Here is a 54,008-nt window from a genome sequence, read left to right as displayed (position 1 = left end):
GGTCAACTGGCGCAGGCGGGTCAAGCGTGGCAATGGGCCGGGATGACCGTCGTTTCCATCCGCCCCTACACGCCAGACGATCTGGACACGCTGATCGCCCTGTTCAACGGGGCGGTGCGTCGCGTGGCCGGGCGGGACTACACGCCCGCGCAGATCGCGGCCTGGGCGCCCGGGACGCCGGACCGGGCGGCATGGGCGGCGCGTCTGCTGGGGCGGCCGACCCTTGTGGCGGAAATCGAGGGCGTGATCGCCGGTTTCAGCGATCTGGAGCCGGACGGCCACATCGACATGCTGTTCGTGGACGCGGATCATCAGGGCCGCGGCGTGGCGGGCGCCCTGCTGGACCGGATCGAGACCATGGCGCGGGAACAGGGTCTGGCGCGACTGTTCACCGAAGCCAGCATCACAGCCCGTCCGGTGTTCGAACATCGCGGCTTCCATGTCGTGGCCGCCCAGGACGTGGCGCTGCGGGGCCAGACCTTGCGCAATTACCGGATGGCCAAGGCGCTCTGAGCGCGGCGGCGGCATGGCTGGCGCGGCGAATCCGTGGCACGGTTCGGTCATGACCGCGAACCGCCATCTGATCGTCTTCGCCGCCGCCAACGGGGCCATGGCCGTGATGCTGGGCGCCTTCGCCGCGCACGGGGCGGGACCGGCGGTGAAGACGCTGCTGACCACCGGCGCGCAGTACCAGATGGTGCACGCCGTGCTGGCGGTGGCCTGCGCCCTTTGGGCCGACGGCGGACGGATGGCGCGGATCGCCGGATGGCTGGCGGTGTCGGGCGGGCTGGTGTTTGCGCTGGCGCTGTCGATGATCGCCCTGATGAGCCTGCCCGCCATGGGCATGGTGGCGCCGGTGGGCGGGGCGCTGATGATCGCGGGCTGGGCGGCTCTGCTGTTCGCGGCCCTGAGGAGTGACCGCTGATGGCGCGGGACGCCTGCGCGGTGATCGGCAGCGGCGGCCATGCACGGGTCGTCATCGCCGCCCTGCGGGCCTCGGGCGCCCGGGTCACGGCCCTTTATGACGAGCGGCCCGAGCGACAGGGCGAAACCGTGGACGGGGCCGTGGTGTCCGGGGACTGCGAGGCGGGCCTGAACACCCCCCTCCCCGCCCATCTGGCCATCGGCGACAACGGCGTGCGGCGTGATCTGGCGGCGACGAAGCCGCCGGGAGGCTGGATGCAGGCGGTGCACCCCTCGGCCCTGGTGGACCCGGCGGCGCGGATCGGGGCAGGCAGTCTGGTGGCGCTGGGCGCCATCGTTCAGGCCGGGGCGTCCATCGGCGCCCATGTGATCGTCAACACCGGGGCCATCGTCGAGCACGACTGCGTGGTGGAGGATTTCGCCCATGTGGCCCCCGGCTCGGTTCTGGGCGGCGGCGTCCATGTGGGCCAGGGCGTGCTGATCGGTCTGGGCGCGCGGGTCCTGCCCGGCGTGCGCATCGGCGCGTGGGCGGTGGTCGGCGCCGGGGCCGTGGTCATGAAGGATGTGGCGGACGGCCAGACGGTGGCGGGCGTGCCCGCCCGGCCCACCCGATGATCCCGCTGTCGGCGCCCGAGGTCGGCGCGCGCGAACAGGCGCTGGTCGCTGAAGCCCTTGCGGCGGGCGACGTGGCCATGGGGCCGCAGGTGGCGGCGTTCGAGACGGCGTTCGCGGCGCTGACCGGCCGCGCCCACGCGCTGGCGGTGTCGTCCGGCACGGCGGCCCTGCATCTGGCCCTGCGTCTGCTGGATCTGAAACCGGGCGAGGCGGTGATCTGCCCGACCCTGACCTTCATGGGCGGGGTGGCGCCGGTTATCTATCAAGGCGCGACGCCCGTCTTCGCGGACGTGGACCCGGTGACCTGGGGGCTGGACCCGGCCTGCCTGCCCGAAGCGTTCGACGTGGCGGGGGCGCGGGGCCTGAGCGTGCGGGCGGTGGTCCCCGCGGACCTGTACGGCCAGTGCTGCGACATCGGGCCAATCCTCGACATCGCGGCGGACCGGGGCGTGCCGGTGATCCTGGACTCGGCCGAGGCGGTGGGCGCGACGCTCAACGGCCGGCACGCCGGCGCCGGGGCGCTCATGGCGGCCTATTCCTTCAACGGCAACAAGATCATCACCACCGGCGGCGGCGGCATGCTGGTCAGCGACGACGCGGCCCTGATGGAGCGGGCGCGCTATCTGTCCACCGCCGCGCGCAGGCCCGCCGTCCACTATGAGCACGACGAGGTGGGCTACAACTACCGCCTCGGCGCCGTCGCGGCGGCCATCGGCCTGGCGCAACTGGAGACGCTGGAGGCGCGGGTGGCGCGGCGGCGGGCCGTCTTCGAAAGCTATCGCGCGGCCTTGTCTGACCTGCCCGGCGTGCGCTTCGCGCCCGAGGGGCCGGGACGGCTGCACAGCCGCTGGCTCAGCGTCATGCTGCTTGGCCCAGACGCGCGCGTCACACCGGACGCCCTGCGTCTGGCGCTCCACGCCGAGGGCATCGAGAGCCGACCGGTGTGGAAGCCCATGCACCTGCAGCCGGTTTTCCAGGACGCGCCCCGCGTGGGCGGCGCCGTGGCCGAATCGCTTTTCGCCCATGGGTTGTGCCTGCCGTCCAGCACCACCCTGACCGAGGCGGATCAGGCCCGGATCATCGCCATAATTCGCGGCGAGCTGACCTGATTTTGCAACGTTTTCCGGCCCGCACAGGTAAAATGACTCGCAGCAGGCGAATGGGTTGGCTTCACCCTCCGCGCCCGTTACCCATGAAGAACAAGCCAAGCTTGGCCGTACGAAGTCACAGAGAGTGTTGTGCGCATGACGATTTTCGCGGATCAGCCCGACCGTCGCACCCTGTATCCCGAGATCGAGCCCTTTGCGTCCGGCTTCATGGCCACCGGCACGGCCCACGAGATCTACTATGAGGAGTCCGGCTCGCCCGAGGGCAAGCCGGTGCTGGTGCTGCACGGCGGTCCGGGCGGTGCGGTCAATCCGACCATGCGGCGCTATTTCGACCCGGCGCGCTACCGCATCATCATGTTCGACCAGCGCGGCTGCGGCCAGTCCCGGCCCAACGCCAGCCTCGAGAACAACACCACCTGGGACCTGATCGAGGACATCGAGCGCCTGCGCGAACGCTGCGGCGTCGACAAGTGGTCGGTGTTCGGCGGCTCGTGGGGCTCCACCCTGTCGCTGGCTTACGCCATCACCCACCCGGAACGGGTCGAGAGCCTGATCCTGCGCGGCATCTTCCTGCTGACGAAGAAGGAGTTGCACTGGTTCTATCAGGACGGCGCCTCGATGATCTTCCCCGATGCGTGGGAGGCCTTCCTCAAGCCCATCCCCGAGGCCGAGCGCGGCGACCTGATGGCCGCCTATCACAAGCGTCTGGTCAGCGATGATGTGGCGGTGCGCAACGAGGCCGCAGTGGCCTGGTCCAGTTGGGAAGGCGACACGGTCAGCGTCGAGGGCCCGGCCGCCCGTCCGGAGAAGTTCGCCGAGCCGGAGTTCGCCGTCGCCTTCGCCCGCATCGAGTGCCACTATTTCACCAACGGCGGCTTCTTCCCGCAGGACGGCTGGATTCTGAACAATGTGGAGCGCATCCGGCACATCCCGACGTGGATCGCCCAGGGCCGCTTCGACGTGGTGACGCCCATGTCCGGCGCCTGGGCGCTGCACCGGGCGTTCCCCGAAGCGAAACTGGATGTGGTGGGCGACGCCGGCCACGCCTCCAGCGAGCCGGGCATCGTGGATTCCCTGATCCGGGCGACGGACTGGGCGGCGGGGCTGTAACAGCCCCCTTCTCTGTGAAGAAACGGCCTGTCGGGGGATGTGGGCCCCCGACAGAAGCCGGGTGTCAGCTGTCCAGGAACGAGCGCAGCTTGCGGCTGCGGCTGGGGTGCTTGAGCTTGCGCAGGGCCTTGGCCTCGATCTGACGGATGCGTTCGCGGGTGACACTGAACTGCTGGCCCACTTCCTCGAGGGTGTGGTCGGTGTTCATGCCGATGCCGAAGCGCATGCGCAGAACCCGCTCCTCGCGCGGCGTCAGGGACGCCAGCACGCGGGTGGTGGTTTCGCGCAGGTTAGACTGGATGGCCGCGTCGATGGGCAGGATCGCGTTCTTGTCCTCGATGAAGTCGCCCAGGTGCGAGTCCTCCTCGTCGCCGATAGGCGTTTCGAGGCTGATGGGCTCCTTGGCGATCTTGAGGACCTTGCGGACCTTCTCCAGCGGCATGGCCAGACGCTCGGCCAGTTCTTCGGGCGTGGCCTCGCGACCGATCTCGTGCAGCATCTGGCGCTGGGTGCGGACGATCTTGTTGATCGTCTCGATCATGTGCACCGGGATGCGGATGGTGCGGGCCTGGTCGGCGATGGAGCGGGTGATCGCCTGACGGATCCACCAGGTGGCGTAGGTGGAGAATTTGTAGCCGCGACGGTACTCGAACTTGTCGACCGCCTTCATCAGGCCGATGTTGCCTTCCTGAATGAGATCAAGGAACTGCAGGCCGCGGTTGGTGTATTTCTTGGCGATGGAGATGACCAGGCGCAGGTTGGCCTCGACCATTTCCTTCTTGGCCTGACGGGCCTCGCGCTCGCCCTTCTGGACGGTCTGGACGATGCGGCGGTAGTCGTCGATGGGCAGGCCGGCCTCGGTGGCCACGGCGGCCACGTCCGAGCGGATCTGGGCGATCTGTTCAGCTTCGTTGTCGCTGAACTTGGTCCAGCGCACGCCCATCTCCTTGACGCGCTCGCTCCAGGTCGGGTCCAGTTCGGCGCCGAAATAGGCCTTCAGGAACTCCGGCCGCGAGATGCCGTAGCTGTCCGCCAGACGCAGAAGGCGGCCTTCCAGGCCGATCAGGCGCTTGTTGATGGCGTAGAGCTGCTCGACCAGCGCCTCGATGCGGTTGTTGTTCAGCTTCAGCGTCTTCAGGCGGTCCGAGATGGCCCGGGTCAGGGCCTCGTAATTCTTCTGGTCCTTGGTCGACAGGGCCTCGCCCTTCAGGCGCGCCTCGACCAGCTTGTCCTGAAGCTTGCGGAAGGCGTCGAAGTCCGACGCCACGGCGTCCAGGATCTCCATGACCCCGTCGCGCAGCTCGGCCTCCATAGCCGAGATGGACAGGCCGCCGCCGTCATCGAAGTCGTCGTCGTCCTCGTCGTCGTCCTCACCCTCGGGCTTTTCCGCCTTGGCCTCCGGCTCGGCTTTCTCGCCCTCTTCCTCGCTGTCCTCGTCCTCGCCCTCAGCCTGGGGCGGATTCTGACCGCCGTAGGTCTGGTCCAGGTCGATGACCTCGCGCAGCAGGATGCGACCGTTGGCCAGTTCATCGCGCCAGACCATGATGGCCTCGAACGTCAGGGCGCTTTCGCACAGACCCGAGATCATGGCGTCGCGGCCGGCCTCGATGCGCTTGGCGATGGCGATCTCGCCCTCGCGGCTCAGCAGCTCGACCGAGCCCATCTCGCGCAGATACATGCGCACCGGGTCGTCGGTGCGGTCATAGGCGGGCTTGGCGCCCGTCTCGGCCACGGCGGTTTCGGCGCGCTCGGCCACCTCGGTGGTCTGACCCTCGGCGTCTTCCTCGGCCTCGACCACGTTGACGCCCATCTCTGACAGCATGGCCAGGGTGTCTTCGATCTGGTCGGGGGTGAACTCCTCGGACGGCAGGACCTTGTTCAGCTCCTCCATCGTGACGAAGCCGCGGGTCTTGGCCTGGCGAATGAATTTCTTGACGCCGGCGTCAGTCAGATCGAGCAGCGGCCCGTCATTGGTCGTTTCCGCTTCTTGAGTCTCGGTCTGCGCGCTCATTCAGTCTCTCCAGCCGCGATAGGTCGCGGCTTTAACAACGTTCGAAGGCGCGGTTTTGTTACGAACCCGCCGCCTCATCCCATAAGGTTCCAGTCTTGATGGCTCGCCGCAATGCATCGCGCTCGGCTTTCAGACGACTGAAAGCCGAGGCGTCGAAGCCGCGATGCGCCTCCGACTTCGCTGAGCTAAGCGCTCCCTCCAACGCCGCCATGCGGGTCAGAGCGTCGAACGCCTGCGACCATCGGGCCCGCGCTTCGGCGAGGGGCGCGTTTGCTGCCAGGAATGGCGCACCGGACTTTGCCGCCGCCTTCTCGACCTCACGCATGAGCGTATCCAGACCCGATTGCGCCAGATGGCGGCGCAGGGCCGCGCTGTCAAGGGCGAGACCCGACATCCGCAGGCGAACAACCTCATCCGCAAGCTCGCCCAGGGCCGGATCGCCGAAGCCGTGCCGGCCCACCGCCTCCAGATGATCGTCAAGCCGCTCGGGGTCGTCGATGGCCGCGTGGGCCAGGGCCGCGGCGACGGGTTCGATCGAGCGGGACAGGGCTGTGACCGCCGCCCTGCCCTCGTCTGTGGCGCCGATGATGGCGGGCTTGCCGGGCGTCCAGCGGGCGCCGGGCTGGCGCGGCTGGAACGCCGGGCGGCGCGGAAACAGGGCGTCGAACCGTTCGAACAGCTCGCGGCGGTACTGTTCGGCCAGATCCGCGTCCTGAATGGCCTGGGCGGCCTGACGGAGACGCCCCTTCAGGCCCGCCTTGCGTTCGGGGCTGTCCAGCGGCTCGGCGTCCCGCTCGCGCTCGAACAGCATCTCGGCGAAGGGGCGGGTTTCGGACAGGGCGTTCCGGAGCGCCGGGGCGCCCTTGTCGCGTAGGATGTCGTCGGGATCCTGGCCGCCGGTCAGCAGGGCGAACCGGAAGGAACGGCCGGATTTCAGCTGGGGCAGCGCGCGCTCAACCGCCCGGCCCGCCGCGCGCTGGCCCGCCGGGTCGCCGTCGAAGCACAGCACGGGCTCGGCGCTGACCCGCCACAGCAGGGCCATCTGCTCCTCGGTGAGGGCGGTGCCCATGGGGGCGACGGCGGGGATGCCGGCGCGCTGGCAGGCGATCACGTCCATGTAGCCTTCCACCACCACGATGGCGGCGTCGGACTTCGACCCGGCCCCCAGGATGCGCCGGGCCTCGGGCAGGCCGTAGAGGGTCGCGCCCTTGTGGAAGAGGGTGGTCTCGGGCCCGTTCAGATATTTGGCGCGGTCGTCCGGGTTCATGGCCCGGCCACCGAAGCTGACGATGCGCCCCCGCGCGTCATGGATGGGGAACATCAGGCGGTCGCGGAAGCGGTCGTAAGGCGAGCCGCCGCCCTCCGGCGCGATCAGCAGCCCGGTCTCCACCAGTTCGGACGGCTTGGCCCCGCGCTGGACCAGGGCGTTCTTGAGGCCCTCGCGATCGTTGGGCGCATAGCCGATGCCGAATCGGTCCCACTGGTCCTCGGGCAGGCCGCGGCGCTCCAGCATCTCCCGTGCGGCCTTGCCGACGGACCGGCGCAGATTGGCGGCGAACCATTTCTGGGCCAGATCCATCCAGTCGGCCAAGCCCTGGCGCTTCTGCTCGCGCTCGGCGGCCTGGGGGTCGGGCGCGGGCAGCGCCATGCCCGCCTCGGCCGCCAGACGTTCGACCGCCTCGACGAAGCTGAGGCGCTCGGTCTCCTGCAGGAAGCTGATGATGTCGCCGTGCTTGCCCGAGCTGAAGTCGTGGAAGAAGCCCTTCTCGTCGTTGACGAAGAAGGACGGCGACTTCTCCTTGGTGAAGGGCGACAGGCCGGCGAACTCGCGTCCTTGACGCTTGAGCTTCACCGTCCGCCCGATGACGTCCGAGGGACGCAGGCGGCTTTTCAGCTCATCAATGAAACGGTCGTCGAAGCGCACGAATCAGTCAGCCCGCAGAGGGGTCCATGGCGGCAAGGGGCGACGCGCCAGCCTCCCCGGGAGATTGTCCACATGTGGAGCTTTCCGGGGACAAGCCAGGACGTCACGTCCGCCTCTCCTGCCATGCTCCCACGCACGGCGCCACGGCTTATCGGACAAAGCAGGTTGTCCCAGCCCGCGCGGGGGCGCAATCTCCCGGCAGGGCAAGGAGAGGGATCATGGCGCGTCTGGGCCGCATCGTCGCGGGCTGCATCCTGCTGATGCTGGCGACCGCCTGCCAGACCTATCCGCGCCTGGATGTCACCGCGGCCCAGTTGAGCGCCGCCAGCCCCGCCATCCGCTACGATTTCGACGTCGAGGAGGCGCAGCTGCGCTTTGTGCGCGAGCTGGGCGTCGCGGCCCAATCAGCGGACGACGGAACGGTTGATCTGCTGGCCCTGTCCGGCGGCGGGGCCAACGGCGCCTTCGGGGCGGGTGTGCTGAACGGCTGGGGCGAGCGCGGTGACCGACCGGAATTCGAAATCGTCACCGGCGTCAGCACCGGCGCCCTGATCGCGCCCTTCGCCTTTGTCGGCGAAGCGGGCGACGCCGGGCTGGCCCGGGCCTTCACTGACGGCGGATCCGAAGGCTTGCTGCGGTCCCGCGGCCTCGGCGTTCTGTTCCGGCCCAGCGTGTTCCGCCCCGAGCCGCTGGCCCAGCTGGTGGTCAACAATGTGGACGAAACTCTGCTGCGCGCCGTAGCCGAACAGCACCGGCGCGGCCGACGCCTGTATGTGGCCACCACCAGCCTCGACACGCAGACCCAGATCGTCTGGGACATGGGCGCCCTGGCCCAGCAGACCGATGAGATGTCTCGCCTGCTGTTTCTGGACATCCTGATCGCCTCGGCCAGCATTCCCGTGGCCTTTCCTCCCGTTCCGCTGATTCTGAGCAACGACGGAAATCAGGCGGTCGAACTGCATGTGGACGGAGGCACGGTGGCCAATGTTCTGGTGGCGCCCGAACCCTTCCTGCTGCGCCCGCCGGATGCGGCGCAGACCCTGACCGGCGGGCTGCCCGGCCGCATCTGGATCATCGTCAACGGCCACCCAGAACCCACCTTCGCCACGGCGAGGCTCAGCGGCGTGTCGGTGGCGGTGCGCAGTTTCGACATTATGCGCAAGGCGATCACCCGCGCCGATGTGGCCAGGACGGCTCAGCTGGCCCGTACCCTGGGCATGGGCCTGCAGGTGGTCTCCATGCCCGATGACGCGCCGGACGCGGCCCTGGACTTCAGTCAGGAGTCCATGCTGCGCAGCTATGAGGCCGGGCGCCGGCTGGGTCTGGACGGCTCGGGCTGGGAGACCCTGGCGGAGCCCGTGGCGGAAGAGCCCTAACCCCGCGCCGCGTCCATGTGCTCGGCGAAGCGCTCGAACAGATAGAGGCTGTCCGCGGGGCCGGGCGAGGCCTCAGGGTGATGCTGCACGCCGAACACCGGGCGGTCCTTCAGGGCGATGCCGCAGTTGGTGCCGTCGAACAGGCTGACGTGGGTCTCGGTGACCGCCTCGGGCAGGCTGTCGCGGTCCACGGTGAAGCCGTGGTTCATGGAGACGATCTCCACCTTGCCGGTGGTCACGTCCTTGACCGGATGGTTGGCGCCGTGGTGGCCCTGATCCATCTTCACCGTCTTCGCGCCCAGGGCGAGGGCCAGCATCTGGTGGCCGAGACAGATGCCCATGACGGGCTTGCCGCTCTCGACCAGCTTTCTGATTTCCGGCACCGCGTACTCGCCCGTCGCCGCCGGATCGCCGGGGCCGTTGGACAGCATGACGCCGTCGGGATTGCGGGCCAGAATCTCCTCGGCCGTGGTGGTGGCCGGGACCACCGTGATTTTCGCGCCGGTGGCGGCCAGGGCGCGCAGGATGTTGCGCTTCACGCCATAGTCCACGACCACCACCTCGTTGCGGCGGCCGTCGCCCGCGACGTAGCCCTCGGGCCACTCCCAGGTCCCCTCGGTCCAGTCGAAGGCCTGCAGGCAGGAGGCGTCCTTCGCCAGGTCCAGACCTTCAAGACCCGACCAGTCGCGGGCCTGGGCCACCAGGGCCTCCAGATCGAACTTGCCATCCGGATCATGGGCGATGACGCCGTGGGGAGAGCCGTTCTCGCGGATGGCCCTGGTCAGGGCGCGGGTGTCGACACCCGCCAGACCCACCACGCCGCGGCGCTTCATCCAGGCGTCGAAGCCGTGGTCGCTGCGCCAGTTGGCCGGATCGGTGGGCAGGTCGCGGAACACCGCGCCCACGGCCGCCGTCCCCGCCCCGCCGTCGCCGATCTGCTCCACATCCTCGCTGTTGGTCCCCACATTGCCCACGTGGGGGAAGGTGAAGACCAGCACCTGTTTCATGTAGCTGGGGTCGGTCAGGATCTCCTGATAGCCCGTCATGGCTGTGTTGAAGACCACCTCGCCCAGGGCCGATCCCGTGGCGCCCACGCCGATGCCCTGAAGCACGGTTCCGTTGGCCAGGGCGAGCACGCCGGTGGCTCCGGGCAGCAGGGTGGTCATGGCGGGCTCCTGGAGGCTGGGGGACGCGGCCTTCATGGGCCGAACCGACCCCGATGGCAAACGGCCGCGTTCCTATGGAGTCACGCTGCGCAGGTCAAGCGTGGCGGTCGTTTTCAGACGGTCAGGCGGCCCATGTCGCAGAACACGGCGTGGGTGGCTCCCGCGGCGGCGGCGGCCTCCCCTCGCGCGGGCGGCAGATTGACCAGCAGCACGTCGCGGGCCACGCCGCGCGCCTGGGCGATCAGCTCGGCCGCCGCGCGCCAGTCGACGGCGCTTTCGGTCTCCACCCCGGCGAAGTCCAGCGAGACGCAGCGGGGCTGCACGGGGGCCAGACGGGCGATCATGCCCGGCTCGGGCGGGGCATGGACGATCACCCCGCGCCGCTGGGCGCCCAGATGGTCGATGGCGGCGCGCACGTCCTCTGCGGTCGCCCGCATGTCCACGCCCATGATCTCGACCAGCAACAGCCCCGCTTCAACATCGGCCTGAAGCCCCGTGTAGAGCAGTGAGAACCGCCCCGCCGACGACGCCACCGTGCGCCAGAAGGCCGGGGCCACGCCCGTGGCGCCGCCGGGCAGGTCCAGCAGGCTGACCCCATGACGCAGTGTCTCCACATCGATGCGTTTGAGGTCGGCGACCTCCAGCCGCACCCGGTGCGTGCCCGCCAGGGCGCTTTCGCCACCGGCGCGGCGCACGGTGCGGGCCACGCGGGCGCCCACGTGGCTTCGTCGAACAAGATCGAACACCGGCCTCGCGGCCAGGGTGACCGTCAGCTCTTTGCGGGCCTCGGTGACAAGAGGAAAGGTCAAACTCTTAGCCCCAACGGGACTGAAGCTGCGCGCTTCGACCGGGCGGTCCCCATCCGCTCTGACTGGCGTGTCGCTCAATCCCGCCGGGAGCGAGTGCCCCGTCGGGTAAGCCATCACAATGTCTCCCAACATCAACTCCCGCGTGATGCGGGTTCATGAAGCCGGAAAACATGCCATGGAAAACGGAACGTAACGCTAAGAAACGCGGTGAAGACTCGCGGTTAGCAACGCGGTTATTCCGCAATGCGCTCGCCCTTCCAGTCGAACACGAAGCCGGAATCCTCCTGTTTCAGCCCGTCGACCACGCCCAGCACGCACGTCGCGGAATGATCCGGCGTGAACAGCTTGTCCGGCGTCACGCCCTTCTGGAAGGGCTCGCTCAGCGCCGTATCCACGGTGCCCGGATGCAGCCCGACGCAGATCAGGCCCGGATGGGTGCGCGCCAGCTCCACCGCCAGGGTCTTCAGGATCATGTTCAGGGCCGCCTTGGAGGCTCGGTAGCTGTGCCAACCGCCCAGCCGGTTGTCGCCGATGCTGCCGACCCGCGCCGACAGGGCCGCGAACACCGCCCGCCTCTCGCGCGGCGCCAGCGGCAGAAAGGCCCGCGCCGCCAAGGCCGGCCCCATGGCGTTGACCGCAAAGTCCCGCCTCAGGTGGTCGGCGTCCAGAGCCCGCCAACTGCGCTCGGGCTGGAAGCCGTCGTGCAGGACGCCGCTGGCCACGACGCACAGGTCCACCGGCGCCCCCACGGCCGCCGCAGCCGCTTCGAGCGACGGCAGATCGGTGACGTCCGCCTGCAAGCCGGTGACGCCGTCCGGCGCCCGGCCCGAGCGCGACACGCCGAACACGGCCTCATAACGCCCGTCGGCCGCCAGTCGCGCAGCCATGGCCGCACCGATGCCGCCCGACGCTCCAATTATTACAGCCCGCATGAGGCGCTCTCCCGACCGCTTTCCGCCGCTTCCATCCCCATGATAGGGAGCGGTCATGCCCATCACCACCATCGGCCTCGATGCCGACGACACCCTCTGGCACAACGAGACCATCTTCCGGCTAACCCACGACCGGTTCGCCGACCTGCTGTCAGAGCACCACGACCGCGACCGCATCGAAGATCGTCTGGCCGCGACCGAGCAGCGCAACCTGCGCCTCTATGGCTACGGGGTGAAGGGCTTCACCCTGTCCATGATCGAGACGGCCATGGAATTGACCGATGGGGAGCCCCCGCCCCGGGTCATCAGCGAGATCCTGGCCGCCGGACGAGAGATGTTGTCCCACCCGGTCGAGACCCTGCCGGGGGTGGCCGAGACCCTGAACCGTCTGTCGGAGCAGTACCGGCTGGTGCTGATCACCAAGGGCGACCTGATGGACCAGGAGCGTAAACTGGCCGCCTCGGGGCTGGGCGAACTGTTCTCGGGCGTGGAGATCGTGTCCGAAAAAACCGCCGAGACCTATGACCGCGCCTTCCGCCGCCACGGCACGGGGGCGCAACAGGCGGCCATGGTGGGCAACTCCATGAAATCCGACGTCCTGCCTGCGCTGCAGGCCGGCGCCTGGGCCGCCCACATCCCCTACGCCGTCACCTGGGCCCACGAGCTGGCTGACGCCCCGGACAACGAGCCGCGCTTCGCCGCGCTGGAGGCCATCGCCGAAGTGCCGCCCTGGATCGATCTACGCATGGCGCGCTGAGATGCTTGTCGCGCCTGTGGAGGCTCTCTAAACGGACCGCGTGACCAAGAAGACTGTCCGCCTCGCCCGGCATGGGCGACGGCGCGCTTGAACCGGAGGAGGAGCCGTCTTGTCCGACGCCCCCAGCCATGAAGAACGCGACGCCATGGTGCGCGCCGCACTGGCCGAACACGGCGACAGCGGGCGGACGCCGCGCCACACGCTGTTCTATTTTCACGGCGGCGGGGCCCATGACGACCTGAACGAGGTGGCCCGGCGGGCAGGCTTCCTGACCCGCGGTCAAGACGAAACCACCATCCTCGAGACCACGATCCCGGTTGACGAGGCGTCGTTCGCTTCCGTCTCCGCCATGATGCAGGCCTGGGCCGCAGCCTTCCAGCTGGACTATGACGGCTGGGAGTGCGCGGTCGTGACCAACTGACAGGCATGCGGGGTGGTGAGGACCGGGTGATCCCGGTCAATCGCTCTAGGCGTAGCCCAGCAGCGCCCGCAGCCCCGGGGCGTGGACCTCCACGAGGCGTTTCTGCATGTCCGGCAACTCGGTGGGAAACGTCACGCCGTCGGGGATGCTGAGATTCTCGCGCGCCGTCCGGCTCTGCTTTCGGTCGGACCCGATGCGGACCCGTTCCCGCCAGTCGTCAGGCCGGGTGACTCCACAGGCGTCGAGGAGGTTCTGGAAGAACTCTTCCGAACGCCGCGACTCGAGGTCGCCCAGCGCCTCCACGATGTCCTCGTAGCGCACAAGCGTCACACCCGTGCCCAGCCATGCCGCGGCGTTGTGCGTGAAGATGTCGATCAGGGCCGGCGATTTCTGGTGGATGCCGAAGATCATCATGTTGAGCAGCGCTTCGGCGGAGAAGATGCCGGACTTCAGATGCTGGATATTGGGCTGATCGAACTCCTGGGAAACGAAGAAGCGCGCCCGCGCCAGCACCCAGTCGTAGGGATCGCGAACCAGAAGGATGTGCCGCGCCGTCCTGGTGATGGCGACGGATTGGTCGGAAAAAAGCAGATGCCCGCAGCTCAGCTTGGGGTCGTGCGGGTTGAACGCATCCACATGCTGATGAAGGTTCGGGATCTGCACGAAATCCCGATCGTGATGCTGCGCCACCGGCACGAACATCCTCAGAATGTTTCGAATCAGATGCGTGCCGCCCTTGGGTACGCTGTTGAGGAACAACGGCTCCTTCAACGGCGTCTGCTCGAATGCAGAGACCTTGGCGTTCAACGTATCCTGGAGCCCGCGGATCAGGGCCATGCGGTCTGCTCTCCCGTCTGGGGTTCCTTGTCCTCAGACAAGGTGAAGGGCGGCGAGGTGATGTGCGCCCGCCGCCCCTTCAATATATCAGCCTGAGTTGGCCTAGAAGGCTCGGGAAATCCGAACGAAGCCGCGGCGGCCGTAGAAAGCCTCCGTGTACTGCGACTCGAAGACCGAGTTGCCCAAGGTGCCGGTCACCAGCGACGAGGCTTGCGGCGGCCGCTCATCGAACAGGTTCGCGATACCGCCGAGGATGCGCCAGTCATCCCACTCATACTGCAGCGAAACACTGTGGAAGCCGACCATGCCCACTTCGGTTTCGAGCTCGGTCTCGCGACCGTCGATGACCTGATTGACCGTCCCGTTCGCATCGAAGAAGTCCAGACGATTGGACTGCTCACCGATCCAGTCAAAGCCCCAGAACGCGGTCCAAGGGCCGGTCTGGAACGTGGCGTTGACGTTGCCAACCCACTCCGGATTGCCGATCTCGCCCAAGGGCTCGACGGTCAGATTCGCGAACAGCGACGTGTTGTTCTCAAGGGTCAGCGTCGCCTGGGTGTCCAGGGTCAGGGTTCCCCAGTCCCAGTCGTGGCGGTACTGGGCCGTGAAGTCCATGCCGCGGTTCGCCTGATCCGCGATGTTGATGAACGAGTCGCGAACCTCGATGATGCCGTTGTTGACCGGATCACGATCAAACTGGTTGCAGATCGGATCCGTGAGGAAGTTTTCGGACGTGTAGCAAGCCAGCAGGATGCCGCCCGCTCCCAGGTTCGTAACTTCGTTCTCGATTTCGATTTCGAAGTAGTCGATGGCCAGGCTCAGGCCGCTGTTGGGCGGCGTGAAGACCAGGCCGATGACGGTGGCTTCCGAGGTTTCGGCCTCGAGAACGCCCAGACCGCCTCCAGTAAACACTTCTGCGGTCACGACACCGCCGGTGAAGTCTCCGGCGACGCCGCCGCCCGGTCCGGCCGGGTTGGTGCAGTTGGCGTAGACTTCCTGAGACACCGAACCGTCGGCCAGACGGGTGTCCAGGTTCAGACAGGGGTCGATGTTGCGTTGTCCGGCGAAGCTGGTCTGATCCGCCAGGTAGAGTTCGAACAGGGCCGGCGCGCGGAACGACGTGCCGTGCGTGGCGCGAAGGCGGAAGCCGTCGATGAACTCCCAGTTCAGACCGATCTTGTAGGTCGTGGCGTCACCGGAGGTCTTGGTGTCGGTGTAGCGGCCCGACAGCGACAGGCTCACGTCACGGGCGAACGGCAGGTCCCTGACCAGGGGCACCGCGATTTCGGCGAACGCTTCGCGGGTTTCCTCGGTGCCGCGGGTGATGCCCGCACCGGACAGACCCCAGCTGTTGTCCGCCAGGGTGACTTCGCCCGGCACGTCGTCGATTTCGTCCTTGCGCAGGTGGAAGCCCAGGGCCAGGCCCAGGGGACCGGCCGGAAGCTCCATCACTTCGCCGCCGATGAAACCCTCGATATAGGTTTGCTCATAGAGCGTGTTGCCCGTCTCGGTGTCGAACAGGAACGCCCGCTCTTCCGCCGTGAGGTTGCCGGCGAGGAAATCCGGATCGGTGAAATCGACATCGATGCAGGGACGACCGCTCACCGGCAGATTGGTGCCGACACAGGACGAGGTCTTGAAGTTGGTGGAGGCCACCGCGTCGTCCAGGATGACGTCGGACGTGTAGTCGCCGTCCGAACGGCTGTACTGGGCGAAAACGTCCCACTGCCAGCCATCGAGGAAGCCGCCGGTGATGTCGCCGCGGAGACCCGCGACGATCCGGCCGTAGTCCACGACCTGCTCCTGGCTGAAGTGGTCCGTGATCGGCGTGGCGCTCAGGTAGTTCAGGCCGGTGAAACCGGTCAGGGGATCACCGCCCGCGCCAGGGCCGTAGTAGAAGTCCAGGAAATCGGCCGTGTAGGTGTAGTTCCAGAACTGACGGTAGCTGTCGGTCCGGCTTTCGCGACGGTTGAGCAGCACCTCGGCATAGGCCTCGACGCCGCCGCCCAGGTCGTAGGCCCCGTCGGCGAACACGGTGTAGCGATCAACCTCGGGGATGATGGTCTCGTTCAGCGCGAAGGGGTGGAGATTGTTCGTCACGGCCCGCGACGCAGGGTCGTAGTTGACCAGGAAGAACCCTGGGGGCGCGTCGGGATAGGTGGCCGCCACCGCCGGATTGGAGGGCATCGGCGGAATGTACTGGCCGAGATCACCATCGTAATCGAACTGGAAGCGACCGGCGCGGCCCGAGAAATCGGGGCCGTAGACATAAACCTGGCCCCAGGCCACATCGGTGCACTGGGGCTGGCCGGTGCGCGGATCGATCCGGTCGGCGCGGTTACGGGTGCCCGGCTCAAACACGTACTGATTGCGGCAGTTCAGGTAATCCCGGTCGCCGGCGCGAAGCGCCTCGCGGCTGAAGATGTCGCCGGCGATGTTGAAGTAGCCACGATCGAAGGTTCGGCCGAAGGCGCCGGAGATGTTGTACTGCTCGCCGCCGCCTTCGAACGGAGCCGAGACGAACACGCCCATCTCGCCGCCGTCAGGGTTGTCGTTGGTGATCAGATTGACCACGCCGGCCACGGCGTCGGAGCCGTAAATGGACGAGGCGCCGTCCTTCAGGATATCGACGCGGCTCAGCGCGGACTGCGGAATGACGTTCAGGTCAAAGGCGGAGACGCCGCCGCGGGTGCCCGCCGGGCCGGCCCGGCGGCCGTTCAGCAGAACGAGGGTCCGGTTCGCGCCCAGACCGCGCAGGGAGATGGTCTCCGCGCCAGGTCCGCCATCGGTGACGAAGGCGCTGGAGATCGCCGCCGTGACCTGCGGCGCACCGGCGGCCACCGTCGAGCTTTGCAGCAGCTGCGCCGTGTCGGCCAGACCGCGGCGTTCAGCGCGATCGGTGGTGATGACCTGAACGGGCGAGGTGCTCGTGAACTCGTTCTGGGGAATACGAGAGCCGGTGATGATGATCGCGTCGACCTCGGTCGCCTGAGCAATCTCTTCCTCATCCTGCGCGGGGGCCGGCTGGTTCTGGGCGAAAGCCGGCGCGGCGAGAGCGAGGGCGATGACGCCCCCGACGAGGCTGGTTGTTTGCTTGAGACGCAGTCTTGACGACATTAATTCACTCCGAACTAGCCGCCCTTGGCGACCTAAAACAGGCGTTCACTACCCCCCGGGCGCGCAGCGCGGCAAGCTAAGCGGCAAGATAACGGCGTGATACGGCGAACAGTGCCCCGAATGCGACAGTATGAGTTCAGTCTTGTGTCGCGTGGAGGCTGCCTCTAAAGCGCTCGACTTAGCCTTAAAGCCATCACGACGGTCGCCACACCTGTGCGCGCGAACCGTCACGCGCGAGTGTGAACCGAATGCCCAAACGCACCGACATCAAGTCCATCCTGATCATCGGGGCCGGGCCCATCGTCATCGGGCAGGCGTGCGAGTTCGACTATTCGGGCGTGCAAGCGTGCAAGGCGCTGAAGGCTGAGGGGTACCGGGTGATCCTGGTCAACTCCAACCCGGCCACCATCATGACCGACCCGGAGGTGGCCGACGCCACCTATATCGAGCCGATCACACCCGAGATGGTCGAGAAGATCATCGAGAAGGAGCGGCCCGACGCCCTGCTGCCCACCATGGGCGGTCAGACGGCGCTGAACACCGCCCTGGCCCTGGACGCCTCGGGCGCCCTGAAGCGGCTGGGCGTGGAGATGATCGGGGCCCGGGCCGAGGTCATCGACAAGGCCGAGGACCGGCAGAAATTCCGCGACGCCATGGACAAGCTGGGTCTGGAAAGCCCCCGCTCCAAGGCCGTGCACCACATCGACGAGGCCGAGGACGCCCTGGCCTTCGTGGGCCTGCCCGCCATTGTCCGGCCCAGCTTCACCCTGGCCGGCACCGGCGGCGGCATCGCCTACAACGTCGAGGAGTTCCGCGAGATCGTGGAGCGCGGGCTGGACCTGTCGCCGACCACCGAGGTGCTGATCGAGGAATCGGTGCTAGGCTGGAAAGAGTACGAGATGGAAGTGGTCCGCGACCATGCGGACAACTGCATCATCGTCTGCTCCATCGAGAACATCGACCCGATGGGCGTCCACACCGGCGACTCCATCACCGTGGCCCCTGCCCTGACGCTGACCGACAAGGAATATCAGCGGATGCGCACGGGCTCGATCAATGTGCTGCGCGAGATCGGGGTGGAGACCGGCGGGTCGAACGTCCAGTGGGCGATCAACCCGAAGGACGGCCGCATGGTCGTCATCGAGATGAACCCGCGCGTGTCGCGCTCGTCGGCCCTGGCGTCCAAGGCCACCGGCTTCCCCATCGCCAAGGTCGCCGCGCGTCTGGCCGTCGGCTACACCCTGGACGAACTGACCAACGACATCACCCGGGTGACCCCGGCCAGCTTCGAGCCGTCCATCGACTATGTGGTCACCAAGATCCCGCGCTTCGCCTTCGAGAAGTACCCGGGCGCCGAGCCGATGCTGTCCACCTCCATGAAGTCGGTGGGCGAGGTCATGGCCATTGGCCGAACCTTCAAGGAGTCCATGCAGAAGGCCCTGCGCGGGCTGGAGACCGGGCTCAACGGCTTCGACGAGATCGAGATCGACGGCGTCGCGCCGGTCGCCGGGGGCGCCGAGGATGAGGCCGCCATCAAGGGGGCGGTGGTGCGCGCCCTGGGCCTGCCGACGCCGAACCGCATCCGCGTCATCGCCCAGGCCTTCCGCCACGGGCTGAGCGTCGAGGAGGTGCAGGCCGCCTGTTCCTATGAGCCGTGGTTCCTGCGCCAGATCGCCGAGATCGTGCGCGAGGAGGGCCATGTGCGGGTCAAGGGCCTGCCCGCCGACGCCGTCGAGTTCCGACGCCTGAAGGGCATGGGCTTTTCCGACGCCCGACTTGCCAAGCTGACCGGGACCACCGAGAAGGCCGTGCGCGACGCCCGCCGGGGTCTGTCGGTGCGTCCGGTGTTCAAGCGCATCGACACCTGCGCCGCCGAGTTCGCCAGCGCCACCGCCTATATGTATTCGACCTATGAGACCGGCGCCCTGGGCCAGGTCCCCGACTGCGAGGCCGAGCCGTCGGACCGCAAGAAGGCGATCATCCTGGGCGGCGGGCCGAACCGCATCGGTCAGGGCATCGAGTTCGACTACTGCTGCTGTCACGCGGCCTTCGCCTTCGCCGACATCGGGGTGGAGTCGATCATGGTCAACTGCAACCCGGAGACCGTCTCCACCGACTACGACACCTCCGACCGGCTGTATTTCGAGCCCCTGACGTCAGAGGACGTGCTGGAGTTGATCGACGTGGAGCGCTCGAAGGGCGACCTGATCGGCGTGGTGGTCCAGTTCGGCGGCCAGACGCCCCTGAAGCTTGCCCATGCGCTGGAAGAGGACGGCGTGCCGATCCTCGGCACCTCGGTCGACTCCATCGACCTGGCCGAGGACCGCGAGCGGTTCCAGAAGATGCTGCACGACATCGGCCTGCAGCAGCCGCCCAATGGCCTGGCCCGCTCGGCCGAGGAAGCCGCCGAAAAGGCCGAGGAAGTCGGCTATCCGGTGGTGCTTCGTCCGTCATACGTCCTGGGTGGCCGCGGCATGATGATCGTGCACGACCGCGAGCAGCTGGATCGCTACGTGGGCGAGGCCATGAAGGTCTCGGGCGACGATCCGGTCCTGATCGACCACTATCTGAACCGCGCCACCGAGGTGGACGTGGACGCCATCTGTGACGCCGACGACGTGTTCGTGGCGGGCGTGCTGGAGCACATCGAGGAAGCCGGCGTCCACTCGGGCGACAGCGCCTGCTCCATGCCCCCCTATTCCCTGTCCGAGGCGGTGGTGGCCGAGCTGATGCGCCAGACGGAAGCGATGGCGAAAGCCCTGAAGGTGCGCGGCCTGATGAACGTGCAGTTCGCCATCGAGGAGCCGCACAGCGAAAATCCCCGCATCTTCGTGCTTGAGGTCAATCCGCGCGCCAGCCGCACCGTGCCCTTCGTGGCCAAGACCATCGGCGAGCCTGTCGCCGCCATCGCCGCCAAGGTCATGGCGGGCGAGACGCTGGCCTCCTTCGGGCTGACGCACAAAGCCTACGACCACATCGCGGTGAAGGAGGCGGTGTTCCCCTTCGCCCGGTTCGCCGGCGTCGACACGGTGCTGGGGCCGGAAATGCGCTCCACCGGCGAGGTCATGGGTCTGGACTGGAAGCGCGAGGACGAGGCGGACATGCAGGGCGCCTTCGCCCGCGCCTTCGCCAAGTCGCAGCTGGGCGGCGGGACCATCCTGCCCACCGCGGGTTGCGCCTTCGTCTCGGTGCGCAATGACGACAAGCCGTTCATCCTGGGCGCGGTGAAGAAGCTGATCGAGCAGGGCTTCTCCATCCTGGCCACCGGCGGCACCCACGCCTACCTGACCGAACAGGGCCTTGAGGTCGGGCTGGTCAAGAAGGTGCTGGAGGGTCGTCCCCACATCGTCGACGCCATGAAGAACGGCGAGGTGCAGCTGGTCTTCAACACCACCGAGGGCAAGCAGTCCCTGTCGGACAGCTTCTCCATCCGGCGCACGGCCCTGATGATGAAGATCCCCTACTACACCACCACCCCCGCCGCCCTCGCGTCGGCCCAGGCCATCGCGGCCATCAAGGCCGGTGAACTGGATGTGCGACCGTTGCAGGGATACGCGCACTAGCCGCGCGAGGACGGCTTGTTCATCGCCATCTGAAGTGCTTGCCTGTCGGCTTCGTCCGAGGGGGATAGGTCATGAAGCTGTGGGCAGGTGCGGCGGCGGCGCTGCTGTTGTTGGGGTCGTCGCCGGCTGTGGCCCAGCCGGCGCAGGAGCCCGAAATTTCCGCCGAAGACATCGCGGCCGCCAGCGCGATCCCCGACGCCTTTCTCGTCCGGCTGAGGTCGGGCAACGGGGCCGCTGCGATCGGCCAGGCGTTCGCTGGAACCATGATGGAATACCAGAACGCGCAGTTGCAGGCGCTGATCACCTATCTGAACACCCTGACGGACTACTACGGCCCGGTCACCGGATGGGAGCTGGGACGCCAGGAGGCCTTCACCAGTCGGCTGGTGCGCCAAACCTACCTGGTGTTCACCGATAACGGCCCGTTCGTGGCCACCTTCGACCTCTATCGCCGATCAACCGGCTGGATCTTGCTGCGGATCAACCTTCACGACCGAAGCCATGACTTGTTCCATCAGACGACGCCGTCGGCTCCGTCTCCGGCTCCGGATCCGGCTCCGGCCAGCTAGACACCGGAATGGAGCCGATTGCGTTGGCGGACCACGACGCTACAGTCCCTGGGAACACAGGGGCTGAACCATGAAACGACTGCTGATGCTGGCGGCCTGCGCGGCCGCTCTCGCCTCACCCGCCTTCGCCCAGGACGCGGCGCTGGAGCGGGCGGTGGCGCAGGACTATCAGGCCAATCTGGCGGCCCTTTGGGATCACTTCCACCGCAACCCGGAGCTGTCGGGGCTGGAGGTCCAGACCGCCGCGCGCATGGCGCAGGAGCTGGAGACGCTGGGCTATGAGGTGACCACCGGCGTGGGCGGCCACGGCGTGGTGGCGATCCTGCGCAACGGCGACGGGCCCACGGTCATGCTGCGCGCGGACATGGACGGCCTGCCCATCGCCGAGGATTCGGGCCTGGCCAACGCCTCGACCGCGCGGCAGGTGGACCACGACGGAACCGAAAAGCCGGTCATGCACGCCTGCGGCCACGATGTGCACATCACCGCCCTGGTGGGCACGGCCCGCCAGATGCAGGCGCGACGCGACAACTGGTCCGGCACCCTGATCCTGATCGCCCAGCCTGCGGAAGAGACCATCTCCGGCGCCCGCACCATGATGCAGGACGGGCTGTACGAGCGTTTCCCCAGGCCGGACTACGCCGTCGCCTTCCACGTGGCCTCGGGGCTGGAGGCCGGGCTCATCATGGTGCCCGAGGCCATCGCCTATTCCAGCTCGGACAGCGTGGACATCACCGTGCGGGGCGTGGGCGCCCACGGCGCCTCGCCGCATATGGGCGTCGACCCGGTGCTGGTGGCCAGCCAGATCGTGGTGTCGCTGCAATCCATCGTCAGCCGCGAGATCGCGCCCCTGAGCCCCGGCGTCATCACCGTCGGTTCGATCCACGGGGGCATCAAGCACAACATCATCCCCGACCGGGTGGATCTGCAGCTGACCGTGCGCTCCGATGATTTCGAGGTGCGCGAGCAGCTTCTGGACGGCATCGACCGGGTGGCGCGGGGCACGGCGGTGGCGCTGGGGGTGCCCGACGATCTGCTGCCGGTAGTGACGCGATCCCAGACCCAGACCACGCCACCGACAATCAACGACACGCCCACCGCCGCCATCGTGCGCTCGGCCATCGCGGCGGGCATGGGGGAGGACATCCTGATCGAACGCCGACGCGAGGGCATGGGAGCGGAGGACTTCTCCTATTTCATCGCGCCGGACACGGGCGTGCGCGGGGTCTATTTCGCGGTGGGCGGAACGGCTCAGGGCGAGCTGGAGACGGCGTCATCCCACCACTCGCCCTTCTTCCGCATCGAGCCAGAGCCGTCCGTCACCGCCGGGGTGACGGCCATGGTGCTCGCGGCCGAGGCGCTGTTCGCCGCCGACTAGACGTCAGGCGCCGGGTTCGCGCGGCGCCTGGCCCTGAACGCCGATGGAGTCGTCGATGGGGTCGACCTCGTCCTGAACGTCTTCCAGATCTTCGTCGTCCGCGTTGGCGGCCTGGATCGCGTTTGGATCGCGCTGGGCCTCAAGTTCGCGCTGGCCCAGGCCGAGGCCTTGCTGGCTGGCGCGATCAGCCTTGGTCTCGTCGGTTTCGAAGTGGGGGTCTTCGGGTGTGGTGTTGCTGTCGGTCATGACTCTCTCCGTCGGGCGGACAGTCCGCCCTCCACGGCGGCAACCTCGGGCCTCGCCGAATGTTCCTGTAGCGCAGTCGCAACCTTTCCCCGCCCGGAAGCGTAGTTATTGTAACGCTTGAAACCACCTGAAAGCGCGTCATGTCCTCCATCATCCGCCCAACCGCCGCCCAGCAGACCCGCCGCTTCGTGGTGCTGGCCGCAGCCCTCTTCGCCCCCATCGTCGGCTACGGCCAGATGCTGCTGGGGTGGGGACAGAGCCCCGCCGAGTTCTCCGCAGACGGCGACCAGACCCTGCGCGTGGCGGGCTACGCCTTCACCATCTGGGGTCTGATCTACACCTGGCTGATCGCCTATGGCGTCTGGCAGGTGCTGCCCCGCACCGGCGAGAGTGATCTGCTCAGCCGCATGGGCTGGCCCTCGGTGGCGGGCATGGTCGGCATCGGCCTTTGGGTCATCGCCTCGGCGGCGGACCAGGACGCGGCGACCGTCGTGCTGATCGCCGGTTCCGGGCTGGTGCTGGTCGTGCCGATGCTGATGAGCACCCAGCTGATCCGCGCCGCGCCGACGCGGGACTCCGACCGCTGGCTGGTCGCCTGGCCCCTGGGCCTGCTGGCCGGGTGGCTGACCATCGCCACGGCCGCCAACGTCCTGACCGTCGCCACCGCGAACGACGCCCTGCCCCCCGGCCTGCCGCCCACCGGCTGGGCCCTGCTGGCGGTGACCCTTGTGGTTGCGGCCGCCCTGCTGGTGACCTGGCGCCTGCGCCTGATGGCCTATCCCCTGCCCATCGCCTGGGGCCTGATGGCCGTGTTCGTGGCCGAGCAGGAGCGAAACCCGGTGCTGGGCTTTTCCGCCCTCGCCGCATCGCTGCTGGTTCTGATCGTCGCCCTGATCCTGGTGTTCCGCCTGAAGCGCGACATCGCGCGCTGACGCACGCGAGAGGCTGACACGACTCCCCGGGGACGCTAGAAGCGCGCCATGAGCGCGCACACCCCCACCATGGCCGAACTGGCCGCCGAGTACGGCCTGGCCGAAAACGAATATCAGGTCGTCCTGGACCGCCTTGGGCGAGAGCCCAATCAGGTGGAGCTGGGCGTCTTCTCGGTGATGTGGTCCGAGCACTGCTCCTACAAGTCGTCCAAGATCCACCTCGGCAAGTTTCCCACCAAGGGACCGCGGGTCATCTGCGGACCGGGGGAGAACGCCGGGGTCATCGACATCGACGACGGCGACGCCTGCATTTTCAAGATGGAGAGCCACAACCACCCGTCGTTCATCGAGCCCTATCAGGGCGCGGCGACGGGCGTGGGCGGCATCATGCGCGACGTCTTCACCATGGGCGCGCGGCCCGTGGCCCTGTTGAACGCCCTGCGCTTCGGCGATCCGGAGCATGAGAAGACCCGCCGCCTCGTCACCGGCGTGGTCGCCGGCATCGGCGGCTACGGCAACTGCGTGGGCGTGCCCACCGTGGCGGGCGAGACCAATTTCCACCGGGGCTACAACGGCAACATCCTGGTCAACGCCATGTGCGTGGGCGTGGCCAAGGCGGATTCCATCTTCTATTCCGCCGCCCCGGCGGCGGGCCATTCGGTGGTCTATTTCGGCTCCAAGACCGGACGCGACGGCATCCACGGCGCCACCATGTCCTCGGCCGAGTTCGACGACGAGTCCGACGCCAAGCGCCCCACGGTGCAGGTCGGCGACCCCTTCGCCGAGAAGCTGCTGATCGAGGCGACCCTGGAGCTGATGGCCTCGGGCGCCGTGGCCGCCATCCAGGACATGGGCGCCGCGGGCCTGACGTCCTCGTCCGTCGAGATGGCCGGCAAGGGCGGCGTGGGCATCGAACTGGACCTGGATCACGTGCCCCAGCGCGAAGAGGGCATGACCGCCTACGAGATGATGCTCTCCGAAAGCCAGGAGCGCATGCTGGCGGTGCTCAAGCCGGGCCGCGAGGACGACGGCCGCCGCATCTTCGAGAAATGGGGACTGGACGCCGCCGTCATCGGCAAGACCACCGACACCGGCCATCTGGTGCTGAAGCACAAAGGCGAGGTGGTGTGCGACGTGCCGCTGGCGCCCCTGTTCGACGACGCGCCGCTGTATGACCGACCGTGGACCCAGCCGACCCTGCACCCGCGCATCGACCCCAAGGACGTGCCCGCCCCCGCCGACTGGACCGACGCGGTGCTCAAGGTCATCGCCTGCCCCGACATGGCCTCCAAGCGCTGGATCTGGGAGCAGTACGACCGCCACGTCATGGCCGACACCCTCCAGGACTCCGCCACCGGCGCCGACGCGGGCGTGGTGCGCGTCCACGGCACCGACAAGGGTCTCGCGGTCACCAGCGACTGCACCCCCCGCTATGTCCAGAACGACCCCTATGAAGGCGGCAAACAGGCGGTGGCCGAGGCCTGGCGCAACCTGACCGCCGTGGGCAGCCGCCCCATCGCCATCACCGACAACCTGAACTTCGGCAATCCGCAGCGCCCCGAGATCATGGGCCAGATCGTCCGGGCCATCGACGGCATGGCCGAGGCCTGCGCCGCCCTGGACTTCCCGGTCGTGAGCGGCAACGTGTCGCTCTACAACGAGACCAACGGCGTCGCCATTCCGCCCACCCCCACCGTGGGCGCCGTGGGCCTGCTGCCCAACTATGACGTGACCACCGGCTTCGCGGGCATGGTCGAAGGCGATGCGCTGGTCCTGATCGGCGACACCAACGGCGAACTGGGCGCCTCCATCTATCTGCGCGAGGTGCTGGGCCGCGAGGACGGCGCCCCCCCGCCGGTGGACCTGAAGCTCGAGCGCAAGACTGGCGACTTCGTGCGCGACCTGATCGAGGCGGGCAAGCTGACCGTGGTGCACGACCTGTCCGACGGCGGTCTGATCGGCGCCGCGGCGGATCTGGCGCTGGCATCGGACACCGGCGTCGTGCTGGACGCCACCAGCGAACAGCACGCCCACATCCTGCTCTTCGCCGAGGATCAGGCCCGCTATCTGGTCGCGGTTCAGGACGCCGAAGCGCTGATCGCCGCCGCCCGCGAGGCCGGGCTGCACGCCTCGGTCGTGGGGCGCGCGGGCGGAACTGATTTCGCGTCGAAGGGCTTGTTCAGCATCCCCCTGGCCGAGCTTCGTCGTCGTCACGAAGGCTGGCTGCCCGACTGGATACAAGGCTGATCTCATGAGCATCACGGCGGACGCGGTTTACAGACCCCAGATTCCGCCGCGACGCGCCGGCGGGCCGCTGTCCACCCCCGCCTTCCTGTGGCTCAGTTGGCGTGATCCGCTGCGCATCTGGTCGGACCGGCACTTCGAGCTGCCGCAGATCCACGGACGCGGGCTGTTCGGCGAAATGCTGGTGGTCAGCCATCCCGACGGCGTCCGTCGGGTGTTGACCGAGAACGCCGCCAACTATGTGAAGGGCGACCTCCAAAGGCGCGTTCTGGGCCCGCTGCTGGCCGAGGGCATGTTGCTGGCCGAGGGCGAGGACTGGCGCCGCGCCCGGCGCATCATGGCGCCCCTGTTCACCCCGGCGCGCATCGGCGGCCTGAACCGGCGCATGGCCGAGGTCTGCGAGGCGCGGATCGCCGGATGGCGACTGGCCCCGCAGGGCCGCGTCATGGACATGGACAGCGAGTTGTCCGGTCTGACCTTCGACATCCTGTCCGCGACCATGTTCTCCGATGATCTGGGCGGCCAGGCCGCCGACTTCGAGCGCGCCCTGAACAGCTTTCTTTCCGCCGGGGCCCGCATCGATCCGCTGGACGTGATGGGCGCGCCGGACTGGGCGCCGCGCCTGGGCCGCATCGCCAGCCACCGCTCGGCCGTGTTCTTCGAAAAGCGCGTCACCGCCCTCGTGGCCGCGCGGCGGGCGCAGATGGAGGCGGGGCGCCCGGCGCCGCCCGACCTGCTGACCGCCCTTCTGACCGCCCGGGACGAGGGCGGCGGCCGCGGCCTCAGCGACACCGAGGTGGCGGCCAACATCCTGACCTTCATCCTGGCCGGGCACGAAACCACCGCCCGGGCGCTGGGCTGGACCCTGCATCTGCTCTCGCGCCAGCCCGAGGTCATGGCCAGGGTTCAGGCCGAGGCGGACGGCTTCGACATCGACCAGCCGGACTGGGCCGACCGCATGCCGTGGATCCGGGCGGCCTTCGAGGAGACCATGCGGCTGTTCCCGCCCGCCCCGACCATGGCGCGCAAGGCGCTGGAGGCGGACGTGATCGGGGGCCAGGCCATCGGGGCGGGGACCACGGTGGTGATCTCGCCCTGGGTGCTGCAACGTCACCGCCTGCTGTGGGACGATCCCGACGCTTTCAGGCCCGAGCGGTTCCTGCCGGAGAACCGCAGGGCGGTCGACCGCTACGCCTACATCCCCTTCAGCGCGGGGCCGCGCGTCTGCATCGGCGCCAGTTTCGCCGTGCAGGAGGCGATGATCGCCCTGGCCGTCATCCTGCGCGAGGCCCAGGTGGAGCCGATCTCGCGGATCGAGCCCCGCCCGGTGCACCAGGTGACGCTTCGCGCCCACCGTCCCATCGCGCTCAGACTACGGAAGCGCCAGACGGCCGCGTAAGCCGCCCCTTAAGGATTATCGGCCATCCTTAACGCCGTTATTTGGAGGCCGATTCCCCATGCCCATGCCTGTCGAGGCGCTGGAACAGCATCTGCGCGAGGCGTTTCCCGACGCCGAGATCCAGATTCAGGATCTCGCCGGCGACGGCGACCACTATCGCGCGCGCATCGTTTCGACCGCCTTCACCGGCCTGTCCCGGGTGAAGCAGCATCAGGCCGTCTATGCAGCCCTGAAGGGCAAGATGGGCGGCGAACTTCACGCCCTGGCGCTGGAGACCAGCGCCCCCGAGGGAACCTGACACAATGCGCTATCGTCCCCTTGGCCGCTCCGGTTCGGCCGTTTCAGCCCTGACCCTGAAGATCGGCTCGGACGCCCTGGCCGGCGGCCCCTCTCGCGCCCAGTCTCTGGTGTTCGCGGGACTGGAGGCGGGCATCAACACCGTGCACCTGACCAGCGCCGATCCGGTGCTTGCCGAGGCGGTGGGGCAAGCCCTGTCTCAGGTTGATCGCAAGCTCATTCAACTCTCCGTCAGCCTGGGCCGCGTCGACGCGCGGCGGGGCGGCCGTGATTTCTCGCCCGAGGCCCTGACCGGCTCCATCGACCGCATCCTGCACGCCTCCGGCCTGGGCTGGATCGATCTGGCCCTGCTGGACGAGCCGGGCGAGGACGAGATGCCCCAGACCGCCCTGAACGCCCTCAAGGCCCAGCGCACTGCCGGACGCATCCGCATGCTGGGCATCGCCGGGGACGGCGAGGTGATGGACGCCTACATCTCCACCGGCGCGTTCGACGTGCTGGCCACCAGCTATCACGTGAACTCTCCCTGGCAGACCAAGCATCGCATACGAGCGGCGCTGGAACGGGACATGGCGGTGGTGGCCTATGGCTATTTCCCGGAAGAACTGGATACGGCGAAGAAGGCGGAAACGGTTCACGTCCCCAGAAAGGGTCTGTTCGGCCTGGGCGGGCGTCCCAAGCATGATCCGCTGGCCGGCGCGGGCACCTTCGCCTTCCTGCACCGGACCCACGGCTGGAGCGCCGAGCACATCTGCCTGGCCTTCGCCCTGACCGACCCGTCCGTCGCCACGGTCATGGTCGACGCCTCCCACAGCGAGCGCATCGAGGCCCTGGCCGCCGTGCCGGAGCGCGATCTGCCCCCCGGCCTGGCCGCCCAGATCGAGATGGCGCGGGTCCGCATGGCGGCGGCTTGATCCTCCCCAAGCCTTGACCCTGCCCCGATCGGTCCCTAGCTGACGGGTTCCTCCCGAACAGGCGAACTCCCGTGACCGATACGAACGAGAACCCCGTCCACGCCTTCATCGGCGCCACCGTGGCCGAGCACCCGGTGGTGCTGTTCATGAAGGGCACCCCCGACGCGCCGCGCTGCGGCTTCTCAGCCGCCGTCGTGCAGATCCTGGATCATGTGGGCGCGCCGTTCGTCGGCGTGGACGTGCTTCAGGACGAAGCCCTGCGGGACGGCATCAAGACCTTCACCGACTGGCCCACCATCCCGCAGCTGTATGTGAAGGGTGAATTCGTCGGCGGCTCGGACATCGTGCGCGAGATGTTCCAGTCCGGCGAGCTTCAGCAGGCCCTGACCGAAAAGGGCGTGGTCCTGGGCGAGGCCTGATCGTGGCCCGGCAGGCGCTGACCCCGCGCGAGGATCGCCAGGTCTTCACCCTGCCCCTGACCATCCGCGACGAGCACATCGACGAGAACGGCCACGTCAACAATGTGGTCTATGTGGGCTGGCTGCAGGAAGCCGGCACAGCCCATTGGAACAGCCGGTTCAGCGCCGAAGACCGGGCCCGCTGGTCCTGGGTCGCGCTACGGCACGAGGTGGACTATTTCCGCCCCCTGCCCCCCGGCGCGACGGTCGTGGCCCGCACCTGGGTCGGCGATCCGCAGGGGCCGCGCTTCGCCCGTTATGTCCTTATCGAGGACGGCGAGGGCCGTCTGTGCGCCCAGGGCCTTTCCGAATGGTGTCTGGTGGACGCCGAGACCCTGCGTCCGCACCGCATTCCGCCCGAAATGGTCAGGCCGTTCGAGGCCTGACCAATCGCTGCATTCAGGGCACGACCAGCGGATTGGCCAGCACCAGGGCGGCGCCCCGTTCCAGGCCCAGCTCCGCATAGGTCCAGGACAACTCCACACCCTCGGCGATCAGGGCGCGGCAGTGGTCGGGTTCGCTGCGGAACAGGGTCATTTCTCCGGCCATGGCGCCGCCGTCCACGATCTCCACGCGGAAATCAGACTTCTCGGTGCAGCCGTTGGAGGTGACGCGCACCACCGCCTGGTCGCGCTCGAAACGCACGCCGTGCACGCTTTCCAGTTCACGCGGCTCCAGCTCCACCGAGGTGGCCGAGGCGGCGCGCACGGTCGTCGTCTCGCCGCTGTCGCTGGAGTAGATGACGCAGCCGCCCAGCATCAGCGGGGCGGCCAGCAGCAGGGGAAGGAAGCGCATCAGCGGTTCGAATCTTCGCTGGTGGTGATGACGCGCGTGGTGGGCTCGTCAGTGGAGATGATGATGCAGCCGGACAGCAGCGGTGCGGCGATGGCGGCGATCAGAAGAATACGAAGCATTGGGAGGCCCCTTGAGTGACTTGATGCCCGATACTGCCAAGGCGCGCGTGCAAAGACACGTGAACAATCGGAAAGGGTGTCAGCCCTTGTCCTCGCCCCCCTCCACGAAGTCCTGAACGAACTCGGGCGTGTCGCCGTCCTCGACGGGGTCCTCGTCCTCGCCTTCGCCACGCGAAGGGTCCGGCACCTCGAACCCGGCGGGCAGGGACAGGTCCAGCAGGCCGGCGGCCTTCATCTCCTGCACGCCCGGCAGGTCATACAGGCTGGCCAGGCCGAAATGCTCCATGAAGCGGTCCGCCGTGGCGTAGGTGACCGGCCGCCCCGGCGTGCGCCGCCGCCCCTTCAGCTTCACGAACCCCATCTCCAGCAACAGGTCCAGGGTGCCCTTGGAGATGCTGACTCCGCGCACGCTCTCGATCTCGGCTCGGGTGACGGGCTGGTGGTAGGCGATGATGGCCAGGGTCTCCAGCGCGGCCCTGGACAGCCGGCGCGGCTCCTCGCGCTCCTCGGTCATCAGGAACGACAGGTCAGGCGCCGTGCGGAAGCGCCAGCGGCCCGCCACGCATTCCAGCTCCACCCCCCGGCCTGCATAACGCTCGATCAGGGCGGTGAGCGTCCCGCCCACATCGGCCCCTTCGGGCAGGCGGCGCGCGATCTCCTCCACCGACAACGGCGCGGCGGCGGCGAACAGCAGGGCCTCGATGCGGCGCTCCAGATCGTCGGGTTCCACGGTCACGGCGTCAGCTCCAGCGGCTGGCCGATATCGCGGCGGCGCAGGTAGAGGTCATCGAAGGCCCGGGTCTGGCGCACGTCCATGGCGCCTTCCTTGACCAGCTCCAGGCTGGCCGAGAGGGTCGAGGCCACATAGGAGGCCTGGGTCGGCCCCTCCCCGCCCCGCGCCCGCGTCGGGGCGACCTTCTCCAGCGGGGTCCAGTCGGCCAGTTTCGGCATCACCTCACGCAGCCAGTCGCGGGCTTCCTCGAGGGCGAAGGCCTCCACCCGCTGGGTGGGCGTATAGTGGCGGTGCTCCTCGCGGCGACGCTGGACCACATAGGCCACCATCAGGTCGTACAGGCTGATGTCCACCCGGTCCGACGGCACGATGACCGTGGCCTCCGGGTCGCCGCGGGTGAACACGTCGCGCTTGAGCTGAGGCCGCGCCGTGATGGCCTCCACGGCCGTGCGCATGGCCTCAAGCTTCTTGAGGCGGAAGGCGAGCGCGGCGGCCATCAGCTCGGCGGGCGGCTCATCCTTGGTCTTCTGCTCGTTGCGGGGCAGCAGCAGGCGGGACTTCAGATAGGCCAGCCACGACGCCATCACCAGATAGTCCGCCGCCAGCGAGAAATTGCGGCTGCGCGCCTCGTGCACGAAGGCCAGATACTGTTCGGCCAGCTTCGTGATCGACAGCTTCAGCAGATCGACCTTCTGGGTGCGGGCCAGCGCCAGCAGCACGTGCAGCGGCCCCTCATAGCCGTCGATGTCCACCACGAAGGTCTGGTCGTCGGGCACCGCGTCCACCGCATCGAAGCCCAGATCGGTCTGGAATTCCTCGGTCATGCCTCACCCGCCGCCGGGCCGGCCGCCGCCGTCATCCGACCCGCCAGCCGCGCCGCGAACCGGGCGCGGGCGTGGGCCTCGTCCAGCGGCTCGGGCGTGGCGGGCACGCGGGCCAGCGCCGCCTCGGCCCGCTTCGCCGCCGCACCCCTCAGGCGTCCGACGCCCTCGGCCACGGCGCGCATCTCGTTGAGATTGCCGTTGCAGTGCAGGACCACGTCGCATCCGGCCTTCAGCGAGGCCTCGGCCCGTTCCCGCAGCGAGCCGCTGAGGGCGTTCATGGACAGGTCGTCGGTGATGATCAGGCCGCCGAAACCCAGACCGCCCCTCGCCACGTCCTCGCGCATCAGCCTGACCGCCTTGCGCGAGGTGGTGGCCGGCCGCTTCCTGTCGATGGCCTCGAACACCACATGGGCGGTCATGGCCAGGGGCATGTCCGACAGGGCGCGGAACGGCGCGAAATCCCAGGCGTCCAGGGTCTTCAAGGGATCGGACACCACCGGCAGGGCGTGGTGGCTGTCGGCCGTGGCGCGGCCGTGTCCGGGCATGTGCTTGATCACCGGCAGGACGCCGCCCGCCAGCAGGCCCTCCGCCGCCGCCCGGCCCAACAGGGCCACCGTGGCGGGATCGTGGGCGTAGGCCCGGTCGCCGATGATGTCGTGGGCCCCCGGCGTCGGCGCGTCCAGCACCGGCAGGCAGTCCACCGTGATCCCCAGCGCCAGCAGGTCATGGGCGATCAGCCGCGCACCCAGACGGGCCAGCTCGCGCGCCTCCAGCGGATCTTTCGTGGCCTCCAGATAGGCCGCGCCCGGCGGATAGGCGGGCCAGTGGGGCGGGCGCAGGCGTTGGACCCTCCCGCCCTCCTGATCGATCAGGATGGGCGCGTCGGCCCGCCCCACGGTCTCGCGCAGGGCGGCGGTGAGGGCGCGGACCTGATCGGGCGTCTCCACATTGCGGCGGAACAGGATGAAGCCCCAGGGCCGGACGTCGCGGAAGAAACGCCGCTCCTCCTCGCCCAGCACCGGGCCTTCACATCCATAGATCGCCGCCGAGATCACTAGCGGACCAGACAGTCGCGTCCGGCGTTCCTGAGCGCGGCGCAGAAGGCCGTCGCCTGCTCGCGCGAGAAGCCGTTGAAGGTGGTGCGGTACAGGGTCGAGCCCGCCGAGCTGGTCACCTGCTCCACGCCCTTGGTGCGGCCCCGCGCATATTCGGGGAAGGCGGCGGCCACGGCGGCGTATTCCCGATCCGCCACTTCGCGGGACGAGAAGGCGCCGATCTGAACCGAGGCGGACCCTGTGGCTGCAGCAGGCGCGGGCTCGGGGCGGGGCGCGGGCGTCGCCTTTTCGGCAGGCGCGGGATTGGGCGTCTCGGCGACCCGCGCGGGCGGCAGCGGCGCGGCCTCGGCGGGTTCGCGCGGCTCGGGGCGGGGCTGGACTTCTTCCGGCGGCGGCGCGAACTCAGGCGTCTCGCCCTCAGGGGCCGCGTCATAGGCGGTGATGTCGCCTTCCGGATCCACCGGCTGGGCGTCCACGGGCGCGGGACCGGTCAGATCGCCCACCGACTCGCCCACCACCGGCGGCGCATCACCCGGCGAGCGCACCCCGCCGATGCCGTAGATCAGCCCGATGGCCGCCAGCAGAACCAGCAGCACCACCACGCTGATGATCAGCATCATGGGAATGGGCTTCTTGGGAGCCCCCCCACGCGCGTCGAAACCGCCCCGGCGGAACGGCAGATCGTCGTCGTCCGGGGGCGTATAGGCGCCGCGGTCGGGATCGTTGCGGTTGTTATCGTCATAGGACATGGCGCGCTTCCAGGTCAGGCCGCCCGCGAATCGCGGGATCGAACCCCTATCTTACGCCCCGCCCGGCCTTCGGTTTAAGTCGAATCACAGATCGAGCTGCAGGTCGAGGCTGAACAGCTTCCTGTGCTCCTCGATGGCGTAGCGATCCGTCATGCCCGCGATGTAGTCGCACACCGCCCGGGCGCGCCGGTCCGGGTCCTCGCTCCTGGCCTTGCCACTCCATTCCGGGGGCAGGACGTCGGGCTCGCGCATGAACAGGGCGAACATCTCCGACAGGATGCGCCTGGCCTGGCTGCGCGTGCGGTTGACCCGGTAGTGGCGGTACATCCGCTCGTACAGGAACGCCCGCAGGCGCCCCAGGTCCTCCATCATGGGCCCCGAGAACTGCACCAGGGTGCGGCCGGCGGTCCGCACGTCCTCGGCGGTACCGATCCGGTCCTCGGCGATGCGGCGCTCGGTCTCGGCCAGCACATCGTCGATCATGGCCCCGATCATGCGCCGCACGGCCTCCAGCCGTATCATGCGGTTGTCCAGATCAGGCCAGTCCTTGCGCGTGCCGTGCAGGATCGGCCCGATCAGGGGCACGTCGTTGAGGTCGTCCAGACGGAACAGCCCCGCCTGCACCCCGTCGTCCACGTCGTGGTTGTTGTAGGCGATGTCGTCGGCGATGGCGGCGGCCTGGGCCTCCAGCGAGGCGAAGCTGTCCAGCCGCAGGTCCCATTCGGCGCCATAGTCGGCGATGGCGCGCCAGGACGGCTTGTCCAGCTGGTCCGTCACCGGTCCGTTGTGCTTGACCACCCCCTCGATGGTCTCCCAGCTCAGGTTCAGGCCGTCGAAGGCGGGATAGCGCTCCTCCAGCTTCGTCACCACGCGGAAAGTCTGGACGTTGTGGTCGAAGCCGCCGTGGGCCGCCATGCACAGCTGAAGCTCGTCCTCGCCCGCGTGGCCGAACGGCGGATGGCCCAGGTCGTGGGCCAGGGCGACGGTCTCGGCCAGATCCTGATCCAGCTTCAGCGCGTGGGCGATGGACCGGGCGATCTGGGCCACCTCCAGACTGTGGGTCAGGCGGGTGCGGTAGTGGTCGCCCTCGTGCGCCACGAACACCTGGGTCTTTTCCTTCAGGCGGCGGAAGGCGGTGCAGTGGATGATCCGGTCCCGGTCCCGCGCAAAGGCGTTGCGGGTGCGGCTGACGGTCTCGGGAACCAGCCGCCCCCGCGACTGATCGGGGGCCTCGGCATAGGGGGCGCGTTGGGCGGACAAGGTCACTCGGGCGTCTTTGTCTGATCGCGGGCCTTTGCGAACGCCCGCAAGCGCCTCATATAGAGGGACGTGAGCACCGTCCAACCCATGATCCCATCCGGCCTGTCCCTCAGCATCGCCCAGCGCGCGCCTGAGGGCATCGTGCTGTCCGAAAGCGGCGCGCGGCGTCTGGCCGAACTGTCGGCCGACGAAGGCCGCGCCGTCCTGCTGCGCGTGGCCGTCGACGGCGGCGGGTGCTCGGGCTTCCAGTACCGCTTCGAACTGGTCGAGGCCGCCGAGGACGACGACCTGCGCGTGGAGCGTGACGGCCAGGCCGTGGTCATCGATCCGGTCTCCATCCCCTTCCTCAAGGGCTCCGAGATCGCCTTCGTGGACGAACTGGCCGGCGCCCAGTTCGTGGTCCGCAACCCCAACGCGGCCTCCAGCTGCGGCTGCGGCGTCAGCTTCTCTATCTAAAGGACGCAAGCGGCCGGGGCCTCTGTTCGTGCAGGGGCGATTTCCGGCTGTCCTGATGAGGATTTCCGCTCGACCCGTGCCGCTCAGGGCCCGGATCGGGGCTGGGACCGCGATCTGAAGGGCGGATAAGGGCCGCTGTGCGGGATTTTCGCCGACGCTTCGTCGTTACACCGGCGCAATTGGTGCAATTGGTGCAATTCGTCGGACGATTTCGGCGCATCCGACCGCGCGTGGAGGCCGGGGGCCGAGTCTGCATCCTCGCTGTCGTCTGGAGCGGGGCCGGGCCGGTCCGGTCGCGGCATGGCGGTCAGGCGGGCGTGAATGATGAGCCAGCGCTCGGTCTCTCGCGCACGGCCGGCACGCAGGGCCCGCGCCGCCCAGCGCCAGGCCCTGTCGATCATCCAGTCCAGGTCCGTTACGGCGTCCTCGTCCTGCACGGCCATGGTCTCCCCTTCTCTCTCCAGTCTGAAGCAGCGATGCGTCAATCAGGGACGTGGCGGTTCTACCCCTTGCAATTAGGATTTTTCCTAATTAGCCTCCCTCCTATGAACAGCGTGTTCAAGGCCCTGTCCCATCCGGTCCGGCGGCGCATCATCGCCATGCTGAGGGCAGGCCCAATGGCGTCCGGCGACATCGCGGCGGCCTTCGACATGGCCTGGCCGACGGTGACCGGACACCTGACCGCGCTGAAGGACGCCGGGCTGGTCAGCGCCGAGCGGGATGGATCCTCCATCCGCTATCGGCTCGATATCTCGGCGGTGGAGGAGGCGCTGGCGTTCCTGATGGATCTGACCGGCGCGCGGGACGACCTGAACGACAAGGAGGGGTGATGAAAGCGCGACTGAACCTGATCGACTTGGCCACTGTAGCGGCCAGTCTGGCCATCCTGACCTATGCCGCCTGGATGCTGCTGTCCGGGCCGCAGGGCGCCATTCCCATGCACTACGGCGCCGACGGGACGCCCGACCGCTTCGGCGACCGCATGGAGGCCGGTCTGGTGATCGGCGCCATGGGCCTGATGCTGGCCGCCATCGGCTGGGGGTTCGCCCATTACGCCCGCCGCACGGACGACGTTTCGCGACGCCGCGGCCTTCTGGCCGGGCAGCTGGTCACACTTCTGACCGTCGGGGCCACGACCGCCTTCATGGTCATGATGATGGCCGGCGGCGCCCTGCCATCGCCCGCCCTGCAGATGGGCGGCATGGGCCTGCTGTTCCTGGCCGTGGGCGCCTTTCTGGGCCGTGTGGGGCCGAATGTCGCCGTGGGCGTGCGCACGCCCTGGACCTTCAAGAGCCGGCTGGCGTGGGAGAAGTCCAACCGCCTGGCCGGGCGGCTGTTCAGCCTGCTGGGTCTGATCGGCATTGTGGCCGCACCCTTCGCGCCCCAGCCCGCCGGCATGATGACCCTGATCGGGGGCGTCTCCGTCGCCGCCCTTTGGTCGGTCCTTGAAAGCTGGCGCGTGTGGCGCGCCGATCCCGACCGCCAACCTTTCTGAACCGGAGACCTTCATGCTCAGCGCCATCGCCCTCGCCGCCCTGATCCAGTCCGCTCCGGCATCTGAGGACATCGTCATCCCCTCCGAGCCCGCGCCCCTGCACGGCACCCTGCTGACGCCTGTCGACGCGCGCGCAGCCGCGGTGCTGATCCCCGGCTCAGGCCCCACGGACCGCGACGGCAATCAGATGCCCGCCATTCAGGCGGCGACCCTGCGCCTGATGGCCGAGGCCCTGGCCGACGACGGGATCGCCACCGTGCGCATCGACAAGCGCGGGGTGGGCGCCAGCGCGATGGCGGCCCTGTCCGAAGACGCCCTGCGGTTCGACCATATGGCGGAAGACGCCCGCGCTTGGGCCGCTGAACTGGCGCAAAGGACCGGGCGGGACTGTGTCTGGCTGATGGGCCACAGCGAGGGCGGGCTGGTGGCCCAGGTGGCGGCGGCGGACAATCCGCAGGTCTGCGGCGTGGTCCTGCTGGCGTCAGCCGGACGTCCCGCCGCGGACATCCTGCGGGAACAGCTGGCCGCCCTGCCCCAACCGCTGAACGATCAGGCAATGGACGGTCTTTCGGAAATGGAGGCCGGGCGTACCGTCGAGACCATCCCCGGGCTGGAGGCGCTGTTCCGCCCGTCCGTCCAGCCCTACCTGATTTCGTGGTTCCGGCATGACCCGCGCGCGCTCGCCGCCGCCTGGGACCGGCCCATGCTGATCGTCCACGCCACGCGCGATATTCAGGTGAACGCAGCGGACGCCGACGCCCTGGCGACCGCCCAGCCGAACGCCGCGCGGCTCGATCTTGAAGGCGTCAATCATGTGCTGAAGGCCGCGCCCGAAGACCGGGCGGGCAACATCGCCGTCTACGCCGATCCCGACGCCCCGCTGGCCGAGGGCCTGGCGGATGCGGTGGCGGCGTTCATTCTGGGGAACTGACGCCGGTCAGGCGTCGAGGACGGCGTCCAGGGCGGTGGCGACCTCGTCGATGCCGCCCATGCCGTCGATCTCCACCAGCTTGCCCTTGCCCTCGTAGTAGGGGAGCAGCGGCGCGGTCTGGCGGTTGTAGACGCCCAGACGCTCCTTGAAGGTCTCGGGATTGTCGTCGGCCCGGCCCTGTTCGGCGAAGCGCTTGGCGATGCGGTCGATCAGGGCCGCGTCATCCACCTTGAGACGGATCACCTTGTCGATGCCGCTGCCCCGCTCGGCCAGCATGGCGTCCAGCGCCTCGGCCTGGGCCACGGTGCGGGGGAAGCCGTCGAAGATCGCGCCGCCAGCGGCGTCAGCCTCGGGCAGGCGTTCCTTGATCAGGGCGATGACGATCTCATCCGTGACCAGGTCGCCGCGGGCCAGCACGTCCTTGACGGTCTGGCCCAGCTCGGAGCCCGAGGCGATGGCCGCGCGCAGCATGTCGCCGGTGGACAGCTGGACCATGCCCCGCTGCTCGACCAGCCGCTTGGCCTGGGTGCCCTTGCCCGCCGCAGGCGGTCCAAACAGGATGATGTTCACGTCTCAGCCCTCCCCGGCCGTTTACTTGCGGCCGGGCGACAGGGCCCCGCGTCCGCGCAGCTTGGCCTTCTTGATGAGGCCTTCGTACTGGTGAGCCAGCAGGTGCGACTGGATCTGGGCCACCGTATCCATGGACACCACCACCACGATCAGCAGCGAGGTGCCGCCGAAATAGCCGAGGCTGGCGAAGCGGGTGATCATGAACTCCGGCAGCAGACAGACGGCGGTGATGTAGGCCGCGCCGATGGTGGTCAGGCGGGTCAGCACATAGTCCAGATACTCCGCCGTGCGCTTGCCCGGACGGATGCCCGGCAGGAAGCCGCCGTACTTGCGCAGGTTCTCGGCGGTGTCCTCCGGATTGAAGGTGATGGAGGTGTAGAAGAAGCAGAAGAAGATGATCAGGGCGCCGTAGAACACCATGAACACGGGCTGGCCGTGCTGCATCTGGCCCACGATCCACTGCATCCACGGGGCCATGTTGGCGCTCGGCGCCATGGCCGCCACCGTGGTCGGCAGCATCAGCAGCGACGAGGCGAAGATGGCCGGGATCACGCCGGCGGTGTTGACCTTCAGCGGCAGGAACGAGGTTTCGCCGCCCACCATGCGGTTGCCCTGCTGACGCTTGGGATACTGGATCAGCAGACGACGCTGGGCGCGCTCCATGAACACGATGAAGACGATGACCGCGATGGACAGAACGGTGATGAACAGCAGGGCGAAGGCCGAGATCTGACCCTCCTGGGCGAGGCCCAGCAGGCGCCCGATGGCGCTGGGCAGAACCGCCACGATGCCGGCGAAGATGATCAGGCTGATGCCGTTGCCGACGCCGCGCGCCGTCACCTGCTCACCCAGCCACATCAGGAACATGGTGCCGCCGGTCAGGGTCACGACCGTGGTCAGCACGAAGAACGCGCCCGGTTGGTCGACCATGCCCTGCGAGTTCTGCAGGCCGACGGCGATGCCGAAGGACTGGGCGATGGCCAGAACGACCGTCAGGTAACGGGTGTACTGGTTCAGCTGCTTGCGGCCCGCCTCGCCGCCTTCCTTCTTCAGCTTCTCCCAGGGGCCGTAAACGGATCCCATGAGCTGAACGATGATCGACGCCGAGATGTAGGGCATCACGTTCAGGGCGAAGACGGCCATCCGCTCCACCGCGCCGCCCGAGAACATGTTGAACATGTCCAGGATGCCGCGCTGCTGGTCCGGGTTTCCGAAGAAATCCAGGAACGCCTGCGAGTTGATGCCCGGGATCGGGATGTAGGTGCCGATGCGGTACACGATCAGCGCCATCAGGGTGAACAGGAGGCGCTTGTGCAGCTCCTTCGCGCGGGCGAAGGAGCCGATGTTCATGTTCGCTGCGAGTTGTTCGGCGGCCGAAGCCATATTGTGTGTCCCCCGAGGACGCTGACGGTTCGACGTCAGATAGGTGAAAAGCGGCCCCCATGCGAGGGCCGCCTTTGTCTAATCGTCATCGCGGACCTGGCGCGCGGCGCAAAGCCGCGATGACGACCGGTCTCAGGCCTTGGGCTTGCCGCGCGCGGCGTTGCGCTTGTCGACCCGCGCCTTGGCGGCTTCCTCGGCGGCGATGCGCTGTTCGACGACCGAACCGCCCGCCGCTTCGATGGCCTTTTTGGCGCCGGCCGAGGCCGACCACACGACCAGGTTCAGCTTGGCCTTCAATTCGCCGGTGCCCAGAACGCGCACGCCGTCGCGGGTGCGGCGCAGAACGCCGGCGGCGACCAGGGCCTCGCCGTTGATCTCGGCCTTGGCGTCCAGCTTGCCGGCGTCCACGGCGTCCTGCAGACGCCACAGGTTCACTTCGGCCAGCTTCAGCGCGTTCGGATTGTTGAAGCCGCGCTTGGGCATGCGCATGTACAGGGGCATCTGGCCGCCTTCGAAGCCGCCGATGGCGACGCCCGAACGGGACTTCTGGCCCTTGACGCCGCGTCCAGCGGTCTTGCCCTTGCCCGAACCGGGGCCGCGGCCGACACGCATGCGCTTCTTGTGGGCGCCTTCATTGTCACGGATTTCGTTCAGTTTCATGTGCCTGATCCTTTCGGGTTCTCGCGCCTGACAAAGCCAGACTCGGCGTTTGGGATGGTTCTAGGTTCTAGGTTCTAGGTTCTAGGTTCTGGGTTCTGGGTTCTAGGTTCTGGGGGAAGAAAGACTCTGTGCCTCTCGCTTTCCCAGTCCCTAGAACCTGGTCCCTGAAACCTACTTCTCGACCACTTCCACCATGTGGGCGACCTTGGCGATCATGCCGCGCACCGAAGGAGTGTCCTCCAGCGTGGACTCGCGGCCCATGCGGTTCAGGCCCAGGCCCGCCAGGGTGGCGCGCTGGTCGTTCTTGCGGCGGATCGGGCTTCCGATCTGACGCACGGTGACGGTGTTCTTGTCCTTGGCGGCCATCTATCAGCCCTCCACGGCTTCGGGCGCCGAGGCGCCGTCGTTGCGGCGACCCAGCAGATCCGAGACCTTCTTGCCGCGCTTGGACGCGACCTGACGGGGGGACGACTGGACCTTCAGCGCTTCGAACGTCGCGCGGATCATGTTGTAGGGGTTGGAGGAGCCGGTGGACTTGCCCACCACGTCCTGCACACCCAGGGTCTCGAGAACGGCGCGCATCGGGCCGCCCGCGATGATGCCGGTGCCGGGAGGCGCCGCGCGGACCATGATCTTGCCGGCGCCCCAACGGCCGTTGCCGTCGTGGTGCAGGGTGCGGTTCTCGCGCAGCGGAACGCGGATCATCGTCTTCTTGGCTTCTTCCGTCGCCTTGCGGATGGCTTCCGGCACTTCACGCGCCTTGCCATGACCGAAGCCGACCCGGCCCTTGCCGTCGCCCACCACCATCAGGGCGGCGAACGAGAAACGACGACCGCCTTTGACGGTCGCGGCCACACGGTTGATGTGGACCAGCTTTTCAACGATGTCGCTGTCCGGGCCGTCGGCCTGGGGAGCGTTGCGGTTGTCACGACGATTGCGATCGTTGCCGCCGCCGCCGCGTTGGGGTTGGTGCGCCATGCTGCGGTTCCTTAGAAGTTCAGGCCGGCTTCACGCGCGGCTTCCGCCAGCGCCTTCACCCGACCGTGATAGATATAGCCGCCGCGGTCGAAGACCACGTCCTTGACGCCCTTTTCGATGGCGCGCTCGGCGATGAGCTTGCCGATGCGGGTCGCGGCGTCCACGTCCGAGCCCTTGTGCTTCTTGCCCTTCTCGCCTTCCAGCGAGGAGGCCGAAGCCACCGTGACGCCCTTGGCGTCGTCGATGATCTGGGCCGAGATGTTCTTGTCCGAACGGTGGACCGACAGGCGCAGACGGCCGTTGGCCACCGCCTTGAGGCGACGACGGGTGCGCTCGGTGCGGCGCTTCGCGGTTTGGATAGAAGAGAGAGCCATGACTTACTTCTTCTTGCCTTCCTTACGACGGACCTTTTCGCCCGCGTAACGGATGCCCTTGCCCTTGTAGGGCTCGGGCGGACGGAGCTTGCGGATCACCGCCGCGATCTGACCCACCGACTGCTTGTCGGAGCCCGAGATCTTGATCTCGGTCTGCTTGGGCGTGGCGAAGGTGATGCCGGCGGGCGGGGCGATGTCCACGTCGTGGCTCAGGCCCAGCTGCAGCGACAGCGACTGACCCTTCATGGCGGCGCGGTAGCCCACGCCGACCAGTTCCAGGGTCTCCTCGAAGCCGTCGGTCACGCCGATCACCATGTTGGCGACCAGGGTGCGCGAAAGGCCCCACATGGAGCGAGCCCGCTGGGTGTCCGAACGCGGGGTCAGCGAGAGCTCGTCGCCCTCGTGCTTGACCTCGATGTCCTCGACCACGGTCCAGGTCGCTTCGCCCTTGGGCCCCTTCACCGAAACGGTCTGGCCGTTCAGGGTCAGGGTCACGCCCTTGGGCACGGAGATGGTTTTCTTGCCGATGCGGGACATATCAATACACCTTGCAGAGGACTTCGCCGCCCACGTTGGCCTCGCGGGCCGCCGTGTCGGACATGACGCCCTTCGAGGTGGACAGGATCGAGATGCCCAGGCCGTTCTTGACCGGCTTCAGGTCGCCGATGGCCGAATAGACCCGACGGCCCGGCTTGGACACGCGGCTGATCTCCGCGATGACCGGCTGGTCATCGAAGTACTTCAGCTCGATCTCGAACTGCGGGAACTCGCCGGGGTTCTGAACCAGCGAATAGCCGCGGATGTAGCCCTCGTCCTGCAGCACGTCCAGGACGCGCTGGCGCAAGCGGGAAGCCGGGGTGAGCACCTTGGAACGCTTGCGCATGGCGGCGTTCCGGATGCGGGCGATCATGTCGCTCAGGGGATCGTTGATCATCATGTCTGTTCGCTCCCCTTACCAGCTGGACTTGGTCATGCCGGGGATCTGCCCCAGCGATGCGAGTTCGCGCAATGCGATACGGCTCATCTTGAGCTTGCGGTAGTAGGCGCGCGGACGGCCCGTGACCTCGCAGCGGTTGCGGATGCGAACGGCGGCCGAGTTGCGCGGCAGCTTGGCGAGCTTGAGGCGAGCCTCGAAGCGCTCTTCCAGCGGCTTTGCCTCGTCGTTGGCGATCGCCTTGAGCGCGGCGCGCTTCTCGGCGTATTGCGCGACGAGCTTCTTGACGCGTTCGTTGCGATTGACGGCGGATTTCTTAGCCATATCGGTTCTTTTCCCTTCCCGCTCAGTTCGTCACGAACGGGAACTTGAACTCGGTGAGGAGAGCCTTGGCTTCCTCATCGGTCTTGGCCGTGGTGCAGACGACAATGTCCATGCCCCACATCTGGTCGATCTGGTCGTAGTTGATCTCCGGGAACACGATGTGCTCGCGAAGGCCGGTGGCGTAGTTGCCGCGACCATCGAAGGAGGTGCCCTTCAGGCCCCGGAAATCCTTCACGCGCGGCAGGGCCACGGTGATGAACCGGTCCAGGAACTCGTACATGCGGTCGCCGCGCAGGGTGACCTTGCCGCCGATGACCATGCCTTCGCGCAGCTTGAAGCCGGCGATGGAGTTGCGGGCCTTGGTCGGGACCGCCTTCTGGCCGGCGATCATGGTCAGATCCTTGAGGGCCGCGTTGGCCTTCTTGGAGTCCGCCACCGCTTCGCCGATGCCCATGTTCAGGACGATCTTGTCCAGACGGGGCGTCTGCATGGCGTTGGTGTAGCCGAATTTCTCGGTCATCAGGGCCTTGATGCGGTCCTGATAGTCGGCCTTCAGCCGGGGGGTGTACTTTTCGGTGGCCATCAGATGACGTCTCCGGTCGTCTTGGCGAAGCGGACCTTCTGGTCCTTCTCCACCTTGAAGCCCACGCGGGTCGCCTTGCCGTTGGCGTCGGCGATCGCGACGTTCGACAGGTGAAGCGAGGCTTCCTTGTGCTTGATGCCGCCGTTCGGGTCAGCCTGGGTCGGGCGCGTGTGGCGCTGGACCATGTTGACGCCCTGGACGACGACGCGGTTCTCGGACGGCAGCACCTTGACCACCTGGCCCGTGCGGCCCTTGTCCTTGCCGGTCAGGACGATCACGTTGTCGCCCTTCTTGATCTTGGCGGCCATGTTACAGGACCTCCGGAGCCAGCGAGATGATCTTCATGTGGTTCTTGGCGCGCAGTTCGCGAGGAACCGGGCCGAAGATCCGCGTGCCGACCGGCTCGTTCTGCTTGTTGACGATGACAGCGGCGGACTTGTCGAAGCGGATCACCGATCCGTCCTTGCGCTGGATGTCCTTGGCGGTGCGCACGACGATGGCGCGCACGACGTCGCCCTTCTTCACGCGGCCGCGCGGAATGGCTTCCTTGACGGAAGCGACGATCGTGTCGCCCACCGAGGCGTAGCGGCGCTTGGAGCCGCCCAACACCTTGATGCACATGACCCGGCGAGCGCCCGAATTGTCGGCCACCTCCAGGTTAGTTTGCATCTGGATCATGGGATCCGATCCTTCTTCTTAACTGGCCGAGGCCTGGGTGTCGGAGACGACTTCCCAGCGCTTCAGCTTGGACTTCGGGGCGCACTCGGCGATGCGGACGATTTCGCCTTCCTTGGCGACGTTCGCTTCGTCGTGAGCGTGGTACTTCTTGGACAGGCGCACCGTCTTCTTCAGAAGCGGGTGCAGAATGGTGCGGTTGACGCGGACCACCACGGTCTTGTCGCCCTTGTCGGACACGACCACGCCTTCGAGAATACGCTTGGGCATCTTCGTTTCCTTAAGCGGCCGCCTGCTTCTCGCGCAGAAGCGACGAGACGCGGGCGATGTCCTTGCGGACTTCATTGACGCGGTGCGTCTTCTCAAGCTGGCCGGTGGCCGCCTGGAAGCGCAGGTTGAACTGTTCCTTCTTGAGCTTGATCAGCTCGTCGGACAGCTGGTCCGGGGTCAGGCCCCGCAGATCGGCGATCTTGGTCATGCCGCTTGCTCCGAGTGGGCGATGCCGGCGTCAAGGCGGGTGACCACCTTGGTGCGGATCGGCAGCTTGGCGGCGCCGAGGCGCAGCGCCTCGCGGGCCACGTCGTCCGGCACGCCGTCGATTTCAAACATCACGCGGCCGGGAGCCACGCGGGCGGCCCAGTGATCCACCGCGCCCTTGCCCTTGCCCATGCGGACTTCGGCGGGCTTGCCGGAGACCGGCACGTCCGGGAAGATGCGGATCCACACACGGCCCTGGCGCTTCATCTGGCGGGTGATCGCGCGGCGGGCCGCCTCGATCTGACGCGCGGTGATGCGCTCGGGCTCCATGGCCTTCAGGCCGTAGGAGCCGAAGTTCAGCGCGAAGCCGCCCTTCGAGGAGCCGTGGATGCGGCCCTTGAACGCCTTGCGGTACTTGGTCTTTTTGGGTTGCAGCATGACTTAGCTCTCACGTCCCCGGTCACGGCGCGGACCGCGATCACCGCGGGGGCCACGCTCGCGGCCTTCATTCGACGACGGGCCGGAAGCTTCCTGGGCCCAGCGCTTGTCCTGCGCCATCGGGTCGTGCTCCAGCACCTCGCCCTTGAAGACCCACACCTTCACACCGATGATGCCGTAGGTCGTCTTGGCCTGGATGAAGCCGTAGTCGATGTCGGCGCGCAGGGTGTGCAGCGGCACACGGCCTTCGCGATACCATTCCATCCGCGCGATTTCCGCGCCGCCCAGACGGCCCGACACATTGATCCGGACGCCCTTGGCGCCCAGACGCATGGCGGACTGCATCGCGCGCTTCATGGCGCGACGGAAGGCGATCCGGCGCTCCAGCTGCTGGGCGATGTTCTCGGCGATCAGCTGGGCGTCGGTCTCGGGCTTGCGGACCTCGACGATGTTCAGGTGAACTTCGCCCTCGGTCATCGCCGCGATGTCCTTGCGCAGCTTCTCGATGTCGGCGCCCTTCTTGCCGATCACGACACCCGGACGGGCGGCGTAGATCGTCACGCGGCACTTCTTGTGCGGACGCTCGATGATGATGCGCGAGACCCCGGCGCCCGACAGGCGGCCCTTCAGGTATTCACGCAGCTTCAGGTCCTGATGCAGCAGGCGCGCATAGTCGCGGTCGCCGGCGAACCAGCGGCTGTCCCAGGTGCGGTTGATGCCCAGTCGGAAGCCGACCGGATTGATTTTCTGTCCCATCAGGCGGCCTCGCCGGCTTCACGGACCACGATGGTGATCTCGCTGAACGGTTTCAGGATGCGCGACGAGCGACCGCGAGCGCGGCTCGCGAAACGCTTCATCACCATGTTCTTGCCCACGAAAGCCTCGGCGACGACCAGGTTGTCGATGTCGAGGTTGTGGTTGTTCTCGGCGTTGGACACGGCCGAGTACAGCGCCTTGCGGACGTCGGTCGAGATGCGCTTGCGGCTGAATTCCAGCTCGTTCAGCGCCTTCTGGACCGGCAGGCCGCGGATCGACTGCGCGACAAGGTTCAGCTTCTGAGGGCTGATGCGCACGTTGACCAGCTTGGCGCGGGCTTCGGCGGCGCCGACACGGCGCGGATTGGAGGACTTGCCCATGGCTTACTTCCTCTTGGCCTTCTTGTCCGCCGCGTGACCCGGAAAGCTCCGGGTCGGGGCGAACTCGCCGAACTTCATGCCGACCATGTCCTCGGACACGTGCACAGGGATGTGCTTCTGCCCGTTGTGGACACCGAAGGTCAGGCCGACGAACTGCGGCAGGATGGTGGAGCGGCGCGACCAGGTCTTGATCACGTCCTTGCGGCCCGAGGTCTGGACCGTTTCGGCTTTCTTGAGGAGATACCCGTCGACAAACGGGCCTTTCCAGGACGAGCGGGCCATATCAGCGAGCCTTCTTCACGTGGCGGCTACGGATGATGAACTTGTCCGTGGCCTTGTTCTTGCGGGTGCGGGCGCCCTTGGTGTCCTTGCCCCACGGGGTGACCGGGTTCCGGCCGCCCGAGGTGCGACCCTCACCACCACCGTGCGGGTGGTCGATCGGGTTCATGGCGACGCCGCGAACGTGCGGGCGCCAGCCCATGTGACGCTTGCGGCCCGCCTTGCCCAGGTTCTGGTTCATGTGGTCCGGGTTGGACACGGCGCCGATGGTGGCCATGCAGCCGTCCAGGACCATGCGCAGCTCGCCCGAACCCAGACGGATCTGGGCGTAGCCCTGGTCGCGGCCGACCAGCTGGGCGTAGGCGCCGGCCGAACGGGCCAGCTGGGCGCCCTTGCCCGGCTTCATCTCCACATTGTGGATGATGGTGCCGACCGGGATCGAGCGCAGCGGGGCGGCGTTGCCCGGCTTCACGTCGACCTTGTCGCCGGCGATGATCTGGTCACCGGCCTTCAGGCGCTGCGGCGCGATAATGTAGGTCTTCTCGCCGTCGGCGTAGTTCACCAGGGCGATGAAGGCGGTGCGGTTCGGGTCGTACTCAAGACGCTCGACCGTACCGACCACATCGAACTTGCGACGCTTGAAGTCGATCTTGCGGTACAGCTTCTTGGCGCCGCCGCCGCGGAAGCGGACGGCGATGCGACCACCCTGCCCGCGGCCGCCTGATTTGCTCAGGCCCTCGGTCAGGGACTTTTCCGGGCGGCCTTTGTGCAGCTCGGAACGGTCGACCAGCACCAGGGCGCGGCGGCCCGGGGACGTCGGATTGAAATGCTTCAGAGCCATCGGTTCAGAGCCCCGTGGTGACGTCGATTGACTGGCCGTCGGCCAGCGTCACGATCGCTTTCTTGATGTCGTTCCGACGGCCCTTGATGCCGCGGAACCGCTTGGTCTTGCCCTTTTGAACCAGGGTGTTGACCTTGACGACGTTGACCTTGAACAGGCTCTCGACCGCAGCGGCGATCTCGTCCTTGGTGGCGTTCTCCGCGACCTTGAACACGACCTTATTCTGCTCGGAGAGCAGGGTCGTCTTCTCGGTGATCAGCGGCGCCAGGATCGTGTCGTAATGACGGGCGGTGGGTTGAGCGGCAGCCATTATGCGGCCTCCTTCTCGGAGAAGCGGGCCTCGATCGCCTCGACGGCGGCCTTGGTCAGCACCAGCTTGTTCGCGCGCAGGATGTCATAGACGTTCAGGCCGGCGTTCGGCAGCACGTCGATGTGCGGGATGTTGCGGGCGGCCAGGCCGAACCCGGTATCCACTTCCGGACCAGCGATGATCAGCGCCTTGTCCCAGCCCAGCTTGCCGAAGGTGGCGCGCAGGGCCGAGGTCTTGGCTTCCTTGACCGTCAGGTCCGACACCACCACCAGCTCGCCGGCCTTGGCCTTGGAGCTCAGGGCGTGGCGCAGGGCCAGGGCCCGGACCTTCTTGGGCAGCGAGAAGCCGTGATCGCGAACGATCGGGCCGAAGGCGCGCGAACCACCCACGAACTGGGGCGCACGACGCGAACCGTGACGAGCGCCGCCGGTTCCCTTCTGCTTGTACATCTTCTTGCCGGTGCGGCTGTTCTCGTTGCGGGTCTGGACCTTGTGGGTGCCGGCGCGGCGCTTGGCCAGCTGCCAGTTCACCACACGGGCCAGAAGGTCGCCGCGGATGTCCTCGATGCCGAACACAGCGTCGTTCAGCTCGATGTCGCCGGCCTTCTTGCCGTCGAGATTGGTTACAGCGATTTTCATTGCTCTTCACCGCCTTCGGAGGCTTCAGCCGCCACGGCTTCGTCGGCCGGCTTGTCAGCGGGCTGCGAAGCGGCTTCGGCGCCGGCCTTCTTGAACGCGCCGGGGAACGGCAGGTCGGCCTGGTTCTTCTTGTTGGCGTCGCGGACCTTCACATAGGCGCCGTCGTGGCCGGGCACAGCGCCCTTGACCAGGATCAGGCCGCGCTCGGTGTCGATGCGGACGATGGTGAGGTTCTGCTGGGTGACAGTTTCCTGACCCAGGTGACCGGCCATCTTCTTGCCCTTGAAGACCTTGCCCGGATCCTGACGCTGGCCGGTCGAACCGTGCGAACGGTGCGACACGGACACACCGTGGGACGCGCGCAGGCCGCCGAAGTTCCAGCGCTTCATGGCGCCGGCGAAGCCCTTGCCGATGGTCAGGCCCTGGATGTCCACCTTCTGACCGGCCACGAAGTGGTCGGCCGTGAATTCGGCGCCCACGTCGATCAGCGCGTCTTCCGACACGCGGAACTCGGTCACATACCGCTTCGGCTCGACTTCGGCCTTGGCGAAGACAGCTCGTTGAGCCTGGTTGGTTCTCTTCGCCTTCCTGGAGCCGGCGCCCAGTTGAAGCGCGACGTAACCGTCACGCTCCTGGGTGCGCTGGCCAACGACCTGACAGCCATCAAGCTGCAGAACGGTGACCGGAATGTGCGCGCCGTCTTCAGCGAAGACGCGCGTCATTCCCAGCTTCTTGGCGATCACGCCCGTACGCATGTCGGATCCCGCCTCTTCTCTCTTAAATCTTGATTTCGACGTCCACGCCGGCGGACAGGTCGAGCTTCATGAGCGCGTCCACGGTCTGCGGGGTGGGGTCGACGATGTCGAGCACGCGCTTGTGCGTGCGGATTTCAAACTGCTCGCGCGACTTCTTGTCGACGTGCGGCGAGCGGTTGACGGTGAATTTCTCGATCAGAGTCGGCAGCGGAATCGGGCCGCGAACAGTCGCGCCGGTACGCTTGGCCGTGTTGACGATTTCGCGCGTGGAATGGTCCAGGACGCGATGATCGAAGGCCTTCAGCCTGATGCGGATGCTTTGATCCATATCGGTTGTTTTTCCTACAGCGGTCGGTGGACCGCGTCCCTGTGAACCATTTCAAAGACCGGAGCCTTTGGGTCTTTCGACCCTCAGGGTACGCACGTCCGCAAAAACGATCGGCCCACGCAGGAACCTGCGAAGGCCGGTGAACTCCTGGGCACTGTAAAGAACAGGGTCTCAGGTCGTTCCTGCGGGCCGCGTCTGCACCCGGGGGTGCACAGCCGGTCCAACAAGAGTGGGGGCTTATGACGGTTGATTCCGCTTTCGTCAAGCGGAGTGGAGCCGGAAAAGCCGGAAAGACGAAAGGGCCCCGCGGACCGGCCGCGAGGCCCTCGCCTCAATGCTCGCCCGGCCTTATTCGCCGATGCGGATGTCGCCAGAGCCGACGATGCTGCGATTGACGCTGCCGGTGGCCTCGGCCACCCGCACATCGCCCGAACCCGCGATTGAGGCGCTCACGTCGCCCGCCCGGCCGTTGAAGACTACATCACCGGACCCGACGATCGAGACGTCCAGCGACCTGACCTCGCCGCCGTCAACGCGAACGTCTCCCGACCCGGCGATGGACACATCCATCGCATCGCCCTGCACACGGCCGATGCGCAGGTTGCCGGAGCCGGCCACGGCCACGTCCGTCGAGGCCGTGGCCGCCAAGGTCACGTTGCCCGACCCTGTGATGGCGATGTCGGCGTCGCCGGTAGCTCCGGCGCTGACATCGCCCGATCCGGCCACCGCCAGGTCCAGGGTACGCGACGTTCCCGCCCGGATCGTGCCCGACCCTGAGTTGCTGATGTCCAGGTCGCCGTCGGTGTTGGCCACGGTCCAGTCGCCGCAGCCGCGGTTGCCCAGTTCGATGCTGCTGGCGCCCCGGCCGATGGAGCCGAACACCGCCCCGCCGGAGCCGCCCCGGACGATGCCGAGCAGGCGGCTGCGACCGCCCGAGCGGCCGGCGTCCACGTCCACGTCGCGCGGGGTGCGGACCACCACCAGGGGCGCGTCGCTGACATTGATGGTTCCGTGGCCGCGCACCTCGACCCGGGCGCCCTCGCCCGGCTGGCGCGCGTTGGCGGGACCGGAGGTGCAGTTGCGCACCGCGCTGCCCGACAGACCGCCGTCGATGATGATGTCCGAGCCCCGGCGCGTCACCGTCAGGCGGTCCAAAGTGGATGATCCGTGTTCGATCTCCACGGCGATGTCGGTGCGGTCCTCGGGGATCACCACCACGCGGGCGACGGCGTCACGGATCTCCACCTCGCCGGCATGAGCGACCCCTGCGAGGGCGAGGGCGGCGGTGGCGGCGGCGACCAGATAGGCGGGTTTCATGGCTTGGTTCTCCCTGTCGTGTTGACAGGAATTCGCCACAAAGCCCGCGGGAAGTCATTTTAAATCGAGGTCATGAACCCTGTGTCATGAAACCCTCTCCCACTGGGAGAGGGCTGCGCGCAGCGGCTTGCGAAGCAAGGCGCTCCTTCGCGCGCAGGGTGAGGGTCGGGTGTTTAGACGCTTACGGGACGGCCCTCATCCCCCGCGCCAGAACGAAGCCGCCTCGCGGCTTCGTGCGCGGGTTCCCCTTCTCCCATTGGGAGAAGGAACGGATCAGTTCGCGACCTTCTCCACCTGATTGTATTCCAGGTCCACCGGGGTGGGACGACCGAAGATGGACACGGCCACGCGAAGACGCGCGCGCTCCTCGTCCACGCTCTCCACCGCGCCGTCGAAGCTGGCGAACGGACCGTCGATGACCTTGACGGTCTCGCCGATGTCGAAGCGGATGGTGGGCTTGGGACGCTCCACGCCCTCCTCCACGGCGCCGATGATGCGCTCGACTTCCTTGTCCGAGACCGGCAGCGGACGCGTGCCGCCCTGGGAGCCCAGGAAGCCGGTCACCTTCGGCGTGTTCTTGACCAGGTGATAGGCCTCGTCGCTCAGCTCCATCTTCACCAGCACATAGCCGGGGAAGAATTTGCGCTCGGAGTTCACCTTCCGGCCGCGACGGATCTCGACCACGTCCTCGGTCGGCACCAGGATTTCGGAGAAATTCTCTTCCAGACCCTGCTGGCGAGCCTGGTCGCGCAGATGCTGCGCCACCTTCTTCTCGAAGTTGGAGTGGGCGTGGACAATGTACCACTTGTGCCGGGGATTGCTCGGCTTGGTTTCGGGCGCCGCATCGGTCACGTGCGCGTCTCCTTGTTTGTTTTTATCGGCCGAAGGAAATGATCTGCTGGAAGACCCAGCCCAGGCCGAAGTCCACCACCCAGAAGAACAGGGCGGCGATCATCACCAGGATCAGGACCATCACCGAGGTGATCCAGGTCTCCTTGCGGCTGGGCCAGGTGATCTTGCGGGCTTCGGCGCGCACCTGCGACAGGAACTGGGCCGGCGAGGTCTTCTTCCTGGGCGCCGGAGCGTCCACGGTCACGGTCTGACCCGCGCCTGTCGCCGCCGTCTGCGTCCTGTTTCCTCCGCGGCGTCCGCCGGGAGTTTTCGCCTTGGCCATCTGTTCGTCTCTAACGCTTCAAAGGTGTCTGGATCGCCAGATGGGGAAGGTCCCATGTCGCGACAACGGGGTGGCAGGAGTTGAGGGACTCGAACCCACGACCCCCGGTTTTGGAGACCGGTGCTCTACCAGCTGAGCTAAACTCCTATGGCCCCGGACAAAGAACAGCGCGCCGGAAGGGCGGACCCCACGGCGCGCAAGGCCTTCGCCAGACCGGGGGCTATGCCCCACGACGCGCCGCATTTCAAGCGGGGATGCGCTTCCGCCCGTCAATCCTGCTCTTCTGCCGCCTCTCGCGCCGCCCGCTCTTCTTCCTTGTGGATCAACTGGGTGAAAAGCAGCTTGTCGATACGGCGGTCATCCATGTCCACGACCTCGACCTCGAAGCGGCCCAGTTGCAGAATCTCGCCCTCGTTCGGCACCCGGGACAGTTTGTGCAGCACCAGGCCGGCCACGGTGTGGAAGCCGTCCGTCTCGCCGAACTCCTCGCCCAGTTCGTCGGCCAGTTCGTCGATGTCGGTGCGTCCGTCCACCAGCCAGCTGCCGTCATCGCGCTTGATGATGTCGGCGTTGACCTCGTCGTGGCTCTCGTTGAAGTCGCCGGCGATCATCTCCAGCAGGTCGGTGGCGGTGACCACCCCTTCGAAGGCGCCGTACTCGTCCACCACGAAGGCCATGTGGACCTTGGAGCCCTTCAGGATCTCCAGCGCCTTCAGCACCGAGGTGGACTGGGGAATGAAGGCCGGCTCGGCCACCAGCTTCTCGATGTTGAACTCGCCGTTGTCGAGCAGGCTGTCCAGCAGGTCCTTCTTGTGGACCACGCCGATGGGGTTATCCACGTCGCTCTCGCGGGCCACCACGATGCGCGAATAGGGGCAGGTGCGGATCTCGTCGCGCAACTGCTTTTCGGTGTCGTCCAGGGCGATCCAGAACACTTCCGGCCGCGGCGTCATGGCCACGCGGATGGGGCGGTCGCCCAGACGCAGGATCTCCTCGATCATCAGCTGCTCTTCCGGCTCGATCAGGCCGGCCGAGGTGCCTTCCGCCAGGATGGTCTCCACCTCTTCCTGGGTGACGTCCGTGCCGTCCTTGTCCTTGATGCCCAGGGCCTTGAGGATGCCGGAGGTGGAGATCGTCAGCAGCATGACGAAAGGCTTGAGCACAACGGCCACGGCCGAAATGGGCGCCGCCATTCGGGACGCCACCGGCTCGGGAAAGATCAGGGCGATGCGCTTGGGCACCAGCTCGCCGACGATCACCGAGACATAGGTGATGCACACCACCACCAGGCCCGTGGCGACCACCTCCGACCATGCCGCGGCCGCGGGGAAGGTCGCTTCCAGGAAGGTGTTGATCTCGCCGGCGATGGTGGCCTGGCCATAGGCGCCCGCCAGGATGCCGATGAGGGTGATGCCCACCTGGACGGACGACAGGAACTGGGTCGGCTCCTCCGACAGCTTGAGGGCCTTGCGCGCGCCTCTGTCGCCCCGCTCGGCGCGGGCCTGAAGTCTGGATTTCCGGGAGGACACGACCGCGAGCTCGGTCATGGCGAAAAGCCCGTTCAGCACGATCAGGAGCAGAACGACGGCAATGGCTATGAGCAACATTTAGGGGTTTTGGAACCCGGAGACGCGGCGCGATCAGCGGCTGCCGCATAGGCACATTAGGCGATAGGCGCGAGTTTCGCCACGGTTTCCTCTTGGAAAAGGCCGGGGCGGCGCCCTCGTCAGACGCTCATGCCGATGACGACGCCGATGAACAGCCCGATCCTGATCGCACGCAACATGGTTTCCAGATCCTTAACGTCCGTTTCCGAACGTAGAGACCAGCCCATGGGTTGCAGCAACCACCCTCGCCCCGAGGTTGCGGATTAACCGCAAGATTCACCTGATCCTTCTCCCTGTGGGAGAAGGGGGAACCCGCGCACGAAGGCGCGTCAGCGGCTTCGTTCTGGCGTGGGGGATGAGGGGCGGACGCTCAAGCCGGAAACGCCCGACCCTCACCCTGCGCGCTGAAGAAGCGGTCTGCTTCGCATCCCGCTGCGCGCAGCCCTCTCCCATCGGGAGAGGGAAGTTTATGCCGGACAGCAAAACGGCCCCGGAGTTTCCTCCGGGGCCGCTCTGTATTCAGATCGCAAGAACCGAGCTTACTCGGTGATCTTGGCAACCACGCCGGCGCCGACGGTGCGGCCGCCTTCGCGGATGGCGAAGCGGAGCTTCTCTTCCATGGCGATCGGGGTGATCAGCTCGACGTTCAGCTCGGCGTTGTCGCCGGGCATGATCATCTCGACACCTTCCTTCAGGTGCACG

General features: G+C 67.5%; 64 protein-coding genes, 1 tRNA gene and 1 pseudogene. 22 read left to right on the top strand and 44 right to left on the bottom strand.

The genetic code is table 11. The annotated features are described in order from the left end of the window. Positions 1–42: 42 nt before the first annotated feature. From IWC96_RS01535 to pip, 5 genes are all read left to right on the top strand, one after another. Entirely contained in the window at positions 43–513 is a 471-nt protein-coding gene (locus IWC96_RS01535; protein ID WP_045319061.1) for a GNAT family N-acetyltransferase, read from the top strand. A gap of 49 nt (positions 514–562) precedes the next feature. Then, positions 563–925, top strand: coding sequence for a DUF423 domain-containing protein (locus tag IWC96_RS01530; RefSeq protein ID WP_045319057.1), 363 nt, complete (start codon positions 563–565; stop codon positions 923–925). After that, on the top strand, positions 925–1,539 hold the full coding sequence (locus IWC96_RS01525) for a NeuD/PglB/VioB family sugar acetyltransferase (protein WP_196838229.1): 615 nt from the start codon (positions 925–927) through the stop codon (positions 1,537–1,539). Before IWC96_RS01530 ends, IWC96_RS01525 begins: the two co-directional genes overlap by 1 nt. Then, a complete protein-coding gene (locus IWC96_RS01520) occupies positions 1,536–2,648 on the top strand; it encodes a DegT/DnrJ/EryC1/StrS aminotransferase family protein (RefSeq protein WP_021697462.1) in 1,113 nt (370 codons plus the stop codon). The genes IWC96_RS01525 and IWC96_RS01520 overlap by 4 nt, the downstream gene beginning before the upstream one ends. 135 nt (positions 2,649–2,783) lie before the next feature. Further along, positions 2,784–3,758 (top strand): prolyl aminopeptidase, encoded by a 975-nt coding sequence (gene pip, locus IWC96_RS01515; protein ID WP_045319058.1) that lies wholly within the window; start codon positions 2,784–2,786, stop codon positions 3,756–3,758. A 64-nt stretch (positions 3,759–3,822) separates the two neighbouring features. Here pip and rpoD read toward each other — a convergent pair whose 3' ends face one another. Together rpoD and dnaG are read right to left on the bottom strand one after the other, a co-directional pair. Continuing rightward, positions 3,823–5,769, bottom strand: a complete 1,947-nt coding sequence (rpoD, locus tag IWC96_RS01510) for an RNA polymerase sigma factor RpoD (protein WP_021697464.1) — start codon at positions 5,767–5,769, stop codon at positions 3,823–3,825. A gap of 58 nt (positions 5,770–5,827) precedes the next feature. Beyond that, positions 5,828–7,693, bottom strand: a complete 1,866-nt coding sequence (gene dnaG / locus IWC96_RS01505) for a DNA primase (RefSeq protein WP_021697465.1) — start codon at positions 7,691–7,693, stop codon at positions 5,828–5,830. Positions 7,694–7,911: 218 nt separating this feature from the next. Between dnaG and IWC96_RS01500 the strand changes: the two genes are divergently transcribed. Then, entirely contained in the window at positions 7,912–9,069 is a 1,158-nt protein-coding gene (locus IWC96_RS01500) for a patatin-like phospholipase family protein (RefSeq protein ID WP_196838228.1), read from the top strand. Here the strand turns inward: IWC96_RS01500 and carA are convergent. From carA to IWC96_RS01485, 3 genes are all read right to left on the bottom strand, one after another. Further along, entirely contained in the window at positions 9,066–10,235 is a 1,170-nt protein-coding gene (gene carA / locus IWC96_RS01495; protein WP_021697468.1) for a glutamine-hydrolyzing carbamoyl-phosphate synthase small subunit, read from the bottom strand. The genes IWC96_RS01500 and carA overlap by 4 nt on opposite strands. A 113-nt stretch (positions 10,236–10,348) precedes the next feature. Next, positions 10,349–11,044, bottom strand: coding sequence for a hypothetical protein (locus IWC96_RS01490; protein ID WP_021697469.1), 696 nt, complete (start codon positions 11,042–11,044; stop codon positions 10,349–10,351). Positions 11,045–11,277: 233 nt separating this feature from the next. Further along, positions 11,278–11,976 carry an SDR family NAD(P)-dependent oxidoreductase gene (locus tag IWC96_RS01485; protein ID WP_196838227.1) on the bottom strand — a complete coding sequence of 233 codons (699 nt, stop codon included), beginning with the start codon at positions 11,974–11,976 and terminating at the stop codon, positions 11,278–11,280. A gap of 55 nt (positions 11,977–12,031) precedes the next feature. Between IWC96_RS01485 and IWC96_RS01480 the strand changes: the two genes are divergently transcribed. Then, complete coding sequence (locus tag IWC96_RS01480) at positions 12,032–12,733, top strand: HAD family hydrolase (protein ID WP_021697471.1); 702 nt, start codon at positions 12,032–12,034, stop codon at positions 12,731–12,733. Between the two features lie 109 nt (positions 12,734–12,842). Then, positions 12,843–13,154 carry a hypothetical protein gene (locus IWC96_RS01475; RefSeq protein ID WP_021697472.1) on the top strand — a complete coding sequence of 104 codons (312 nt, stop codon included), beginning with the start codon at positions 12,843–12,845 and terminating at the stop codon, positions 13,152–13,154. A gap of 45 nt (positions 13,155–13,199) precedes the next feature. Here IWC96_RS01475 and IWC96_RS01470 read toward each other — a convergent pair whose 3' ends face one another. Then, positions 13,200–13,991, bottom strand: coding sequence for a hypothetical protein (locus IWC96_RS01470; RefSeq protein ID WP_021697473.1), 792 nt, complete (start codon positions 13,989–13,991; stop codon positions 13,200–13,202). 102 nt (positions 13,992–14,093) lie between these two features. Further along, complete coding sequence (locus IWC96_RS01465; protein WP_021697474.1) at positions 14,094–17,108, bottom strand: TonB-dependent siderophore receptor; 3,015 nt, start codon at positions 17,106–17,108, stop codon at positions 14,094–14,096. 248 nt (positions 17,109–17,356) lie between these two features. On the opposite strand from IWC96_RS01465, the gene carB reads away from it, so the two are divergent. The 3 genes from carB to IWC96_RS01450 all read left to right on the top strand — a co-directional run bounded on the left by carB (position 17,357) and on the right by IWC96_RS01450 (position 22,618). Then, on the top strand, positions 17,357–20,671 hold the full coding sequence (gene carB, locus IWC96_RS01460) for a carbamoyl-phosphate synthase large subunit (protein ID WP_196838226.1): 3,315 nt from the start codon (positions 17,357–17,359) through the stop codon (positions 20,669–20,671). Positions 20,672–20,742: 71 nt separating this feature from the next. Continuing rightward, complete coding sequence (locus IWC96_RS01455) at positions 20,743–21,240, top strand: hypothetical protein (protein WP_196838225.1); 498 nt, start codon at positions 20,743–20,745, stop codon at positions 21,238–21,240. A gap of 70 nt (positions 21,241–21,310) precedes the next feature. After that, the gene (locus tag IWC96_RS01450; RefSeq protein WP_021697477.1) at positions 21,311–22,618 is read left to right on the top strand and encodes an amidohydrolase; all 1,308 of its coding nucleotides are present in this window, start codon (positions 21,311–21,313) and stop codon (positions 22,616–22,618) included. A 3-nt stretch (positions 22,619–22,621) separates the two neighbouring features. Here the strand turns inward: IWC96_RS01450 and IWC96_RS01445 are convergent, their stop codons facing one another. After that, positions 22,622–22,864, bottom strand: coding sequence for a hypothetical protein (locus tag IWC96_RS01445; RefSeq protein ID WP_021697478.1), 243 nt, complete (start codon positions 22,862–22,864; stop codon positions 22,622–22,624). 140 nt (positions 22,865–23,004) lie between these two features. Between IWC96_RS01445 and IWC96_RS01440 the strand changes: the two genes are divergently transcribed. The 7 genes from IWC96_RS01440 to IWC96_RS01410 all read left to right on the top strand — a co-directional run bounded on the left by IWC96_RS01440 (position 23,005) and on the right by IWC96_RS01410 (position 29,494). Continuing rightward, positions 23,005–23,796, top strand: a complete 792-nt coding sequence (locus tag IWC96_RS01440; RefSeq protein ID WP_021697479.1) for a hypothetical protein — start codon at positions 23,005–23,007, stop codon at positions 23,794–23,796. A gap of 48 nt (positions 23,797–23,844) precedes the next feature. Beyond that, positions 23,845–26,043: a phosphoribosylformylglycinamidine synthase subunit PurL gene (gene purL, locus IWC96_RS01435; RefSeq protein ID WP_196838224.1), complete on the top strand. Its 2,199-nt coding sequence runs from the start codon at positions 23,845–23,847 to the stop codon at positions 26,041–26,043. Between the two features lie 4 nt (positions 26,044–26,047). Then, entirely contained in the window at positions 26,048–27,439 is a 1,392-nt protein-coding gene (locus IWC96_RS01430; protein WP_196838223.1) for a cytochrome P450, read from the top strand. A gap of 58 nt (positions 27,440–27,497) precedes the next feature. Further along, complete coding sequence (locus IWC96_RS01425) at positions 27,498–27,737, top strand: BolA family protein (protein WP_021697483.1); 240 nt, start codon at positions 27,498–27,500, stop codon at positions 27,735–27,737. 4 nt (positions 27,738–27,741) lie between these two features. Continuing rightward, positions 27,742–28,650, top strand: a complete 909-nt coding sequence (locus tag IWC96_RS01420; protein ID WP_021697484.1) for an aldo/keto reductase — start codon at positions 27,742–27,744, stop codon at positions 28,648–28,650. 71 nt (positions 28,651–28,721) lie between these two features. Next, entirely contained in the window at positions 28,722–29,069 is a 348-nt protein-coding gene (gene grxD, locus IWC96_RS01415) for a Grx4 family monothiol glutaredoxin (RefSeq protein ID WP_021697485.1), read from the top strand. Between the two features lie 2 nt (positions 29,070–29,071). Further along, entirely contained in the window at positions 29,072–29,494 is a 423-nt protein-coding gene (locus tag IWC96_RS01410; RefSeq protein ID WP_021697486.1) for a thioesterase family protein, read from the top strand. A 13-nt stretch (positions 29,495–29,507) separates the two neighbouring features. Here the strand turns inward: IWC96_RS01410 and IWC96_RS01405 are convergent, their stop codons facing one another. The 6 genes from IWC96_RS01405 to IWC96_RS01380 form a co-directional block, all read right to left on the bottom strand. Further along, positions 29,508–29,903, bottom strand: coding sequence for a hypothetical protein (locus tag IWC96_RS01405; protein ID WP_021697487.1), 396 nt, complete (start codon positions 29,901–29,903; stop codon positions 29,508–29,510). A 198-nt stretch (positions 29,904–30,101) separates the two neighbouring features. Then, positions 30,102–30,758, bottom strand: coding sequence for an SMC-Scp complex subunit ScpB (scpB, locus tag IWC96_RS01400; RefSeq protein ID WP_021697489.1), 657 nt, complete (start codon positions 30,756–30,758; stop codon positions 30,102–30,104). After that, a complete protein-coding gene (locus tag IWC96_RS01395; RefSeq protein ID WP_021697490.1) occupies positions 30,755–31,579 on the bottom strand; it encodes a ScpA family protein in 825 nt (274 codons plus the stop codon). Before IWC96_RS01395 ends, scpB begins: the two co-directional genes overlap by 4 nt. Continuing rightward, on the bottom strand, positions 31,576–32,634 hold the full coding sequence (gene nagZ / locus IWC96_RS01390; protein ID WP_196838222.1) for a beta-N-acetylhexosaminidase: 1,059 nt from the start codon (positions 32,632–32,634) through the stop codon (positions 31,576–31,578). The genes IWC96_RS01395 and nagZ overlap by 4 nt, the downstream gene beginning before the upstream one ends. After that, a complete protein-coding gene (locus IWC96_RS01385; protein ID WP_196838221.1) occupies positions 32,634–33,383 on the bottom strand; it encodes an SPOR domain-containing protein in 750 nt (249 codons plus the stop codon). Before IWC96_RS01385 ends, nagZ begins: the two co-directional genes overlap by 1 nt. A gap of 84 nt (positions 33,384–33,467) precedes the next feature. Beyond that, positions 33,468–34,649, bottom strand: a complete 1,182-nt coding sequence (locus IWC96_RS01380; protein WP_021698690.1) for a deoxyguanosinetriphosphate triphosphohydrolase — start codon at positions 34,647–34,649, stop codon at positions 33,468–33,470. 81 nt (positions 34,650–34,730) lie between these two features. Between IWC96_RS01380 and erpA the strand changes: the two genes are divergently transcribed. Next, positions 34,731–35,099, top strand: coding sequence for an iron-sulfur cluster insertion protein ErpA (gene erpA, locus IWC96_RS01375; protein WP_021698691.1), 369 nt, complete (start codon positions 34,731–34,733; stop codon positions 35,097–35,099). A gap of 83 nt (positions 35,100–35,182) precedes the next feature. On the opposite strand, the gene IWC96_RS01370 is transcribed toward erpA, so the two are convergent. Then, positions 35,183–35,542: a hypothetical protein gene (locus IWC96_RS01370; protein ID WP_045319447.1), complete on the bottom strand. Its 360-nt coding sequence runs from the start codon at positions 35,540–35,542 to the stop codon at positions 35,183–35,185. 102 nt (positions 35,543–35,644) lie between these two features. Here IWC96_RS01370 and IWC96_RS01365 point away from each other — a divergent pair, with 102 nt between their 5' ends. From IWC96_RS01365 to IWC96_RS01355, 3 genes are read left to right on the top strand one after another with little or no spacing between them, the layout of a single operon-like run. Next, positions 35,645–35,929 carry a metalloregulator ArsR/SmtB family transcription factor gene (locus IWC96_RS01365; RefSeq protein ID WP_021698692.1) on the top strand — a complete coding sequence of 95 codons (285 nt, stop codon included), beginning with the start codon at positions 35,645–35,647 and terminating at the stop codon, positions 35,927–35,929. After that, positions 35,929–36,594 carry an SdpI family protein gene (locus IWC96_RS01360; RefSeq protein WP_021698693.1) on the top strand — a complete coding sequence of 222 codons (666 nt, stop codon included), beginning with the start codon at positions 35,929–35,931 and terminating at the stop codon, positions 36,592–36,594. The genes IWC96_RS01365 and IWC96_RS01360 overlap by 1 nt, the downstream gene beginning before the upstream one ends. Before the next feature lie 13 nt (positions 36,595–36,607). Further along, positions 36,608–37,525 (top strand): alpha/beta hydrolase, encoded by a 918-nt coding sequence (locus IWC96_RS01355; RefSeq protein ID WP_196838220.1) that lies wholly within the window; start codon positions 36,608–36,610, stop codon positions 37,523–37,525. A gap of 6 nt (positions 37,526–37,531) precedes the next feature. On the opposite strand, the gene IWC96_RS01350 is transcribed toward IWC96_RS01355, so the two are convergent. From IWC96_RS01350 to tuf, 29 genes and pseudogenes are all read right to left on the bottom strand, one after another. Beyond that, complete coding sequence (locus IWC96_RS01350) at positions 37,532–38,095, bottom strand: adenylate kinase (protein WP_021698695.1); 564 nt, start codon at positions 38,093–38,095, stop codon at positions 37,532–37,534. Between the two features lie 21 nt (positions 38,096–38,116). Next, positions 38,117–39,478 carry a preprotein translocase subunit SecY gene (gene secY / locus IWC96_RS01345; protein WP_021698696.1) on the bottom strand — a complete coding sequence of 454 codons (1,362 nt, stop codon included), beginning with the start codon at positions 39,476–39,478 and terminating at the stop codon, positions 38,117–38,119. 132 nt (positions 39,479–39,610) lie between these two features. Next, positions 39,611–40,138, bottom strand: a complete 528-nt coding sequence (gene rplO / locus IWC96_RS01340; protein WP_196838219.1) for a 50S ribosomal protein L15 — start codon at positions 40,136–40,138, stop codon at positions 39,611–39,613. Between the two features lie 171 nt (positions 40,139–40,309). Beyond that, positions 40,310–40,504 carry a 50S ribosomal protein L30 gene (gene rpmD / locus IWC96_RS01335; protein ID WP_021698699.1) on the bottom strand — a complete coding sequence of 65 codons (195 nt, stop codon included), beginning with the start codon at positions 40,502–40,504 and terminating at the stop codon, positions 40,310–40,312. 3 nt (positions 40,505–40,507) lie between these two features. Beyond that, positions 40,508–41,116 carry a 30S ribosomal protein S5 gene (rpsE, locus tag IWC96_RS01330; protein ID WP_196838218.1) on the bottom strand — a complete coding sequence of 203 codons (609 nt, stop codon included), beginning with the start codon at positions 41,114–41,116 and terminating at the stop codon, positions 40,508–40,510. Between the two features lie 11 nt (positions 41,117–41,127). Further along, on the bottom strand, positions 41,128–41,490 hold the full coding sequence (gene rplR / locus IWC96_RS01325) for a 50S ribosomal protein L18 (RefSeq protein ID WP_021698487.1): 363 nt from the start codon (positions 41,488–41,490) through the stop codon (positions 41,128–41,130). A 3-nt stretch (positions 41,491–41,493) separates the two neighbouring features. Then, complete coding sequence (gene rplF, locus IWC96_RS01320) at positions 41,494–42,027, bottom strand: 50S ribosomal protein L6 (protein ID WP_021698486.1); 534 nt, start codon at positions 42,025–42,027, stop codon at positions 41,494–41,496. Position 42,028: 1 nt separating this feature from the next. Continuing rightward, positions 42,029–42,427: a 30S ribosomal protein S8 gene (gene rpsH / locus IWC96_RS01315; protein ID WP_021698485.1), complete on the bottom strand. Its 399-nt coding sequence runs from the start codon at positions 42,425–42,427 to the stop codon at positions 42,029–42,031. Positions 42,428–42,442: 15 nt separating this feature from the next. Further along, entirely contained in the window at positions 42,443–42,748 is a 306-nt protein-coding gene (rpsN, locus tag IWC96_RS01310) for a 30S ribosomal protein S14 (RefSeq protein WP_021698484.1), read from the bottom strand. 22 nt (positions 42,749–42,770) lie between these two features. Further along, on the bottom strand, positions 42,771–43,331 hold the full coding sequence (rplE, locus tag IWC96_RS01305; protein ID WP_021698483.1) for a 50S ribosomal protein L5: 561 nt from the start codon (positions 43,329–43,331) through the stop codon (positions 42,771–42,773). Continuing rightward, positions 43,331–43,639: a 50S ribosomal protein L24 gene (gene rplX / locus IWC96_RS01300; RefSeq protein WP_021698482.1), complete on the bottom strand. Its 309-nt coding sequence runs from the start codon at positions 43,637–43,639 to the stop codon at positions 43,331–43,333. The genes rplE and rplX overlap by 1 nt, the downstream gene beginning before the upstream one ends. Position 43,640: 1 nt before the next feature. Further along, positions 43,641–44,009 carry a 50S ribosomal protein L14 gene (gene rplN / locus IWC96_RS01295; RefSeq protein ID WP_021698481.1) on the bottom strand — a complete coding sequence of 123 codons (369 nt, stop codon included), beginning with the start codon at positions 44,007–44,009 and terminating at the stop codon, positions 43,641–43,643. 18 nt (positions 44,010–44,027) lie between these two features. Beyond that, positions 44,028–44,276, bottom strand: a complete 249-nt coding sequence (rpsQ, locus tag IWC96_RS01290; RefSeq protein WP_021698480.1) for a 30S ribosomal protein S17 — start codon at positions 44,274–44,276, stop codon at positions 44,028–44,030. 10 nt (positions 44,277–44,286) lie between these two features. Continuing rightward, entirely contained in the window at positions 44,287–44,484 is a 198-nt protein-coding gene (gene rpmC, locus IWC96_RS01285; RefSeq protein WP_021698479.1) for a 50S ribosomal protein L29, read from the bottom strand. After that, positions 44,481–44,921, bottom strand: coding sequence for a 50S ribosomal protein L16 (gene rplP, locus IWC96_RS01280; RefSeq protein WP_021698478.1), 441 nt, complete (start codon positions 44,919–44,921; stop codon positions 44,481–44,483). Before rplP ends, rpmC begins: the two co-directional genes overlap by 4 nt. A gap of 3 nt (positions 44,922–44,924) precedes the next feature. Further along, entirely contained in the window at positions 44,925–45,677 is a 753-nt protein-coding gene (rpsC, locus tag IWC96_RS01275; protein ID WP_021698477.1) for a 30S ribosomal protein S3, read from the bottom strand. After that, complete coding sequence (gene rplV, locus IWC96_RS01270; RefSeq protein WP_021698476.1) at positions 45,677–46,057, bottom strand: 50S ribosomal protein L22; 381 nt, start codon at positions 46,055–46,057, stop codon at positions 45,677–45,679. Before rplV ends, rpsC begins: the two co-directional genes overlap by 1 nt. 3 nt (positions 46,058–46,060) lie before the next feature. Beyond that, on the bottom strand, positions 46,061–46,339 hold the full coding sequence (rpsS, locus tag IWC96_RS01265) for a 30S ribosomal protein S19 (RefSeq protein ID WP_021698475.1): 279 nt from the start codon (positions 46,337–46,339) through the stop codon (positions 46,061–46,063). A 1-nt stretch (position 46,340) separates the two neighbouring features. After that, positions 46,341–47,177: a 50S ribosomal protein L2 gene (gene rplB / locus IWC96_RS01260; RefSeq protein WP_196838217.1), complete on the bottom strand. Its 837-nt coding sequence runs from the start codon at positions 47,175–47,177 to the stop codon at positions 46,341–46,343. 4 nt (positions 47,178–47,181) lie between these two features. Continuing rightward, entirely contained in the window at positions 47,182–47,487 is a 306-nt protein-coding gene (locus IWC96_RS01255; RefSeq protein WP_021698473.1) for a 50S ribosomal protein L23, read from the bottom strand. Next, complete coding sequence (gene rplD / locus IWC96_RS01250) at positions 47,487–48,125, bottom strand: 50S ribosomal protein L4 (RefSeq protein ID WP_021698472.1); 639 nt, start codon at positions 48,123–48,125, stop codon at positions 47,487–47,489. Before rplD ends, IWC96_RS01255 begins: the two co-directional genes overlap by 1 nt. Then, on the bottom strand, positions 48,122–48,880 hold the full coding sequence (gene rplC, locus IWC96_RS01245) for a 50S ribosomal protein L3 (protein ID WP_021698471.1): 759 nt from the start codon (positions 48,878–48,880) through the stop codon (positions 48,122–48,124). Before rplC ends, rplD begins: the two co-directional genes overlap by 4 nt. Before the next feature lie 22 nt (positions 48,881–48,902). Beyond that, positions 48,903–49,208 (bottom strand): 30S ribosomal protein S10, encoded by a 306-nt coding sequence (rpsJ, locus tag IWC96_RS01240; protein WP_021698470.1) that lies wholly within the window; start codon positions 49,206–49,208, stop codon positions 48,903–48,905. 348 nt (positions 49,209–49,556) lie between these two features. Beyond that, entirely contained in the window at positions 49,557–50,525 is a 969-nt protein-coding gene (locus IWC96_RS01235) for a GIN domain-containing protein (protein ID WP_021698469.1), read from the bottom strand. Positions 50,526–50,798: 273 nt separating this feature from the next. Beyond that, entirely contained in the window at positions 50,799–51,377 is a 579-nt protein-coding gene (gene nusG / locus IWC96_RS01230; RefSeq protein WP_021698468.1) for a transcription termination/antitermination protein NusG, read from the bottom strand. Positions 51,378–51,399: 22 nt separating this feature from the next. Further along, positions 51,400–51,621: a preprotein translocase subunit SecE gene (gene secE, locus IWC96_RS01225; RefSeq protein WP_306302036.1), complete on the bottom strand. Its 222-nt coding sequence runs from the start codon at positions 51,619–51,621 to the stop codon at positions 51,400–51,402. A 149-nt stretch (positions 51,622–51,770) separates the two neighbouring features. Continuing rightward, a tRNA-Trp gene (locus IWC96_RS01220) sits at positions 51,771–51,846 on the bottom strand. Positions 51,847–51,968: 122 nt separating this feature from the next. Next, on the bottom strand, positions 51,969–53,306 hold the full coding sequence (locus tag IWC96_RS01215) for a hemolysin family protein (RefSeq protein ID WP_021698466.1): 1,338 nt from the start codon (positions 53,304–53,306) through the stop codon (positions 51,969–51,971). Positions 53,307–53,845: 539 nt separating this feature from the next. Continuing rightward, positions 53,846–54,008: pseudogene (tuf, locus tag IWC96_RS01210) on the bottom strand (elongation factor Tu); the annotation flags it as partial.

Origin of the sequence: Brevundimonas sp. BAL450, assembly GCF_015767455.1 — a bacterium.
Classification (GTDB): Bacteria; Pseudomonadota; Alphaproteobacteria; order Caulobacterales; family Caulobacteraceae; genus Brevundimonas; species Brevundimonas abyssalis.
The sequence above is the reverse complement of the archived record's forward strand: the minus strand, read 5'-3'. Positions and strand labels throughout refer to the sequence as shown.

Bases quoted from the DNA above. Each gene is read 5' to 3' on its own strand.
- IWC96_RS01535 (WP_045319061.1), top strand. From the start codon at position 43: ATGACCGTCGTTTCCATCCGCCCCTACACGCCAGACGATCTGGACACG.
- IWC96_RS01530 (WP_045319057.1), top strand. From the start codon at position 563: ATGACCGCGAACCGCCATCTGATCGTCTTCGCCGCCGCCAACGGGGCC.
- IWC96_RS01525 (WP_196838229.1), top strand. From the start codon at position 925: ATGGCGCGGGACGCCTGCGCGGTGATCGGCAGCGGCGGCCATGCACGG.
- IWC96_RS01520 (WP_021697462.1), top strand. From the start codon at position 1,536: ATGATCCCGCTGTCGGCGCCCGAGGTCGGCGCGCGCGAACAGGCGCTG.
- pip (WP_045319058.1), top strand. From the start codon at position 2,784: ATGACGATTTTCGCGGATCAGCCCGACCGTCGCACCCTGTATCCCGAG.
- rpoD (WP_021697464.1), bottom strand. From the start codon at position 5,769: ATGAGCGCGCAGACCGAGACTCAAGAAGCGGAAACGACCAATGACGGG.
- IWC96_RS01500 (WP_196838228.1), top strand. From the start codon at position 7,912: ATGGCGCGTCTGGGCCGCATCGTCGCGGGCTGCATCCTGCTGATGCTG.
- carA (WP_021697468.1), bottom strand. From the start codon at position 10,235: ATGACCACCCTGCTGCCCGGAGCCACCGGCGTGCTCGCCCTGGCCAAC.
- IWC96_RS01485 (WP_196838227.1), bottom strand. From the start codon at position 11,976: ATGCGGGCTGTAATAATTGGAGCGTCGGGCGGCATCGGTGCGGCCATG.
- IWC96_RS01480 (WP_021697471.1), top strand. From the start codon at position 12,032: ATGCCCATCACCACCATCGGCCTCGATGCCGACGACACCCTCTGGCAC.
- IWC96_RS01470 (WP_021697473.1), bottom strand. From the start codon at position 13,991: ATGGCCCTGATCCGCGGGCTCCAGGATACGTTGAACGCCAAGGTCTCT.
- IWC96_RS01465 (WP_021697474.1), bottom strand. From the start codon at position 17,108: ATGTCGTCAAGACTGCGTCTCAAGCAAACAACCAGCCTCGTCGGGGGC.
- carB (WP_196838226.1), top strand. From the start codon at position 17,357: ATGCCCAAACGCACCGACATCAAGTCCATCCTGATCATCGGGGCCGGG.
- IWC96_RS01455 (WP_196838225.1), top strand. From the start codon at position 20,743: ATGAAGCTGTGGGCAGGTGCGGCGGCGGCGCTGCTGTTGTTGGGGTCG.
- IWC96_RS01450 (WP_021697477.1), top strand. From the start codon at position 21,311: ATGAAACGACTGCTGATGCTGGCGGCCTGCGCGGCCGCTCTCGCCTCA.
- IWC96_RS01445 (WP_021697478.1), bottom strand. From the start codon at position 22,864: ATGACCGACAGCAACACCACACCCGAAGACCCCCACTTCGAAACCGAC.
- IWC96_RS01440 (WP_021697479.1), top strand. From the start codon at position 23,005: ATGTCCTCCATCATCCGCCCAACCGCCGCCCAGCAGACCCGCCGCTTC.
- purL (WP_196838224.1), top strand. From the start codon at position 23,845: ATGAGCGCGCACACCCCCACCATGGCCGAACTGGCCGCCGAGTACGGC.
- IWC96_RS01430 (WP_196838223.1), top strand. From the start codon at position 26,048: ATGAGCATCACGGCGGACGCGGTTTACAGACCCCAGATTCCGCCGCGA.
- IWC96_RS01425 (WP_021697483.1), top strand. From the start codon at position 27,498: ATGCCCATGCCTGTCGAGGCGCTGGAACAGCATCTGCGCGAGGCGTTT.
- IWC96_RS01420 (WP_021697484.1), top strand. From the start codon at position 27,742: ATGCGCTATCGTCCCCTTGGCCGCTCCGGTTCGGCCGTTTCAGCCCTG.
- IWC96_RS01405 (WP_021697487.1), bottom strand. From the start codon at position 29,903: ATGCGCTTCCTTCCCCTGCTGCTGGCCGCCCCGCTGATGCTGGGCGGC.
- IWC96_RS01395 (WP_021697490.1), bottom strand. From the start codon at position 31,579: ATGACCGAGGAATTCCAGACCGATCTGGGCTTCGATGCGGTGGACGCG.
- IWC96_RS01385 (WP_196838221.1), bottom strand. From the start codon at position 33,383: ATGTCCTATGACGATAACAACCGCAACGATCCCGACCGCGGCGCCTAT.
- erpA (WP_021698691.1), top strand. From the start codon at position 34,731: ATGATCCCATCCGGCCTGTCCCTCAGCATCGCCCAGCGCGCGCCTGAG.
- IWC96_RS01370 (WP_045319447.1), bottom strand. From the start codon at position 35,542: ATGGCCGTGCAGGACGAGGACGCCGTAACGGACCTGGACTGGATGATC.
- IWC96_RS01365 (WP_021698692.1), top strand. From the start codon at position 35,645: ATGAACAGCGTGTTCAAGGCCCTGTCCCATCCGGTCCGGCGGCGCATC.
- IWC96_RS01360 (WP_021698693.1), top strand. From the start codon at position 35,929: ATGAAAGCGCGACTGAACCTGATCGACTTGGCCACTGTAGCGGCCAGT.
- IWC96_RS01355 (WP_196838220.1), top strand. From the start codon at position 36,608: ATGCTCAGCGCCATCGCCCTCGCCGCCCTGATCCAGTCCGCTCCGGCA.
- secY (WP_021698696.1), bottom strand. From the start codon at position 39,478: ATGGCTTCGGCCGCCGAACAACTCGCAGCGAACATGAACATCGGCTCC.
- rplO (WP_196838219.1), bottom strand. From the start codon at position 40,138: ATGAAACTGAACGAAATCCGTGACAATGAAGGCGCCCACAAGAAGCGC.
- rpmD (WP_021698699.1), bottom strand. From the start codon at position 40,504: ATGGCCGCCAAGGACAAGAACACCGTCACCGTGCGTCAGATCGGAAGC.
- rpsE (WP_196838218.1), bottom strand. From the start codon at position 41,116: ATGGCGCACCAACCCCAACGCGGCGGCGGCGGCAACGATCGCAATCGT.
- rplR (WP_021698487.1), bottom strand. From the start codon at position 41,490: ATGGCTCTCTCTTCTATCCAAACCGCGAAGCGCCGCACCGAGCGCACC.
- rplF (WP_021698486.1), bottom strand. From the start codon at position 42,027: ATGTCCCGCATCGGCAAGAAAACCATCTCCGTGCCCAAGGGCGTGACC.
- rpsH (WP_021698485.1), bottom strand. From the start codon at position 42,427: ATGATGATCAACGATCCCCTGAGCGACATGATCGCCCGCATCCGGAAC.
- rpsN (WP_021698484.1), bottom strand. From the start codon at position 42,748: ATGGCTAAGAAATCCGCCGTCAATCGCAACGAACGCGTCAAGAAGCTC.
- rplE (WP_021698483.1), bottom strand. From the start codon at position 43,331: ATGGCCACCGAAAAGTACACCCCCCGGCTGAAGGCCGACTATCAGGAC.
- rplX (WP_021698482.1), bottom strand. From the start codon at position 43,639: ATGGCCGCCAAGATCAAGAAGGGCGACAACGTGATCGTCCTGACCGGC.
- rplN (WP_021698481.1), bottom strand. From the start codon at position 44,009: ATGATCCAGATGCAAACTAACCTGGAGGTGGCCGACAATTCGGGCGCT.
- rpsQ (WP_021698480.1), bottom strand. From the start codon at position 44,276: ATGCCCAAGCGTATTCTCGAAGGCGTGGTCGTGTCCGACAAGGGCGAC.
- rpmC (WP_021698479.1), bottom strand. From the start codon at position 44,484: ATGACCAAGATCGCCGATCTGCGGGGCCTGACCCCGGACCAGCTGTCC.
- rplP (WP_021698478.1), bottom strand. From the start codon at position 44,921: ATGCTGCAACCCAAAAAGACCAAGTACCGCAAGGCGTTCAAGGGCCGC.
- rpsC (WP_021698477.1), bottom strand. From the start codon at position 45,677: ATGGGACAGAAAATCAATCCGGTCGGCTTCCGACTGGGCATCAACCGC.
- rplV (WP_021698476.1), bottom strand. From the start codon at position 46,057: ATGGGCAAGTCCTCCAATCCGCGCCGTGTCGGCGCCGCCGAAGCCCGC.
- rpsS (WP_021698475.1), bottom strand. From the start codon at position 46,339: ATGGCCCGCTCGTCCTGGAAAGGCCCGTTTGTCGACGGGTATCTCCTC.
- rplB (WP_196838217.1), bottom strand. From the start codon at position 47,177: ATGGCTCTGAAGCATTTCAATCCGACGTCCCCGGGCCGCCGCGCCCTG.
- IWC96_RS01255 (WP_021698473.1), bottom strand. From the start codon at position 47,487: ATGGCTGCCGCTCAACCCACCGCCCGTCATTACGACACGATCCTGGCG.
- rplD (WP_021698472.1), bottom strand. From the start codon at position 48,125: ATGAAAATCGCTGTAACCAATCTCGACGGCAAGAAGGCCGGCGACATC.
- rplC (WP_021698471.1), bottom strand. From the start codon at position 48,880: ATGCGTACGGGCGTGATCGCCAAGAAGCTGGGAATGACGCGCGTCTTC.
- rpsJ (WP_021698470.1), bottom strand. From the start codon at position 49,208: ATGGATCAAAGCATCCGCATCAGGCTGAAGGCCTTCGATCATCGCGTC.
- IWC96_RS01235 (WP_021698469.1), bottom strand. From the start codon at position 50,525: ATGAAACCCGCCTATCTGGTCGCCGCCGCCACCGCCGCCCTCGCCCTC.
- IWC96_RS01215 (WP_021698466.1), bottom strand. From the start codon at position 53,306: ATGTTGCTCATAGCCATTGCCGTCGTTCTGCTCCTGATCGTGCTGAAC.